43 protein-coding genes and 1 pseudogene (2 of these 44 only partly in view) are annotated in these 57,671 nt (G+C 56.4%); 18 read left to right on the forward strand and 26 right to left on the reverse strand.

Annotated features, from left to right (window positions below):
- Positions 1 to 78 carry the 5' end (the start) of a LysR family transcriptional regulator gene (locus NR164_RS02095; protein ID WP_046383487.1) on the reverse strand. It extends 825 nt beyond the left edge of the window, so 78 of the gene's 903 nt are visible here — the first part of the coding sequence; it begins with the start codon at positions 76 to 78; its stop codon lies off the left edge, out of view.
- A gap of 147 nt (positions 79 to 225) precedes the next feature.
- On the opposite strand from NR164_RS02095, the gene NR164_RS02100 reads away from it, so the two are divergent.
- The 5 genes from NR164_RS02100 (at position 226) to NR164_RS02120 (ending at position 5,712) form a co-directional block, all read left to right on the forward strand.
- The gene (locus NR164_RS02100; RefSeq protein ID WP_079443861.1) at positions 226 to 999 is read left to right on the forward strand and encodes an SDR family NAD(P)-dependent oxidoreductase; all 774 of its coding nucleotides are present in this window, start codon (positions 226 to 228) and stop codon (positions 997 to 999) included.
- Between the two features lie 43 nt (positions 1,000 to 1,042).
- A complete protein-coding gene (locus NR164_RS02105) occupies positions 1,043 to 2,362 on the forward strand; it encodes an MFS transporter (protein WP_256822198.1) in 1,320 nt (439 codons plus the stop codon).
- 319 nt (positions 2,363 to 2,681) lie between these two features.
- A complete protein-coding gene (locus NR164_RS02110; RefSeq protein WP_079443860.1) occupies positions 2,682 to 3,413 on the forward strand; it encodes a GntR family transcriptional regulator in 732 nt (243 codons plus the stop codon).
- A 135-nt stretch (positions 3,414 to 3,548) separates the two neighbouring features.
- Complete coding sequence (locus tag NR164_RS02115) at positions 3,549 to 4,838, forward strand: MFS transporter (RefSeq protein WP_256822199.1); 1,290 nt, start codon at positions 3,549 to 3,551, stop codon at positions 4,836 to 4,838.
- Positions 4,839 to 4,866: 28 nt separating this feature from the next.
- Positions 4,867 to 5,712 (forward strand): amidohydrolase, encoded by an 846-nt coding sequence (locus NR164_RS02120; protein ID WP_256822200.1) that lies wholly within the window; start codon positions 4,867 to 4,869, stop codon positions 5,710 to 5,712.
- Between the two features lie 149 nt (positions 5,713 to 5,861).
- Here the strand turns inward: NR164_RS02120 and NR164_RS02125 are convergent, their stop codons facing one another.
- On the reverse strand, positions 5,862 to 6,389 hold the full coding sequence (locus NR164_RS02125; RefSeq protein ID WP_079443858.1) for a MepB family protein: 528 nt from the start codon (positions 6,387 to 6,389) through the stop codon (positions 5,862 to 5,864).
- Between the two features lie 291 nt (positions 6,390 to 6,680).
- Between NR164_RS02125 and NR164_RS02130 the strand changes: the two genes are divergently transcribed.
- Positions 6,681 to 7,913 carry a site-specific integrase gene (locus tag NR164_RS02130; protein ID WP_256822201.1) on the forward strand — a complete coding sequence of 411 codons (1,233 nt, stop codon included), beginning with the start codon at positions 6,681 to 6,683 and terminating at the stop codon, positions 7,911 to 7,913.
- Here NR164_RS02130 and NR164_RS02135 read toward each other — a convergent pair.
- The gene (locus tag NR164_RS02135; RefSeq protein WP_256822202.1) at positions 7,908 to 8,201 is read right to left on the reverse strand and encodes a hypothetical protein; all 294 of its coding nucleotides are present in this window, start codon (positions 8,199 to 8,201) and stop codon (positions 7,908 to 7,910) included. The genes NR164_RS02130 and NR164_RS02135 overlap by 6 nt on opposite strands.
- Positions 8,202 to 8,286: 85 nt before the next feature.
- Between NR164_RS02135 and NR164_RS02140 the strand changes: the two genes are divergently transcribed.
- Complete coding sequence (locus NR164_RS02140; RefSeq protein WP_256822203.1) at positions 8,287 to 8,568, forward strand: helix-turn-helix domain-containing protein; 282 nt, start codon at positions 8,287 to 8,289, stop codon at positions 8,566 to 8,568.
- 82 nt (positions 8,569 to 8,650) lie between these two features.
- On the opposite strand, the gene NR164_RS02145 is transcribed toward NR164_RS02140, so the two are convergent.
- Positions 8,651 to 9,870, reverse strand: a protein-coding gene (locus tag NR164_RS02145; RefSeq protein WP_227778763.1) for an IS3 family transposase whose coding sequence is annotated in 2 segments (ribosomal slippage) — positions 8,651 to 9,525 and positions 9,525 to 9,870 — 1,221 coding nt in all. Because the reading frame shifts where the segments join, the coding sequence is not laid out codon by codon here.
- Between the two features lie 136 nt (positions 9,871 to 10,006).
- Here NR164_RS02145 and NR164_RS02150 point away from each other — a divergent pair.
- Positions 10,007 to 10,207: a hypothetical protein gene (locus tag NR164_RS02150; protein ID WP_256822204.1), complete on the forward strand. Its 201-nt coding sequence runs from the start codon at positions 10,007 to 10,009 to the stop codon at positions 10,205 to 10,207.
- 171 nt (positions 10,208 to 10,378) lie between these two features.
- On the opposite strand, the gene NR164_RS02155 is transcribed toward NR164_RS02150, so the two are convergent.
- The 3 genes from NR164_RS02155 to NR164_RS02165 all read right to left on the reverse strand — a co-directional run bounded on the left by NR164_RS02155 (position 10,379) and on the right by NR164_RS02165 (position 15,640).
- Positions 10,379 to 12,514 carry a hypothetical protein gene (locus NR164_RS02155; protein WP_256822205.1) on the reverse strand — a complete coding sequence of 712 codons (2,136 nt, stop codon included), beginning with the start codon at positions 12,512 to 12,514 and terminating at the stop codon, positions 10,379 to 10,381.
- 384 nt (positions 12,515 to 12,898) lie between these two features.
- A complete protein-coding gene (locus NR164_RS02160) occupies positions 12,899 to 14,626 on the reverse strand; it encodes an ATP-binding protein (RefSeq protein ID WP_256822206.1) in 1,728 nt (575 codons plus the stop codon).
- A 9-nt stretch (positions 14,627 to 14,635) separates the two neighbouring features.
- Positions 14,636 to 15,640, reverse strand: a complete 1,005-nt coding sequence (locus NR164_RS02165; RefSeq protein WP_256822207.1) for an SIR2 family protein — start codon at positions 15,638 to 15,640, stop codon at positions 14,636 to 14,638.
- Between the two features lie 305 nt (positions 15,641 to 15,945).
- Here NR164_RS02165 and NR164_RS02170 point away from each other — a divergent pair, with 305 nt between their 5' ends.
- Positions 15,946 to 20,403, forward strand: a complete 4,458-nt coding sequence (locus tag NR164_RS02170; RefSeq protein ID WP_256822208.1) for a GreA/GreB family elongation factor — start codon at positions 15,946 to 15,948, stop codon at positions 20,401 to 20,403.
- 178 nt (positions 20,404 to 20,581) lie between these two features.
- Here the strand turns inward: NR164_RS02170 and NR164_RS02175 are convergent, their stop codons facing one another.
- From NR164_RS02175 to NR164_RS02205, 8 genes and pseudogenes are all read right to left on the reverse strand, one after another.
- Positions 20,582 to 22,804, reverse strand: coding sequence for a hypothetical protein (locus NR164_RS02175; RefSeq protein ID WP_256822209.1), 2,223 nt, complete (start codon positions 22,802 to 22,804; stop codon positions 20,582 to 20,584).
- A gap of 1 nt (position 22,805) precedes the next feature.
- Positions 22,806 to 23,972, reverse strand: a complete 1,167-nt coding sequence (locus NR164_RS02180) for an ATP-binding protein (protein WP_256822210.1) — start codon at positions 23,970 to 23,972, stop codon at positions 22,806 to 22,808.
- A 408-nt stretch (positions 23,973 to 24,380) separates the two neighbouring features.
- The gene (locus tag NR164_RS02185; RefSeq protein WP_256822211.1) at positions 24,381 to 27,893 is read right to left on the reverse strand and encodes an NACHT domain-containing NTPase; all 3,513 of its coding nucleotides are present in this window, start codon (positions 27,891 to 27,893) and stop codon (positions 24,381 to 24,383) included.
- Between the two features lie 510 nt (positions 27,894 to 28,403).
- On the reverse strand, positions 28,404 to 29,135 hold the full coding sequence (locus NR164_RS02190) for a hypothetical protein (RefSeq protein ID WP_256822212.1): 732 nt from the start codon (positions 29,133 to 29,135) through the stop codon (positions 28,404 to 28,406).
- Positions 29,136 to 29,390: 255 nt separating this feature from the next.
- Positions 29,391 to 29,477, reverse strand: a pseudogene (locus NR164_RS30430) (IS3 family transposase); the annotation flags it as partial.
- A gap of 109 nt (positions 29,478 to 29,586) precedes the next feature.
- Positions 29,587 to 30,408: a hypothetical protein gene (locus NR164_RS02195; RefSeq protein ID WP_256822213.1), complete on the reverse strand. Its 822-nt coding sequence runs from the start codon at positions 30,406 to 30,408 to the stop codon at positions 29,587 to 29,589.
- Entirely contained in the window at positions 30,405 to 32,429 is a 2,025-nt protein-coding gene (locus tag NR164_RS02200; protein WP_256822214.1) for an AAA family ATPase, read from the reverse strand. Before NR164_RS02200 ends, NR164_RS02195 begins: the two co-directional genes overlap by 4 nt.
- An 836-nt stretch (positions 32,430 to 33,265) precedes the next feature.
- The gene (locus NR164_RS02205) at positions 33,266 to 33,805 is read right to left on the reverse strand and encodes a hypothetical protein (RefSeq protein ID WP_198864338.1); all 540 of its coding nucleotides are present in this window, start codon (positions 33,803 to 33,805) and stop codon (positions 33,266 to 33,268) included.
- Between the two features lie 374 nt (positions 33,806 to 34,179).
- Here NR164_RS02205 and NR164_RS02210 point away from each other — a divergent pair, with 374 nt between their 5' ends.
- From NR164_RS02210 to copD, 9 genes are all read left to right on the forward strand, one after another.
- On the forward strand, positions 34,180 to 34,575 hold the full coding sequence (locus NR164_RS02210; protein ID WP_256822216.1) for a hypothetical protein: 396 nt from the start codon (positions 34,180 to 34,182) through the stop codon (positions 34,573 to 34,575).
- Positions 34,576 to 34,676: 101 nt separating this feature from the next.
- Positions 34,677 to 35,114: a hypothetical protein gene (locus NR164_RS02215; protein ID WP_177032437.1), complete on the forward strand. Its 438-nt coding sequence runs from the start codon at positions 34,677 to 34,679 to the stop codon at positions 35,112 to 35,114.
- Between the two features lie 116 nt (positions 35,115 to 35,230).
- A complete protein-coding gene (locus tag NR164_RS02220; RefSeq protein WP_256822217.1) occupies positions 35,231 to 35,482 on the forward strand; it encodes a DUF2933 domain-containing protein in 252 nt (83 codons plus the stop codon).
- A gap of 3 nt (positions 35,483 to 35,485) precedes the next feature.
- The gene (locus NR164_RS02225) at positions 35,486 to 37,834 is read left to right on the forward strand and encodes a heavy metal translocating P-type ATPase (RefSeq protein WP_256350938.1); all 2,349 of its coding nucleotides are present in this window, start codon (positions 35,486 to 35,488) and stop codon (positions 37,832 to 37,834) included.
- 114 nt (positions 37,835 to 37,948) lie between these two features.
- Entirely contained in the window at positions 37,949 to 38,221 is a 273-nt protein-coding gene (locus NR164_RS02230; RefSeq protein WP_128191422.1) for a heavy-metal-associated domain-containing protein, read from the forward strand.
- A 267-nt stretch (positions 38,222 to 38,488) separates the two neighbouring features.
- Positions 38,489 to 40,354: a copper resistance system multicopper oxidase gene (locus NR164_RS02235; protein ID WP_256822218.1), complete on the forward strand. Its 1,866-nt coding sequence runs from the start codon at positions 38,489 to 38,491 to the stop codon at positions 40,352 to 40,354.
- A gap of 9 nt (positions 40,355 to 40,363) precedes the next feature.
- A complete protein-coding gene (locus tag NR164_RS02240; protein WP_306218010.1) occupies positions 40,364 to 41,248 on the forward strand; it encodes a copper resistance protein B in 885 nt (294 codons plus the stop codon).
- Positions 41,249 to 41,318: 70 nt separating this feature from the next.
- The gene (gene copC, locus NR164_RS02245; protein ID WP_079443821.1) at positions 41,319 to 41,705 is read left to right on the forward strand and encodes a copper homeostasis periplasmic binding protein CopC; all 387 of its coding nucleotides are present in this window, start codon (positions 41,319 to 41,321) and stop codon (positions 41,703 to 41,705) included.
- 3 nt (positions 41,706 to 41,708) lie between these two features.
- Entirely contained in the window at positions 41,709 to 42,653 is a 945-nt protein-coding gene (copD, locus tag NR164_RS02250) for a copper homeostasis membrane protein CopD (RefSeq protein WP_057004126.1), read from the forward strand.
- A 154-nt stretch (positions 42,654 to 42,807) separates the two neighbouring features.
- On the opposite strand, the gene NR164_RS02255 is transcribed toward copD, so the two are convergent.
- From NR164_RS02255 to NR164_RS02305, 11 genes are all read right to left on the reverse strand, one after another.
- Complete coding sequence (locus NR164_RS02255; RefSeq protein ID WP_256822219.1) at positions 42,808 to 43,680, reverse strand: ADP-polyphosphate phosphotransferase; 873 nt, start codon at positions 43,678 to 43,680, stop codon at positions 42,808 to 42,810.
- 250 nt (positions 43,681 to 43,930) lie between these two features.
- Complete coding sequence (locus NR164_RS02260; protein ID WP_169864612.1) at positions 43,931 to 44,578, reverse strand: response regulator; 648 nt, start codon at positions 44,576 to 44,578, stop codon at positions 43,931 to 43,933.
- Entirely contained in the window at positions 44,571 to 47,750 is a 3,180-nt protein-coding gene (locus NR164_RS02265; RefSeq protein WP_256822220.1) for a response regulator, read from the reverse strand. The genes NR164_RS02260 and NR164_RS02265 overlap by 8 nt, the downstream gene beginning before the upstream one ends.
- Positions 47,750 to 51,691, reverse strand: coding sequence for a type VI secretion protein IcmF/TssM N-terminal domain-containing protein (locus NR164_RS02270; protein ID WP_256822221.1), 3,942 nt, complete (start codon positions 51,689 to 51,691; stop codon positions 47,750 to 47,752). Before NR164_RS02270 ends, NR164_RS02265 begins: the two co-directional genes overlap by 1 nt.
- Positions 51,691 to 52,359: a DotU family type IV/VI secretion system protein gene (locus NR164_RS02275; RefSeq protein ID WP_128191425.1), complete on the reverse strand. Its 669-nt coding sequence runs from the start codon at positions 52,357 to 52,359 to the stop codon at positions 51,691 to 51,693. Before NR164_RS02275 ends, NR164_RS02270 begins: the two co-directional genes overlap by 1 nt.
- Positions 52,356 to 53,738: a type VI secretion system baseplate subunit TssK gene (gene tssK / locus NR164_RS02280; protein WP_256822222.1), complete on the reverse strand. Its 1,383-nt coding sequence runs from the start codon at positions 53,736 to 53,738 to the stop codon at positions 52,356 to 52,358. Before tssK ends, NR164_RS02275 begins: the two co-directional genes overlap by 4 nt.
- Before the next feature lie 63 nt (positions 53,739 to 53,801).
- Positions 53,802 to 54,404 carry a type VI secretion system lipoprotein TssJ gene (tssJ, locus tag NR164_RS02285; protein WP_032804928.1) on the reverse strand — a complete coding sequence of 201 codons (603 nt, stop codon included), beginning with the start codon at positions 54,402 to 54,404 and terminating at the stop codon, positions 53,802 to 53,804.
- A gap of 35 nt (positions 54,405 to 54,439) precedes the next feature.
- Positions 54,440 to 54,844: a DUF4150 domain-containing protein gene (locus tag NR164_RS02290; protein ID WP_026140301.1), complete on the reverse strand. Its 405-nt coding sequence runs from the start codon at positions 54,842 to 54,844 to the stop codon at positions 54,440 to 54,442.
- An 8-nt stretch (positions 54,845 to 54,852) separates the two neighbouring features.
- A complete protein-coding gene (locus tag NR164_RS02295; RefSeq protein ID WP_198864345.1) occupies positions 54,853 to 55,500 on the reverse strand; it encodes a DUF3540 domain-containing protein in 648 nt (215 codons plus the stop codon).
- Positions 55,497 to 56,459, reverse strand: a complete 963-nt coding sequence (locus NR164_RS02300; RefSeq protein WP_256822223.1) for a pentapeptide repeat-containing protein — start codon at positions 56,457 to 56,459, stop codon at positions 55,497 to 55,499. Before NR164_RS02300 ends, NR164_RS02295 begins: the two co-directional genes overlap by 4 nt.
- Positions 56,452 to 57,671 carry the 3' end of a pentapeptide repeat-containing protein gene (locus tag NR164_RS02305; RefSeq protein WP_256822224.1) on the reverse strand. Its footprint extends 1,375 nt past the window's final position, so the window shows 1,220 of its 2,595 coding nt (coding positions 1,376–2,595); its start codon lies off the right edge, out of view — the gene reads right to left on this strand; it ends in the stop codon at positions 56,452 to 56,454. Before NR164_RS02305 ends, NR164_RS02300 begins: the two co-directional genes overlap by 8 nt.

Genomic DNA, 57,671 nt, shown 5'->3' on the forward strand with positions numbered 1-57,671 from the left:
CGACAGTTGCTGCGCGGCTCGACCGAAGTGAAGCTCCTGAGCCAAGGTCACAAATGCTCTCAAATGTTTGATTTCCATCTGAATACTCCGAGCTTTCAGGGGCTGTTTCGCGCTTATCATGAATTTTGATCACGATATCATTAATGACGATTGGACGTGACCGCTGGGCTGCGATGAAGTGACGGCAAGGCCGAAAAAAACAAATGGCCATTTGTGGAGAACAGCATGTCATTCAATACCAGTAGCTTCCAGCTTAACGGGCGCAGGGCCCTGATCACCGGTTCGGGCAAAGGCATCGGGCTTGAACTGGCCAGAGGCTTGGGAGCTGCGGGCGCCACTGTGGTGATCAATGATCGTAATAGTGACAGAGCGAAACTCATCGCAAGTCAATTGCGTGACGAGGGTGTAAGCACAGAGATCGCGGTGTTTGATGTCACCGATCAGGCTCAGGTTTTCGAAGTGATCAATAGCTTTGAGGCGCAGACCGGAGCCATCGATATCCTGGTGAACAATGCCGGCATTCAGCGGCGGGCACCGCTGGAAGATTTTGCCGCGAACGATTGGCACGAATTGATGCGGGTCAATCTAGACGGCGTCTTCCATGTGTCCCAGGCAGTCGCCCGGCACATGATTGCCCGGCGTCGCGGCAAGATCATCAATATCTGCTCGGTTCAGAGCGAATTGGCCCGGCCGACGATCGCTCCTTATGCGGCGTCGAAAGGTGCCGTGAAGATGCTCACCAAGGGCATGTGCGCCGAATGGGCGTGCCACGGTATTCAGGCCAATGGGTTGGCACCTGGCTATTTCGCGACGCAGATGAACCAGGCGCTGGTAGACAATCCGGAATTTTCCCAATGGCTGTGCAAACGCACGCCCGCGGGCCGTTGGGGGCGCGTCGAGGAGTTGTGTGGTGCCGCCGTATTTCTCGCATCCGCTGCCTCGGACTTCATCAACGGCCAAACGATCTTCGTCGACGGAGGCCTGACAAGCGTCGTTTGAATGTTACTCCCGCCGCAAACAACAACAATAACAGGGGACATCCATGAGCAACCTCAAAGAGCAGGTAGCGTCGCTGGTCGATATTGCCGGGCAGGCTACCGACGAAAATCGTCAACACGTCAAAACCAAAAGCTTCGCACCCAAGCGTTGGCGGTATCTGATTCCGCTAATTTTCATTACCTACAGCCTCGCGTATCTGGATCGCGCCAATTATGGCTTTGCCAGTGCCGCGGGCATCGAGCAGGACCTGGGTATCACCAAAAGCATGTCCTCGTTGATCGGGGCCCTGTTCTTTCTGGGCTACTTTTTCTTTCAGGTTCCGGGCGCTATCTACGCGCAGAAATACAGTGTGCGCAAATTGGTGTTCTGGAGCCTGATCTTGTGGGGCATCTGCGCGATGGCCACGGGGCTGGTGACCAATATTCCGATGTTGATGGTGATCAGGGTGTCGCTGGGCATCGTCGAGGCCGCAGTGATGCCCGCCATGCTGATTTTCATCAGTAACTGGTTCACCCGCAAGGAACGCTCGCGTGCCAATACGTTTCTGGTTCTCGGCAATCCGGTCACCGTACTTTGGATGTCGGTGGTCTCGGGCTATTTGATTCACGCGTGGGGCTGGCGCGAGATGTTCGTGATTGAAGGCGCGCCAGCAGTGTTGTGGGCGTTCATCTGGTGGCGGCTGGCGCGGGACAAGCCCGAGCAGGTCGACTGGCTGACTCAGCAGGAAAAAAACCAGCTGGCCGCGACACTGGCAAACGAACAGAAAGGCATGAAGGTGGTGCGTAATTACCGCCAGGCGTTTACCAGCCCGGTGGTGATCCAACTGTGCTGCGTCCACGCGCTGTGGAGCGTCGGGGTCTACGGATTCATCATGTGGCTGCCGACGATCATCAAACAAGCCGCGGCTACGGATATTGTCACGGTAGGCTGGTTGAGCGCTGTGCCTTATGTCGCGGCCGTGGCCGCCATGCTTGCGGTGTCTTGGATGTCAGATAAATCCCAGCAGCGTAAACATTTTGTCTGGCCGCTTCTGGCGCTGGGTGCGCTGGCATTTTTCTGCTCCTACTTGCTTGGCCCGAGCCATTTCTGGTTGTCGTTTGCTTTGCTGAGCATCGCCGGGGCGGCTTTGTACGCGCCTTATGGACCATTTTTTGCGCTGATCCCGGAAATTCTGCCCTCCAATGTTTTCGGTGGCGCAATTGGTTTGATCAACGCTTGCGGGGCATTAGGTGCCTTTGTGGGCTCATGGATTGTCGGCTACCTGATTGGCCTTACCGGCAACCCCGGAGCGGCCTATATTTTCATGACCGTCGGCGTACTGTCCTCGGCGTTGCTCATGGCTTGGGTGAAGGTGCGGCGATGAGACACAAAATTGACTGCGCGGTTGTCAGCGATCCTGGCAATGCGTCAGTAGCCGTTGTGGTGATCCGCGATCAGTGCCGCCCTCAAAATCCTTGAGCAGGGCAGCGGTGTGGCTCAAGCGTTGATGGACAAGATTTGCGGGGGGGGGGCAGGGGAGACAACGGTGAGGATTTCCGAGTCGAACTGACGCAGATTGGCTACGGCTTGGCCCCGCCATTCGTCAGCAAAATGTTTTGACCCTTATTGACAGCCAAGCTGTATGGGGAAATACTCACCTCTATATTCATATATATGACTAGATAACAAGGTGAATAAAGTCGATGAATGCTCTTTCCAGTGATGTTCGCCTGCCGCTTTACCAACGCCTGCGTGACCATTTGGCTGAACAGATCGCCAACAATCGCTGGCGTCCGGGGGAAGCGATTCCCACCGAAGCTGCGCTTTCAGCGGAATACCAACTGTCTACTGGCACCGTGCGCAAAGCGGTCGATGCATTGGTCAGTGAAGGTATCCTGGAACGTCAGCAAGGTCGAGGCACTTTCATTCGCCGGCCTCAGTTCCAATCTTCGCTGTTCCGATTCTTCCGTTTTCAAACCGCTGCCGGCGAGCGCCGGGTGCCAGAGAGTCGCATCCTGTCGATCGAACCGGTGACCGCGCCCTCGGCGGTGGCCCAGGCGTTGGGGCTGCCACTCGACGCGCCGGTGATCCGCATTGTTCGTGTGCGTCTGCTCGATGTTCAGCCGGTGCTCGCCGAAGAAATCTGGTTGCCCCGCAACCGCTTTCAGCCGCTGCTGGAGATCGACCTGAGTAGCAAAGGGCCGCTGTTGTATCCGATCTATGAAGAGGTCTGCGGTCAGGTCGTCGCCTCGGCCGAAGAAACGCTGACCGCTGAATCGGTGAATGACGTGCACGCGCGATTGCTGCAAGTCCCGGTCAACAGCCCGGTGGTGGTGATCGAGAGGCTGGCGCGTGATTACGCCGGCACACCGCTGGAGTGGCGTCGTTCTCGCGGGCATGCCGAGCACTTCCGTTACCGCGTGGATATTCGCTGACCCGTGCCTGGGTAGCGTTTCGTTCAGCGGCGAGTCGGTCGCCGCTGGTTTGATCGTTTTGTTTGTTCTGACTGGCCTCGTAGCGGCGCGGTTCGCTCTCGGCTGCCTCACGTTCCACCTATAAGGATAAGAATCATGTTTAGCTGGTATCGCCAAGTCACTCCTCGGGAGCGCAAGACGTTTTGGGCCTGCTTCGGCGGATGGTCGCTCGACGCGCTGGAGGTACAAATGTTCGGCCTGGCGATTCCGGCGTTGATCGCCGCGTTCGCCCTGACCAAGGGCGACGCGGGGCTGATCAGTGGTGTCACCCTGGTCACTTCAGCCATTGGTGGCTGGGTAGGGGGGACGTTGTCCGACCGCTACGGCCGGGTACGCACACTTCAGTGGATGATTTTGTGGTTCTCGGTCTTCACCTTTCTGTCCGCGTTCGTGACGGGATTCAATCAGCTCTTGATCGTCAAAGCGCTCCAGGGTTTTGGCATCGGTGGCGAATGGGCTGCCGGCGCAGTGCTGATGGCTGAGACAATCAACCCTCAATATCGCGGCAAGGTCATGGGAACGGTGCAAAGCGCCTGGGCCGTAGGTTGGGGCCTGGCGGTCGGGGTGTTTACGCTGATTTACTCCTTTGTACCGCAGGACATGGCCTGGCGTGTGATGTTCCTGGTCGGATTGCTGCCGTCGTTCCTGATCATCTGGGTACGTCGCAACGTCGAGGAGCCCGACAGCTTCCAGCGCCTGCAAAAAGAAAACGCCATCCCGCAAAGTTTCTTCAAATCCCTGGCCGGCATTTTCCGCCCTGAACTCATCCGCGTGACGCTGTTCGGTGGTCTGTTGGGCCTCGGCGCGCACGGCGGCTACCACGCAGTGATGACCTGGCTGCCGACGTTCCTCAAGACAGAGCGCAACCTGTCGGTGCTGAACTCTGGCGGCTACCTCGCGGTGATTATCTTCGCCTTCTGGTGTGGCTGTGTGGTCAGCGGATTTTTGATCGACCGTATTGGCCGTCGCAAAAACATCGTGTTGTTTGCGTTGTGCTGTGTCGTCACCGTGCAGTGCTATGTGTTCCTGCCGCTGACCAATACCCAGATGCTGTTCCTGGGGTTTCCGCTCGGCTTCTTCGCGGCTGGCATTCCGGCGAGTCTTGGTGCGCTGTTCAACGAGTTGTATCCAGCGGACGTGCGCGGCGCCGGTGTCGGTTTCTGCTACAACTTTGGTCGAGTGCTTTCCGCGGTGTTCCCGTTCCTGGTCGGCCACATGAGCGACTCCATGTCCTTGGGGGCTGCAATTGGCATCGACGCAGGGGTCGCCTACGGTGTGGCGGTGATCGCGGCACTTTGCCTGCCGGAAACCCGTGGGCGCAGTCTTGAGGCCTCGACTGCACCGGTGCAAACCACGGTCGACGGCAACGAGACCGCCCGGGCCTGATGACCATTACCTTCGATAGATGAAATCCATGCCTGATACCTGTCCTGCGCCGATCACCGGCATCGACTCCCACGCTCATGTGTTCAGCCGCGAGCTGAACCTGGCCGCTGCACGACGCTATACCCCTGGCTACGACGCCACACTTGCGCAGTATCTGAAGCACTTGCAAACCCATGGTCTGAGTCATGGTGTATTGGTGCAGCCGAGTTTTCTCGGCACCGACAATAACTACCTGCTGGCGGCGCTGAGGCAGGTGCCGGAACGATTGCGAGGGGTAGTGGTGCTGGAGCGAGGTGTCAGCCGCGTCATGTTGAACGACATGGCTCGGCTGGGCGTGGTCGGCATTCGCTTGAACCTCATGGGCAAAGCCTTGCCTGACTTTCACGACGCTACCTGGAAGGACTTCTTCGGCCACATCGCTGAACTGGACTGGCACGTGGAGTTGCACCGCCAGGTGGAGGATTTACCGAAACTGATTCGTCAGCTGATGCCGTTTGGGATCAAACTCGTCATCGATCACTTGGGGCGTCCGGACGCGCGTTTTGGCCTTGATCAGCCAGGTTATTCCGAGGTGCTGGAACTGGGGCTGAGCGGGCAAGTGTGGATGAAGGTGTCCGGTATCTATCGACTGGAAGGTACGCCACAACAGAACCTCGAGTTTGCCCGGATGGCGTTACCGCTGCTGGAGCAGAGCTTCGGCCGTCGCCGTTTGGTGTGGGGCAGCGACTGGCCGCACACGCAACATGAAGAAGGCGTCGGTTTCGATACGGTGATCGATCAACTTCAAGCACTGGAGTGCTCGACGGAGCTTATGCGTGCGCTGCTAGTGGACTCGCCACGGATGTTATTCGGGTTTGCAAAAGGCGAAAGTTGAAACTTACGCGTAAATTTCTGGCTACTTCAGACCTTTCTTAGTTGTAGAGAGGGAGGAGGGAAGGAGTATATAAATAACTCAACTAAATGACTATTTAGTTGAGTTATAACTAGCAGTCATGAGAGAGGGGGCTGGAGTAGGGTATACGCTCACTTTAACGAGGACCTGAACAACGATTTTATGTGCTGTAACGAAGTCTGGTCTGAGGGTTCAACTGTCACGAAATGCTGGAGTTGCCACCGCTGAGTCTGTAACGCTTGCTTGGCAATAGGTCGGCTCCAGGGCGGATACACACGTAAAGCACGCTTGCCACCGACGCCATTTATGGACATCACGCCATGGGACAGCAACGTTGCACGGTCAAATACAAACTGACCACTTTGTTCGGTGCCAGTCGCGTGGATCACAACGAAGTCGATATTATCGTTGCTATCCAGCGGAGTAATCACACTCGTTGCACAGGGTCGTTTCCACAGCGTCACGAACTGACCAATCTTGGTCGGCGTGGTTTTGGCGACACGGAACACAACCTGGCGAGTACCCAGCATGAATCGACAACCGCCATACTCTCTAGCCTCAACGTCAGGAGAAATATCTTCTGAGCATTTCAAGCCAGCCGGCAGATAAACCGCATCAATCGCAGCAAACAAACAACTCGGTACGACTGACGTGCCCATGGATGGAACCTTGATGGATTGGATTGCAGCAGATGCGAACGTAGCGAGAAGATGTGTGTATTGCAGCGAACACATCAACAGACGCCACTGGTTCTAAAAGAAGCGTACCACCCACCCAAAGTCAGAATCTACTGCTACGCATAATGTATATTATGTTAAACGAGGTGCTATGTTAAATATGTTCATGAGCAGCCTAAAGCCCTGATTCGACAATCCCGCTTCTGACGTCCACTCTCTCAACGGGCCATGTACGTTGTGTTCATGGTGAACCATTGTATGAGGTGGCTGCCGATGAAGCTGATTCAGTGCCGTTACGCTTCTGGTCAGCGTGTACCGCTGCTCGTGCAGACCGGAGATGCGGCGCCGTTGCCCAAGCTCGTTCCGTTCATCTACGTCCAACTCAAGCTAAGGTACTGCGCTTGCAACACTGCTGCAGCGCACCTACGTGCGATCCAGGCTTTCTACGCCTATGCCAAAAGCCGAGATCTGGATATCGATGAGGCCATCTTGGCCTGCCACTTTGAGGCGATTCTGTCTTTATTAGACGGTTACGCCATCTGGCTCCAAAGCGGCCGTCAAGCCGATAATCTTGTCGCCCGAATCGGCAAAGCTACAACGGCACCTTTTCCACAGATTGATCCGCGCACCCGTGACCAGTACCTGCGGTTGCTGAAGCGGTATCTTTCCTGGTGTGTCACCCGTTACATCCCGCGCGCCCGTCAGGGCTCGACCATCCAGGCTAACATTGAGGCGGTATTTGCAGATGTCGCTGACGTCATAGAACGACGCTTTGAGAGCCATATCATCAATGTTCGTCCCGACCGCGCTCGTTACCGCAGCCTGACAGATCCGCAACTCCAGATCATTCGCACATTGATTATACCGGGCGCTGTGGAGAATCCGTTTCCGGAACGACTGCGGTTGCGCAATTGGCTAATGATTGAATTGATGCTGGAGACTGGTATCCGCCGTGGAGAGCTTCTGAAGCTCTACGCCACGGATATCAATCAGGGTTCTCAGCATGCTTATCTCAGCATCAATGACCGCGAACATGACCCAGAAGATCCGCGCGCTGAAGAGCCTGCACTGAAAACACACGGGCGGACCGTAGGTATCTCCACACAGTTGTATGAGGTCTACGAGCGCTATATCCAGCGCGAGCGACGCCCACTGCGTGACGGAAAACCGATGAAATTGCTGTATCGCTATTTGTTCATCTCTGACCGAGGCCGCCCGTTGTCGATTCGCGCACTGTCTAACGTCCTCGATCGGCTATTTCTGACCATTGAACTGGCTCATCCAGGGTTGTTGCCTACACTCTCTGCGCATGACTTTCGCCATACCTTCGCAGACCGTTTCCTGGCCTATCTGGTCGAAACACGCGGTTATGATTTGGAGCGGGCTACGGATGAACTCCGGCGGGTCTGTGGCTGGTCCGATGCCTCGACCATGCCACGACGTTATGCAAGTCGTTATCTAGCAGAGTCGGCCAATCGCCATAACGCCGAGCGAGCCTCGTCATAACAGCCTCTCCATCTTCCACCCATCACTTCCGTTCAGATAAGCCGGTGAAACCAACTGCGCATCCAACAGCCAGATGTCTGCTCCCTGTTCGTTAAGTAGCTTCTCAAGCGCTGAAATGCTGGGAAGCATAACCATGCTAGTCAACGCTTCACCGCCTTGTTGTCGACCCACTCTGACGTAAAACCAGGGACAATGAGTGGTCTGCTCAACGTACTGCCAGTACTGGATAGAGTCATCACCCAGGTACGCGCTGAGGAAAATCTCTGCTGGTTTGTGAGTGATGAACATAGCGCCATCCCAAAAGTGAACACTATAGATTGTAGCCCTATAGAGCTCGCGAAGGCTTCATCGTTCCTTTTGCGAGGTCGGCAATATGGAACTGAAACAGGCATTTGGCGCGGCCCTGAAAAAGCTGAGATCGGAGAGGAAGCTTTCCCAGGAAGATTTCTCCGACGTCAGTAGTCGTACCTATCTCAGCACCCTAGAGCGCGGTCTGAAGAGCCCTACGATCGAGAAGGTAGACGAGCTAGCATCTGTAATGGACGTTCATCCGCTGACCATCCTCGTAGGCTGTTATCTGCTTCAGGACAATCCGATCACCCTCGACGAACTGTTTTCCCGAATTCGAACGGAACTGCCAAGCGAGATGCAATGAACATCTTATGGATCACGTTTCATAAGCAAAGGGGATCAACGGAAGTGGACTTGCCCCTATCAAACCGGACACCAACTCCCCGTTAAATTGATGCTGCTGCCAAGCGCCTAAACTCTCTTGGTGACCGATATTTCAGCGCGCTGTGCGGATGCTGCTCGTTGTAATGCTCGAAGGCAATCGTCAGATTGCGCAGCGCCGTTTCTCGATCCGGTTTGGGCATATGCGCAACGTAATCACGCTTGATCGTCTTCACGAAGCTCTCTGCCATACCGTTGCTCTGGGGGCTTCGCACCGGTGTAGTTACCGGCTGTAAGCCGATCTGGCGAGCAAACAGACGCGTCTGCTCGGCGATATAAGCCGAGCCGTTATCGCTCAGCCACTGCACCGGCGTGCTTGGCAGTTGATCGCCAAAACGCTTCTCCACGCTTTCCAACATCAAGTCTCGGATGTCATCACCGCTGTAGCCTGTTGGGCTGGCGACCCAGCCGATGGCTTCTCGGTCACAGCAGTCCAGAGCAAAAGTTACACTCAACTTCGCACCATCGTCACAGCGGAACTCGAAGCCGTCCGAGCACCAACGAGTGTCGCTGGTTTGAACGGCGATGCGGCCTTCATGCCGGCGTTGCACGCCAGGTTGCTTGATGCGTCGTTCCAGCAACAGATTGTGGTCGCGCATGACGCGATAGACCCGCTTTACGTTGATCGGTGGCCGCGACCGGGTTTCACGTTCGCGGCGTAACAAGCCCCAAACGCGGCGGTAGCCATAGCTTGGTAGCTCGCTGACTTGCTGCTTGATCTCAGCGACCAATTCCGTATCGTTCACGAGCCGACGTCGCCGTACTTTGGGCGATACCGATTGCTTGATTCGAACCGTTAGTTGCGAGCGCGACACACCGAGACATTTGCTGACCAGTTTCACTGGTCGTCCCCCGGCAACAAGGGTGAGTGCGCAATCCATTTTCGCGACCGGGCAATCTCCACGGCCTCTTTTAGGACTTCGGCTTCCATCGTCTTCTTGCCCAGCATCCGCTGCAATTCGCGGATCTGCTTGAGCGCATCGGTCAGTTCCGACGCCGGTACAACGGCTTCGCCAGCACTGACCGCCGACAGACTTCCGTCCTGGTACAGCTTGCGCCACAGGAACAGCTGATTGGCGTTGATGCCGTTGCGTCGGGCCACCACGGACACGCTTTGTCCCGGCTCAAGACTCTCGCGAACCATGGCCAGCTTCTGGTCGGTGCTCCAGCGGCGTCGGCGTTCCTGGCCGAGCAGCTCACCACCCTTATCGTTGCTGTTAGTCATAAACATACCCGTTTGCCTATCCCTTATCGTAAGGGGGAAACGGTGTCCTGTCTTTCATGGGGCTCGTTCAGGAAGACTGTGGGTTGTAAGGCTTGTGCTAGCATCCAATTTGATCCGAAGATCGAGGTCAGCAGCGATGGAGCACCCAGTTCAGCCGGAAAATAGCCTCTCTGAGATTTTGGAAGGCAAGCAGAAACGCCGTGATGCGTTAATGCTTGCTGTTAGCCTTGCGTCGCCGTCTGAGTTAGAAGCGCCTGCTCAGCGTTTGAAAGAAGTGATGAAAAAACCTGCTGCATCGCGCCGTCAACGCATTCCCCCACCAGAGTTCGCACGATAGGCGAAAGTACGATTTCTGCCATCTTTGAAAAACAGCGCTACCGTGTCAATCGTCGGCGTCTGCCCCGTACAGTGGATTGCCAACGTTGAGGACCAAATCTACCGCAGTTGGTGCCAATAGTCCGCGTGCCAACTGACGGGCTCAAGCTCCCTCTTGGTTATCGGGGCAGGTTCAAGTCCGTCTAGTGTGACGGCTGACTAGTAGGCCATCGTCTCGCAAGCGTGCGAACGGGAGAAGCCAGTTCATAATTGTTTCTTGATCATTAGTACTACCACAGAAGTCGGATTCATCGAGCAATTCGAGCATCGCCCGAAATGCATAATCGACGGCATGGCAGTTAGAAACAACACGCCCAGAATCGATATAATGATGAATCATTTCAATGAGCTGGGCATGGTCGTCCGGGCGACCGTCTAAGCTTAAGGAGGAAGCCACATATCCTGGAAAGCCGCGCTTTTGAACCGCGATGATGGCGATGGCCCTGTATAGATTTTCCACATCTTGGTTGCAAATGTAGGGCCCTGCAGCCCCGATCGAAGCAGATGTAAAGAAATACTGTAAGGCTTCTACTCCACGCACTATGTCAGTGTTCCAACGACCATGATTTAGAAGTGATGGCTCCCGAGCATCCCGTGCGACGAAGATATTATCTAGGTGCCTCGAGAACTCCTTTGCTTGTTTGGAATGCAGAAATCGTTTCCACCACGAGCCAAATTCACGCCTAAATACGCGCTGCTTTATCTCCGGAAGCAACGTTTCATTCAACCAGCGTAAAGTGAATTCACAGGGCCACCACCCTTTCGACGAAGGGGATCTGTGCGTGAGATCATCCGGCGCCCATAGTAGCTTAACCCTGTTACCGGACGTTGCCCCCTCCTCTTTTAAAGCGCTAATTAAGCAGTGATAGCCTGCGTCGAATTCTGCAGTAGCAGACTCATGGCACGGCTTAAGAAACTCCGCATGACCGTCGAATATGTGCCAAGGTGTAGAGCCATTCGCATAATCGTGTTCCTCGGTGAATCGTCCGATCTCTCTCCAGACATCCTCACGTATGGAAGCAATGACAACTCTATGCGACCCACCCCAGTCAAAAAATGGAAAGTCTACAGCTGACCAATTGCTTTCCATGGCCTTTAGCGAATCGCGCATGACCATGGTTAAAAGATCAGATACATCTGCTAGTTCTTGGACGATTTCTTCTTCGAGAGTCAGCCGGCAATTAGGTAGGTCGATCAGGTACTGGTTGGGCGGGCCTGGCATCTTTCCAACGATGAATGTACGAGCTTTGCTCGACAGGAGCGCACCTGCTTGAAAAAGAAAGCACTTCAGGAGCCAATCGTGGCTCACCGTAATCGTGACTCCCTTTAAATCTTCCTGGTGGAAGTCAAAAGCGGCGGATGCTTTGGAGGATATTTGGTCTGGTAGGAACACACTAACTGAGAACCATGGCCCACTATAAAACCAATGCCGATCGGTATGACTGACTTTCCGGAACGCGTCTATGGAAAAAGGCAACGCCCCTGTCATTTGATGGGCGGAATTTAGTGTCGATCCAGCCGGTAGGTTACTGCCACCCGAAATGCTGTCGAGTAGCCTACCCGATTTTTCAATGAACTCTCTCGCCTTCTGTGCGACTCGCTCCCTGGGATCGAAGACTGCTTTTGAGACAGCATCGAGAAACCCGCTACGTTCCATCCACAAATTGCCGAACGTCTCGACATGCGCCCCTGGAAAAAACTTTGAAAGCAGATCTGGATAAGATTGGATTTTCTGTGTCAGATGGTGAGCCGTCCAAAGTTCACCTTCAATTCCAGATTGCCGTAAGCGTTTTCTTTCGATGTCCCAACGCCTTGCCAGAGGCTCGCCAAGGTCCTCTTGTGCCAAAATAAGCGTAAATGACCGAGCATCTTTCTTCCACCGACCGTGAAGAAATCGATCAATTGCCTCGGTTAGTCGTTTGGAGTCGAATTTCTTCCAAGCCTTGCACTCATAGACATTAAGCTTGTCGATAAAGCGTTCATCATAAGCAAAAAGATCAATACCGCCCTGCTCGGCTCCATTTTTACCGAGCCTTTGACAGCCATGCAGCGATTGCTCCTTGGTCAGCAGCGACCAACAGAACTGTTCGAAAGAAGCCGCCGGCATCCTGGCGAAATCGAGCAGAAACTCGCCTCGATAAAACACTCGTTCGACTGGCTTGACCGTCGCCTTTGCGTGTAGATGATCGGGCCATTCTTGGGGCAGCTCTTCATGGTCTTGAGAACTATCCGCTAATTTGTACGAGTGCTCCTGACTTGAAAAATCCAAAATACATTCCCGAATGCGTTGTTTGCCAAACTCTTGGCGGGTATCTCAATAATGATGGTCCAGAACGCTTCGACTGATCAACGGGCGCTCGCTAGGCCGTCACAAAATTCATAACATCTGTGCCTGTACTGTGCTGCAAGCCGTGCTCGTGTTGAACCAGCGTATTGAGGGTCGGGTAGTGGCGGAGTGTGAAAATGAATTGCTGGCGATTTTGAGCAGGACGCAGAAATTGAAAGCGAATATCGCGCGCAGTACCGCGAGGTATTCAATAGGGCCACCGTGACCGGACAAATCAGAAACACCGCAATGCCCAGGTCTCGGTGGCGAACGTCTGCCGAAAGATGGAATCAAGGGCATTGCGTCCTTGAGGTAGCCGCGACGCAATTACTGGATGTTTTGCTTACGCCAGTTATCTACTGCTATCGATAGACGCTTGTCTTTGACCGGCTTTTGCCATTCATCCCAAAAATTCACAGTGCCGCTATTCGGCTTGTTTTTGGGCTCGTCGATTCTGATCCTGCTCGGCAGCAGGCTCGCATCGCCGACAACCAGGGCCTCGCCGGTATCTAGGGTCGGCAGAATATCGCTGAACCCCCCGAGGCTATCGGGAAGAAGTCGTTTGATAACGCCCTGATCCTCGGCGTTGGTTAGCCTCATGGAAACGAAGTTGCTGCATTGACTGAGCATCGTTTTATTCACTTCGGACGGACGCTGGCTTATCACCACCAGGCTGACACCGTACTTGCGGCCTTCCTTGGCGATGCGCTCGAAAATATCCAGGGAGATATCGTCGACGGACTCCGCCATGTTTCGTTGGGGCATGTAAAGATGCGCTTCGTCACACAGAAGCGCAATCGGATGACGCAGCTCGGATGGCGTCCACTGCTGGACGGAGAACGTGACCCGCGCAACAAGGGAAACGATCAGCGGAAGAACGTCCGATGGCACTTCGGAAAAATTGATGATCTTGATACCGGCTTTGCCATTTTCTCCGGAGCTGCCGAGCACGGCGGTGGTGAATTTTTCGAGCCAGGAAAAGTCCAGAACGTCTCCACCGCCACTGAACATGAAGCCAAGGCGCCGATCAGAAATTTTGTTCTCAAGACGCGAGATCATGCGGGAAAGCTTTCCGTTGAAATCGCCTTGTTTTTCACCACGAGCGCCAGGAACCATCTCTACGTTGATGTCATTCAACCTGCCCATGAGAAAATCGAGGTTGAAGGGGACCGGGCTGTCGACGGTGAAGTGCTTCAGTACATCTGTCTGGCCACCATCTTCTAGGTAATTTTGTTTCGCTTGGTTGATCTCACGCGCCATGATCATGGCCTGGTTGGGCGCATTCTGGTCGCTGCGGTCAACGAACATGGACACGAGAGCTTCATACGAAAGCAGCCAGTAAGGCAGGTAAAGCACACCGTCATCAATGGTGCGCTTAGCCTCAACATCTGCGGGACCGGCCACTTTGAAGTGTTGAATGCCTGGGCCCACCAATGGCGAGTATTCACCATGAAGATCAAAAACAATGGCGTTCGCCGTAGAGAGCCCCGCCATCTGCTCAATGATCTTGGCTGTGGTCCAGGATTTTCCTGACCCGGTGCTGCCGCCGATAAAGGCATGGCGCTGGAAAAACTTGTTCCCGTTGAGGTAGGCAACGGCATGTTCGTCCAGCGTGTATTTGCCCAGCGTCAGGGCGTTACCATCAGCTGAAACGCTGGAGAGCGTGCGCATAAAGTTAGTGAGGTTTTCGCCTTCCAGCGAAAAGCAATTCGCGTCGATTTCCGGAACGCTTTCCAGGGTGCGGCGGAAGACGTTTTCTCTGCTGCCGTCACGATCCAGCATCGTGCCGATCAGGGCGATTTTGCACAGGTTCAGTTCTGATGTCTGATCACTGATGCCATCGCCCACGATGTCCTCGATGCCGCGTTTGCGGGTCACCTGGGTAATGAGGCCGATGAGGTGCTGTCCTGGCCTGCTGCTTTGGAGCACGGCCAGATGGTTGACTTGCAGCCGCTTAAGCTGGTCTACATTTCCCACGTCCACGATCACGTTAGTCGTGTCGACGGAAGCAACCTTCCCAAGCGCGTCTTCATCCTTAAAGTTAAAAATCGGCATCTCTTCTTCCTACATGATGAGTGACAGGTAACCCCCAAGACTCCAGATGTTTTTTTCAACGGTCACCGGAGTCTCATCCAAAGAGGAGTAGACGATGGACTGGTCGTCTGTCGCTCCCCGTTCTATTGCCAGGTAATTCTGTGCCTTGCCGTCAAGGATGAGCTTCTTGGCAGCCTCTGAAAGCTTATAGGTAATGATCGTGATCGGGGTATTCTGACGCAGGCACTTCACCATGAGCTTGGGTTGAATGTGCTCGTCATTGAAGCCGTAGCCAATGCACAGGTAAGAGTTAGCCGCCGTTATCGCTTGGTCAGCGTTGTTGATGATTGAGCGGTATGGCTCTAAATGCGTGGTTTGGTATTTCTGCGTGCCCGGCGTTACGATTTCCGGCTTGTAATTGACAGGTATCCCCTGAATATTTGAAAGAGCCACGATGTCTTCCAGCGGCGATTTAAACCAGTCCAGCGAACCGTGAACCTTCCAGATATTGACCCTCCGGGCAGAATCTATCTCATTCGGCGCAGCCAGTTGCCGGAAAAATCCGTGCGTGAATCCGGTGTAGTGGTGGAGTCGTTCCTGATCACAGGCATATTCGGCAAGCCTGTCGTAATTCGTAGTGACGATATTTAATTTGGCGAGGCTGCTTTTGAACATGTGGCGCAGCAGTCGGCTCAACGGAAACATTGCCTGGTTCTGAAGGCTATCGTTGAAAATTTGAATGTCTTCAGCGTTGATGAGTGACCATGTTGCTTTGATAATTCTGGACGTCAGCTCTTCGGTCACAGCCACCTTATGCAGTGCCGATTCCAGATCGACGCCGTCTGTTAGAACCTGGCAGAATTTTGCCCATACCTCAATTTCTGCTTCGGATAAACCTGAAATATCGGTATGCACTACTAGGTGGTTAGCAAGCGCCCACATTCCGGACATGCCATGAGCAGCCGATGCGCCACTGCCTAGGATGATGAGGGGAGCTCTGCCGTAGTATTCCTGCGCCTGCTTCTGAAAATCCATATTCGGCACTCCATTTTTTATAGGCGGCGACGGCACAGTCGGATCGATATATCGACGGGCTCCTTTCAGGGCCTTGGCGCACGTGCTTGCTGCGTAGTAAATCAACGAGCGACTGAGTAGGCCAAAGCTGAAGCATGATGTCAATTCAGCATCGTGAGGCTATCAGCATTAAACTGGGCCTAATTAAATCGGGCACCCAGTTAGTTAAACAACAGTCAAAACCAGGCAGAAAACCGATCCCCACCCTACGCTCAGGGCACTTTGCCAGTTAATATGCAGGAGTACTCAAGAATTGCGAAGCAGGTATGGCAAAGGCTCCAAGGAAAAAGCCCGCAAGGGACGTTGCGAACAAAGAAAAGGCGGAGGCTAAAGGTCGCCGCAAGCATGTTGCCAGCCCCGTATCGACCGGTGATCGAGGCGGTGCGTTCGAACGACGTGTCCAGGCCGTTCGCCTGCTCGCCATGTGTTTGGGTTTGCAGTGCCCCGGAGCGCGTGACGGCTTTGTCATCACCCAACTTCTGTTCCAGGGGCGGGTATTTGGCCACGATACCGACGACCTGATCATCTACCTCTGGTGCCCTGCCGCTGGGCAAAAAGCGATGCAGCGTTTGCAGATGAAGCGGTCGCTCAGGGCGACCACGAACAAGATCTTCAACGAGTCCGTTGGCCTTGCCTGGGAAGATTTCAGTAAGCCTGGATTCCAGCGCAACCTTGATGAATGCCTCATCGTCTATAACGTCTCCAGCAACTCTCAGATGCAGGGTGCAGTCGAGGTTGTGCGTTCCGCTATGGCCTCTCGCGCTGCGGAAGATTGGGTTGCGCGTGTTAGTGAGGAAGGCTTCAGCAACAAAAGCAATCGTACGGCGTATGCCGCGATCAAGAAGGCTGTGGAGCTTCAGCAGGGATCGCCGGTGGAGCCTGAGGATCTCTACCAGTTCGTGCTGCACCTGAAGTTCATGTCCCATGACCTCGATTCCGACCGCACCATAGAGGTCGACACTCAAAAGCAACTGATCAGCCATCGGATCAGCGGGCGATCGAGTAGCGACGTGTGGGCCTCGCTTCAAAGCATCTGTACGGAGCTCAACAGCACTGCCGGGCAAATCTCCGATGACACGGCTGAGCGCCACATGGGCCTGTTGGCCAAGGAGTTTCAGGCGGCTCGCGCGGTCTGGGAAGGTATCCACGCGCTTCAAAACGCCAAGCTTAGCAACCTCAAGATGTCTGCCCATCAGACCGGTGGCCTCCCGCTGAGCGCTGAGGCTCACAGCCACCTGATACCGCTTGCTGAGCTGCTTCAGCCCCTTTTCTCCCCAGGTGCCGAATCCCAAGGCGCTCTGATGGTCGAGGCACTCCCTGCAGCCCAAACCGCCTCGGCAGACTCGCTCATCTCTCGTCAGCTTGATCGGATCACGCAATGGCAACGTGAGCACCGATATCAGGACTGCTTGAATCAACTGCAGCTTTTGGAAGACGACTTGGGAGACTTTGACGATCACCAGGAGGCCCGCTGGTATCTACTTCGCGGCCTCTCGGTGTGGCACATGGGCGATGACGAGCGCGCTGCGAATGATTTTGACGTCGCAGTAGGCCTGTATGATTCCGACGATCGTATTGCCGCGGCCGCGGTGCGGGCCCGAATGCTCAGAGGTCAAACAGAGGCAGCGGTGGAGACGGGACTGGTATTGTTAAAGCGCTTTCCCGAGTCATTTGTCGTCTGGGTTGCAACTACCAATGCGCGGTTGCTCGCCGGCGAGCGGATCCGCGAAGACGACATCCCGGACGCTTTCACGGACTTGGCGAGCGCCTGGCAACTGGTAGCGTGCTCCCTGGCTGGTGCAGATGACGACGAAGGCGCGGTACACGCCATCCGTGTCGCTTTGGATAAACCGGACAGCTCATTCTTCATCCTTGAAACCTACCTGCGTTACGTGCTGCGGCTGGTGACCCTCGATTCGGTTCGAGTCAACTGTAGGACGCTGCTGCCTGACCACGCTACGCTCTTGGAGGACGCGGTCTCGCGCTTTGACGATCGCGACAGCACTCTTTGGGCTGCGCAGAGCCCAAAAACGTTGAGCGAGGTGATCGCTCATCTGGTTTATGGAATGGCTCTTCTTCAACGTCCTGAGGCTGCATTGGAACTGTTGCAGCAAGCCAGGATGAAGGGCGTTTTGGCCACTCAGGTGATGACCCGAGTCGAGATCGAGGCCTTGTGCGACCTTAATCGTTGGAAGGAAATCACCGATCGCTTCCAGGATAAAGTCTCCGCGTTACCCGAAGAGTCGTTACTCCGGTTCGGGCACGCCTGTCTGGCCCAGTCTCGGCCGGATCTTTTGCAGATTGCACGTGACGAACTTGCCCGGCGTACGGATTCCGAAACCACTCGTCACGTGAGCAGCATGCTTCGGCACTTGCACTGGGATCTGTTGCTACAAGCTGACGATGTGGCCACCGTCTGCCATGAGCTGGAAGAGGCAAGCGTCACTCCGCAGAGCCAGTCCGTCGTAGACTTGTATTTTGCCTCCCGTGCGTATCAAAGCGACGAGGTCATGCGAAATCGGATCGAGGATAGAGTCGCCGAGCTAGCTCCTGTTTCCTCCGAGCCCCAAGAGCTTTCGATGGGCGCACGCGTGATGATCTACGCTCGCCGTTATGATGACGCAATAGGTTTGCTCGAAAAACTGCTACCTGTAGATGCGTTTACTCCGCTACATGTTGATCTGCTCCATAGCTACATTCTGACGGGGCGCCTGGCTCAGGCGCGTGATCTGCTGGAGTCGATGCCCGCAACGTGGCGCAGCTCCCCTGAGGCACGAGAGCAAGCGCTTTTCCTTTACAACAGCGTGGGCGACTGGACTCGGATGCGCGAGATCATCGAGCTAAATGTGGCAGATGCCCCTAAAGACGTTGGCGCGTGGCTGATGAGGATTCGCGTCAGCGCCTGTGAGCGAGTCCTGGATATAGACGTCGTTGTGTCCGAAGTGCCTTGCCACCTAGAAGGTGCAACCAAGGATCTATTGCTGCTGGCCAGCATTGAGATGCGCCATGGCCTAGCCGAACGCGGGTTGAACCGAATCGCCTTTGCGATGCGCAACGCACAAGGTGATGTTGAAGCTGCCGCTACTCACGTGCAGGTAATGTTGCTGTTGCCTGACGATATGGCGAAGGTTCATCAGGCGCCAGAGTTCGTCGCGCCTGGCACGTCCGTTGAGCTTGCAGACGCACATGGTGGTCGGCGCCACATCAGCCTCGATTTCGAGGGTGCTGCTCATCCGTCAGGTTACGCGGAATTAATTGCGCCAGACTCTGATTTTGCTAGGCAACTGATTGGGTTGCGAGTAGGCGAAACGGTGTCCGTTCCCAATCTGATGGGGGTGCAGACATTGGAGGTGACGCAAATCTTCACTCTCCATCGCCGACTGCTTGAGCTTTCGCACAAGCTCGTCTCGGAATCTGTCGTCCCTAGTAAAACCCTCGTCTCGATGACTATCCCGCAGGATGCCAATGGCGAGATGGATCTGTCTTTCTTCCACGAGCAGATGGTTCAACACCAAGCTCAGGTTGAAAAAGCCTTTGCTCAGTACGAGGAACAACCGATACCACTAGGTTTGACTGCCAAGCGCTTGGGGCGTGATGTCATCGATCTGGTTCGGGGCTGGCCTCTGGATGGCCCGTGGTTGGATGTATCCGTCGACGGGCTATCGCATGACGTGCTCCCCTGCCCCCTGGATGGCTCTATCTGGGTTGTCGACCTGCCGATGCTGACGGAGCTTGCGATCCTGGAGCTTCTGGATGTGCTTGAGCATCTGCCCAAGGTATATGTCAGCACTGCCACGCGGCAGGCGCTTGATATGAAGCTTGAGTCGTTGGGGCCATTCCGAAAGAGCGGCACGATGTTTTCGCACGAAGGTCAGCTCGGCTTTCACGAAGAAACTGAAACTTCGCATGCGCTCAATCAGACATTCCTCCGTAGCATCGACCTGGCCATCTCCAACTACTGCACCATCGTCCCGGCATATGGGCCGCGCCAACCTACACCATTGCTTCAGCGTCTCAGGGATATCCTTGACGTAGAGGCGCATGCATCCTTGATGCTGTGCCTTGAGTACGAAGCTGATCTGTTATCACTGGATGGTCGCCTGCGCCAATTCGCCTTAGCCTTGGAGATAACCTCGGCCTCGCCCCAGATGTTGCTCAAGGCAATGGCGGAAAGCGGAACGTTGAAGCCTGTCGAGTATTCGCGCGCGCTCATCAAAATGATTATCGCCCACCGCACCTTCGTCACGGTCAACATCGCCGACCTGATCGCGATGATGGATCAGGGTCTAATTTTCGCCAACGCAGGCATCAATGGCCTACGAACTTACCTCGCCAATCCGCGTGTGGAATTCCACTCTGCAACGTTTACGGTGATCGGATTCATCTGTCAGATGTACGCCACCGGTCGCTGTGCTTTCGGCATTTTTCTGGAGCTGATCAAACACCTGATGGAGCCGATGTTCCGGCACCCTCATTGTCCGAAAGACTGGGTCGATTTGGCACTCCGTAGTTTCGCGCCTCTGCGGTCTCATGACTTCACGCCTACGCATTGGGCACTCATACAAAAACAGCTCATCAGTGCGCAAGAAGAGGCTCGTAGCCCAAGTAAACTTGTCGTCCTGGAGGCCCAACTAGTGTTCATGCGTGTGGCTCCGTGTTACATCCATAGGGAGATAGCCCGGCTCACTAGTGAGGCCCACGCTGCGGCCCATGAGGTGACCTAGGGCGACAAAGTCAATACAGCATGGCATTGACCACAAGTGATAGAGCAATAGGGGAATGAGCTGACGTGAACTGCCGAGGAGTCCTCGGCATTTGTTGACACAGAAGCTGCTTTCCCTAAAGTGCTCGCCCGTCCAGTTCCTGCAATCCGCTCAAAGAGGTAACGGCTGTTCACAACATTTAAAGGACTGGGCCCGCACTAGGATCCAACAGGAGATTGATGTCTTCGACGTGAGGAGTCAGCGTGATGATCAGATTCTTACGCAGGTCTGCATCGACCTCTTTGTGTAGCCTGATTTTACTGATTGCCAACGCCATGACGAACTCCATAGCAGCCTCACCCCGCTCGTATCCATATCCCGCAGCGACGCGGAGAATGATGTCCGACATCGACAGGCTGTATGCCTCGTGAGCCCGATAGTCAAGCTCCGTAGGCAACGCAGCACGAAGGAATGCAGCCTGAATGACACCATCGTCGAATCGTGAGAATAGCTCTGGCGAGAGAAGTACCTGCTGAAGCTCACCTGACTCGAGACGCTTAGCATTCTGAACCTTACTGCTGTACCGAGCGTTCTGCAAAATCCACAGAATCGTCAGGAAGATATCGGTAGATGACGCATCTCTGACATCGCCCCCCGTGTCGACGAATGCGAACCCCCTGCTGATCTTCATCGGCGCCTTCGTTTGCGAACTTCGCCAGAAGGGATCGTTGCTTAGGCCGAACGACGACGCATTGTCGAAGGCGCTCATGCGCTGCGCGATTGCAGGCGAAAACTTGCTACTAACAGAGCATAGCGAGTCCAACAAAAGCTGTTCTTTTTCCCAGTGTGTGGTGCAAGCCCTCTCTGCCGCAGGAATCCGCATGTATTCCTTTACAACATACCTACTGTGACCTTTGGACGGCTGAGTCAGATTGGATACAAGCTCGCTCATCATTTGATGACTCCGCCCGAAGAGAGCGCCGACGATGTACAGCCGAGTACCCGATTGCTGGGCAGTCCTAAGGCGTCTGCTAACGCTTTGAAGCCTTGAACCTCGTTCGGCAGCCGCTGCGATGACGATTACTGAACCATTGAATTCATCACTCGCATCGAAATCATCGAAGCTGACTGTGGATGAAGTTTTTAGACCATATCGGGTCAAAAATTGCACGGCTACATCAGCCAGGCCTTTGCTCGCATTATCGTTTTCGTAAATGACCCTAGTGGTCGACGCGACAGCCTCTTCTAGCAGTACCTGGTCGAACCACTCTACGAACTTTTCCGTGGCCACGAGCCTCTCTTTATCGACGTAAACAGAGCGATAGCGAGTACCTGGGCGGTCATTTGCGTAGCAGCTAAAGAGATCTTTTCCGATGAATGAATAAAACATCGTTTGGAGCTCGTCTGGAGCGTGGTCGGTGCCGATGTTTAGGAATTTTGCTTCACTGTGATCGGCGACGAAGCGCTCGCCATGAATCCGGATTAGCCGGATCCCATCCGACTCTCCCTCTGCCAGCATTTCGAAGTCTGCGGGCTGCTTCAAAGTGTGCAAGATCGTGCAGCACGATGAAGCTCCTTCGAATGAAAGGAGTGTGGTAACTCGGCATTGATGCGCCCGGTGCACCCCGCTCCACTGCTGAGCGAGCCCACACCTTGTGGATGCAGAGATCAAACATAGAGCACGCACACCATTCGCCAACGGCCCGTCCTGAATGAGACCTTCATGCGAGTGGAAGGAACGAATGTGGGCAAAGGTGGGCCTGTTGAACCGGGACAGGTAGAGCTGCAACGAGAGAGCCAGCGGCAGCAGGGCGATGGTATCTAGATAGATTGTGTCGGGTACGCCCAGCCCATCCTGCTCAGCTTTTTTGATCAAAGGTAGGCAAGCCAAGGCTAGGTAGTGGGTATGGAGCGTCTCTGATAGGAGATCTTCTGCACGGATGAAGTAGTTCGATGCGCGCGAAGACGGCTTCGAATAGAAAAAGCCCGCCGGCGCTTTCTTGAGAACATTCGAACGTTTCACGAGCTCGGCCAAGCCCGCTTTTACGATTGAGGCCGACTTCGATGTGATCAGTTTAGGAATTCGGCCTACCGTCCCGGAGAGATGCTCGAACTCTGTGATGACGCCATGCTCATCGAAGAAAGCGCAACCATACGTCTGCGCTGATTTTGCTGCTCTACGACTCAGTTCGGCCATCAATGGTGAAAGCGGATCAGCTTGCTGAGCCTTGAATTCAGCCAGCGTGTATTTTGGCATAAGAAAGACAACCACATCAGGCATCACATAGCCTGGGAGCTGCTTCTGCAGCGCATGAGCAGCCTGGGTATCGGTCAGAATGTCTGGGCCAACGAAAAAGACGACCAGGTTTACTGGTTTAGAGCCCTGGCGAAGCTCAACTTCGAAATCCATGAGGTCGAACATGTCACGCCACCGGAATACAGATGGTGAATACAGTGCCTTCAGCTGCCGCCAGCTCGCGCTTGCCATGCCAGACGGATGGGTTGAAGTCCATAACCTGATCACTTCCCTGGAATGCTTGCTGCAAAGAGAGTCTCCCGGTACGCAGCCGGACGTATGCTTTGAGTTTGTTCAAGGCCTGCACAGCGTTGTGGAGCCCCATCCCTGATGTCTCCGCGTCTGGCTTCGAAGTGACATGTTTTTTAAAGCACTCAAGCGTCGCTTCGAGTTCTTCCTGTAGGCTGAGCGCTTCGAGACTCTCGCGTGGACGTTTTTCTTTCGCGGTCAGCCAGCGCCGGGCTAGTCCTGGACCGCTGTCGATCACAGAGATCTCGAGAAAGCTCAGGACGTCTGTCTGCTTTAGAAAGTGCTTGAGAAGAAACCTAGCAAGCTCCGGCTCGTTGTCGGAATAGCTCAGCACATCTTCCCGGTTCAGCTTGTTGAACTTAATTGAGGCTCCACGAAGAGCTTTTTTGTATTTCTGCCCCTTCACGTCGGTGACAGCATGCTGATCGGCGTTGGAAATGAGCTCCCAGAGCACGCTCCCCAGAGCTGGAAGCCCTGCACGCAGCAATGTCACTCGGTCGTCGGCTTTGTTCATCAGCGCAGACGAGGACTCGATGAGTGAGGAAAACCAGGATTTCGGCTGTAGCCGAGGGTGCGGATCCGGAGGGCCAAAGTAAAACGGTTTGATGTACTCTCGTTGAGCATTGTTGATGCAAAAAAGGTTGATCGCTGTGGGGCGAGCGCCTTTTCTGCTGGCGGTATTTCGAATGTCGCCATCAAACATGGCTTCAACGAGCGGCCTGATTGCCATGAGGGCCTGGCGGCGCTCAATGAGCTCGTGATTCAGAGTATGTACCTCGCCGCACATAATCAGCGCAGCGAAGCCAGCAATCGTCTTGGCTAAACGAGCGATGTGCTCATCGGCTTCCCCTGCGCCAGCATACAGATGCAATACCGGCTGTTCGGTTGATCTGGCCCAACTAATGATGAGCTGTGCCAGGGAGGCATCCACCCCTAGCCCTCCTCCATAGCTCATGCTGATGGGCAACCTCACGTTTGGGTCGCTGCCCATTGAATGGTACAGACCCTCGATCTCGTACAGGTTGAGCTTACGGTTGATCTGCATCAGCTTCCCTCACGTTCCGTCGTTACAAAAAGAGCGAGCTTGAATCGCCAGGGGCTCGAGCAACAGGCCTGCACGATCTAGATTGAGCGGCAGTATCCTACGCGAGCCGAGCGTGGAAGACGACGGGATAAGCACGCCTGCCCCCTGCATCGCGATCATCACAACATTCAGCCGTTCGCAAAAAAAAATACAAGAGCGTATTTTGTCCTTTAGGGTGAGTTAGCCTTGTCGAAGTACATCCTCTAACCATTGCGAAAATTCAGCAAGTCTCCAATATTCATGTTCAGATACCTCCATTCCGTCTGCATATCGGCTTTCGTAAAATCGTTCGATATTGAGAAAATATAATTTTTAATTGATCTACCGACTTTAGGGCTGCTGAGATCTATTGTGCTGAGCAACTGCAAACTATAAATCAGCAATCCTATCGGCCAAACCAATCATGGTATTAAGCGGCGTTTGGAATGACAATATTGTCTGATGATCCTCACGACCTCCCCAATGTTCAACAGCCCTTTCGACCCTGGCCTTATCCAACTGCACCCCTTGATCCAGCCATTGATTGAGCAGCTCAACAGCTGAATTGGCAGTCTTCTCATTCATTGAACAAAGGCACTCAAAGGCCATTTCCATGAGTTGGGGCACAGGAGAAACCTCGAGCGAGCTAAATAGCTCTAATATACTGCTGACATCACCAGTCGCATCGCGCACAAATCTTCGCCACGCCATATTTACGAGTAATTCAGGGTGGTGATGCCTAACAAGCTCAATCAAAAACCAGAGCGAACGCCCGCTTGCCTGAGTCATTAACGACTCAAGCTCTTCATGCGCAATAGGGAATTTACAACATATACATGCAGCTAGCTGAGCTACCCAATCTGAAGGGTGGAAAATGGCTTGCTTTATCTCATCTTGATGAAACTGGGCAGAAATATTTTGTTCCCAATCCAAAGGCGAAATGTCAACATTTGGCAGAATATGGAATATTGATTTATTCCCTGCGGCAAAAAGCGCTAGTAGTTCTGACGACTCTTGAGCGAGTTCGTCTAGGTCAAGCGGAAGGTAGGATGCGACGTGCTTCAGTACATACTCTATGCCAAACCCATCGGCTTCCTTAATCCAGCTAAATACATCAGACGCGGGCGTACGCATGTATCCTGACCCGTTCAAAAAAGCTGAGAACTGAGGGAAAGCCTTTTCTTTTCTAGGCGAAATGTCACTCCTGACCTCAGCGGCGAACACTTTAGCTATCGTATACGCGGCAATCAAATTTGCCTCATCATGAGTGGGGCCAATAGGTCTAAATGAAACCCCGGACGGAGCAGGGACAGGAGAATCCCAGCTAACTTGCAATGGTTCGAGTTCTCGTGAGCGCAAATTCGCATTCGCGCTGATCAAAAGCGAAGCGTTACTGTAGAATTTACCTTGAATTTCATTTTCGGCAAAATCCCTAGCGCAGTGATTTGGCTGTGCTTTTAACGCGCCCAGCGCAAGACGACGTAGTAGATCAAGATCACTCCGATCTTGCTTGTCTACAAAAAAATTCCTTAGATCAGTTGGTGGAACCGTCGGCTCCAAATCTCGGAGCGCTGCAGCGACATCTAGACCTCTGGTGCCGTCTTGGGCATACGCAGCCCAAGCCACAAGCCTTATAGCCGGATCTTGTGACTCGAGGCGATGCCGAGCTTCATTGCTTACGTGAAGAGAGGCTTCTGGCCCGACGTTGCAGAGCGCCAAACCAATGATGAACTTGTCATTCTCACCATCATCAACGGCTTTAAATGAACGCTGCACAAGTTCCAGGACTTTCGATGCGGATACTTTAATCTCCGGTTTAGCAAGCAATCCGAGGGCTGTTTGAAGCTGCTGTGTAATACCCTTTACATGGCGTTTGAGATGCAAGGATATCAAGCTGTCCGCCAGCCCCATACCAACACCGAACTCGACGGCCTCATGCATACGCTTCTCATCCATCGCTCTTTCAAGCGATTCTTCCGGCTGATCTAGAAGGTAGCGCGACGCCATGAACTCACAGAACGTTTTGTGGATGAACACCAAAATCTCAGTATCACCATGACAGACCCTTTCAATCAGTCCGATATCTGTCCAATGCTTCACAGCTGTCCGAACATCTGACATCAAGGAAAGCACCGAACCTTCCATCAATCGCGACAGCTCTTTTGCCACTTTTTTCAATAGATCATTAAAAATGATCAAAGGATCATCAAGCAGAATCCAGCTTATGATCTCCAGAACCGTTCTATTGACGTCAAATTGCTCCGACATCCGTTTTTCCGATTCTTTTTCAAATAGATTGATGAGCTCGGAGTACAGTTTCACACGCGTCCGTGGTAATGCGCGTTTACGATGTATCAATGCCGCAGACATCCCTAGCAATTGCGGACTTATCGCGAACGCTTCGCTCGGACTATATGCATGCTTAAAACCGGCTCTAATGTCGGGACAACCGGGAGGCGAGTCCTCGGCAATAGCGATCGCGCGTAAGAGCTTTTCGAGATTCTCATCTCCCTCTGCTATTGTAGGAGGCAGCAGCGTATAGTGAACCCAATCTTCTAATTGATTTGTGGTATAACCTATTGGCCTAGTGGTCACTATAATTCTAAACTTTGGATGCCCGTGCGCGAATCGCCGAATGTGATCAGCCACCTCCTCATGGGCTTGCCCGCACTCATCAAGCGCATCTAGCAGTACAACGCAATCGAATTGCCTGATGTTTTTTACATCTTCTAGCGAAACATTCGACTCACTGAAAGAATTTTCCATAAGGAGGCTGGGGAAAGTCTGCCCACGCCTGATTCCCGCCGCTATCCAGCTTAACTGTGCAGTTAATACCATGAAGCCGTCTAACGCATACTGATGCGCCAGCTCTCTGAGCATGGTCGACTTGCCTAATCCTGGGCCTGCTATCACCACGGCACGCGTTTTGAAACGCGCCGTCCAGACGGAGTCGAACACCTTAGTTATGGAGTGCCGGTACGGAATCCTTTGATAGCGCTCCAAGGCTGATGGCAGATCGACCGCTTCGACCTGCTGGAAAGGACGGTGCTCCAACTGCATAGGCAGCAAATGGTCAATCGGGATTCTTTGAGCAACTCCCGTGATCGCGAAGTCGTTGTGTGTGTCGCATACCCACTGGGAAAAACGATCAAGGAGGCCCGCAGGACTGCTGTCATCACGAAGTTTGATGGCCCTACTCCGCAATAGTCGCACCAAGTCGCGCAACGCCCAGCGGCCGCGGTTTTCGATCAAACGCAAAGCGCTGTGGCAGAGTGTGTCCCAGGCTGCGGAGGCGTCTGCTTCGTACACGCAGACATCACGGAGTACACTTTTTGCAGCGTTGATATCCCCGTTTTTTGCGATGAGCGTATCGATGACCCGGATTCTGAGTGAGTGACACCCAGACTCAGGCGGCACGCCCGCAGCTTTCAAGCGCCTGGCGAACTCTTGGGCTATATCCGATAACTGATCAATTCGACCTTGTCCTAATCGCTCAATGTCGTCAGCAAGGTCTTCCCTGATGGTGGTACTTGCATCCGATGCGACGGCCAAGATCCCATAAGCTATCTGCTTTGTATGAATCGCTTTGGCAAGAGCCAGTAACGGAGTCCACAGGTTATCGCTGCGAGATAAGCCTTTTTTTGCCTGTACCTCGATTGCAGTATCATCCGCCAGTTCGATACGTAAATCATCACCCGGGCCTTCACTCTCGGCCCAGACAGCGACAGGGCGGTCATCGCAGACACCATCAAGCCAACCAAGAGGCGTACCGCGCAGAATATGAGCTCCGACGATAGCAGTCAGCGAAGCCTGGAAGTTGGCACCTCCTCCGAACGCAGCGCCACCACCAGTTTTCTTGTTCTGCCCCTTTAGCGTGGAGCTCAGGTTGTTCGATTCCGTCATTCTATACTGGCTCAATCCGGCGTCTAAATCCCAAGCTGCTCATAAAGTTCTGTTGGTCAGCAAGGCGTCAAAAACAGGGAAGGCAGCGTACTGCCCTGACCTAAGCGAAGCTACCCCCCTTCGGTACCTTTCAGATCATTATGCCTTGCCGCCAGCTCTATTCTCAGCTGACTAATTAGTCTCTTTGCTTTAATGCTTTGCACCAGAAACACACAGACTGTTATGCCTGCGATTAACACCAGAAGCTCCATGAGCAGCTATCCATGTCTGTGACAAAACGTGGATCGTACATCGCTATCATGGCCAGTCGCCATCATCTTCAGATCATCAACCTGTCCGAGCCACCTCGTAGCTGGGCTCCGATCAGTACAGTCACGCTCCCTAGAGATCAGGTAGGTCTGTTCTGCCTCAAAGAAACAGACGGATGAGAGGCTCTTCATGAACTCAAGTCTGTGTACATTGTCTGTTTGATTCCTCAAGCTGTGAAGCAGGCAGTTCACAGCAAACAAGTTAACGAACCAGATCAATGTCCTTGGCGTATACGAAGCCTTCGGTGGTGGTGATTGGTAAATTGGACGGGCTGCAAAAAACGTCGTGTTTGCCAATGTTATTTTCAGCACGATAAGACCAGTCGAGCTCCTGGATTACCTTCTTTTCGCGAAGCTCTGGGATTTCTCGGCATTTGTCCGCAATAGTATTCGTAATGTTGAAAACGAATTTGTACAGATCGAATCCGAGTTCGTAGATCCTTCCGTCAAGCCTTAGCCTAGGCTTTTGGCAGAACATTTCGAGGTCTTTCATGAGATTTTCGGCGTAGTCGAAGATCTCAGCGATATCACTCATTTCCCTCTGCACGAATCGCAACTTGGCTTTGTAATTTTTGTTTTTTTCGTCAGGTATCGTGTTATCGATAAATGATTTCACGCTTTTTGCGAGCACTTCTAGTGGTATTAGAAGGTGTTGCGAATGGCTAACAAGAACATTTTCCTCGACCTTGACATGGAGACGAATTTCGTCGACGTCGCCGACGTGGTGAAAATAGTTTCTGACAATCCGGAGCATTTTGAATTCTGGAGCAGTTTTGATGCTGCAGTTGAATAGCTCAAGCAGCTTATCAGCCGTAGAGTGGAGGTTATTCAGGTAGGTAAATAGCGTGTTGATGTCCCGCGCTTCAGAATGCCTGATGTCCAACAGTTCGCGCTGGCTGTGAAAATACCGATCAATAAACGTGTACTTCTCCATGTGGCTAGGCTCCCCTCCCAGGCTGATTTCACATCTTATATACTGAGGCGCAAGATTGTTCGAGCTCGTGCTCATTCACCCCGTTCTGCGCACAGTGTAGGGCGAGGTAAGCCATGTGTTGGCAACCTTCACGCCGTCCAGTCTGCGCGAGTAGGCCGGGCTATATCCATTCTATTGCATAACCACCACAGCCAATGCCTGTAGGCGGTGATGCGATTTTTGGACTGACCCCGCCCCCGTAGACATTTTCCAGCCTCAAAGTGAGGCACTTTCGAAGGCCTCAGGGCTGACGCCGCCCAAGTGACTGTGACGACGCGTTCGGTTGTAAATCGCTTCAATGTAGCCGCCTGCGTAGAGTCTGTCCTCTGCGCGACAGGCTCATCCGAGATGCGACGGACGCAACGTCACAACTCCGAGTGGCCCCTTTTTGACTTGGTGCCCAGCAAGCCCCTCAAACGGGTAGATTGAGGTCTACGATGTACTTGCTCATGTGCTTGTGGATCAGCATACGACTGAAGGCGACATAGGCTTCCTTGGGATCGAGAAACGAGACCAAATCTTCCAAATCGGCGCCAGGGTCTCTGTGTCCTTCCAAAGCATCCACAGTATGACGCATCGCGGCGCGTACCATGCGAGCATGACGTGCGCGCATTTGCAGCAGCTCAGCACGAGCCAGTCCAAGGTAATAGATGCTGGCTTTACCCTTGGGGCTTGGCTCTCCATCAATCAATCGCGGCTCCACGCGCCCATCCTCCAAGAATACAAGATGGTCGGCAGGATCATCGATGCAGGGGTTCAGCAGCAACGGTTCTTCCCTGAGAACAAACCAAGGCCCAGACGCTCGCTTTGCCTCATCAGCAAGGGGGAAGAAGTTAGTCTTCCCGATCACTCTGGCGTTGCCATCGCAATCATCCTGCGTCCTCGGGCGGTTGCAGTCAGCGCAGGACAACAGAAGGTTTGGCCACTTAGCTGCCAACCAATAATATCCAGGTGCGACCTGTGCAGGCGCATCATCAGTCTTGGGGTAGACAACCACCTTTCCCTTAGGCCTGTAGTGCTCCACATCACCGGGCTGACTACCCGCCAACAGCGATTCGCAAAACATACATTTGCGCCCGAATAATTCCGTCAGCTTCTCTTTAACTGGATCGGCCGAGTACGCGTTGAATTTTCGCTCTTTAGGTTCGAGATTACGGTGCTTCCTCAGTTCTGCGAGCCCTTTCCGGACTAAACCTTTGGGGGTACTACCCTTAGGGCGCTCAACCTTGATCATTGCTCGCTCTCTACCCGGCCAGTCAATGGCGTGACCTGCTGCATGAGGAATTTGAGCTTCGACACAGTCGAGTCAGTAAAGAGCTGTACATTCGCAGCCGCTTCCGCAGGAATATCGACCGCTCCTGTAGCGTCCAGCATCTGCAGAGCCATTCGCTCTCGACGGCTGCCGCCGAGGTAACGAGTGTCCGTTAGCTCCGCTACCAGCTCGGCAAGCGACTGCTCTTCCTCGACAGACCGCTCCGGCTTGCTCAACAGCTCTTCATAAGTCTGAATCTTGATTTCGAGCTCAGGATCCACTGTGCTACGCAGTCCAAAATGCTCTGATGTAAGGAGCTGCTCAACCCTGAGCTTGGACACAGTGGGTAGGTTTTCGAGCGCGTAGATATGGTTCAGCCTATCCCGCCGCAGCACTGCAACCTCACCTTCCTTCAAACCACGAAGGCACAGTGGGTCATGAGTGCTGTAGATGATCTGGGCACCAGGGAACGCTTCCCGTAGCGCCGGTAGACACTGGAGTCGCCAGGCCGGGTGGAAATGGTTACCGAGTTCATCGATCAGGACTATTCCTTCTGCCGAATCAAGCGCGGCGCCGGATAGCGAGAGCACCTGCATGATGTCCACAGCCATGCCGATCATGCACTGGTACCCGTCGCTCAGCTCATGGAGCTGGCGCCCTTCGATGCCGCCAACATTGAGACTTAAGGAGCCATCGGCAGCAATGATGACCTGCACCTGATGATCCTTCGGCATCAACCTGAGCAGTACTTCGTTGACCTCTTCCAGGCGCTTGCGATCGAGGCTTTTCAGCCACTCTGATGGGTTAGTGATCGGGAGGAACGGGTCGAACAGGTTATCGATCTTCGCATGGTCTTTTCCGGGCTTTGCTTTGTGGCGCTTGGTTGCGAGCAAACGCGTGGCCCCATACGCCACAACCAACGAGCGAGAGTGCTCGTTGCTGAACCGGATCTTCTTATTGCGAGTGAAGGTCATCGAGACCTGATCGCCACCCACCAAGGTGACGACGACTGAACCCTCGTAGGATCCGGTAGCCAGAAGTTTGTTGCTGGTGCGACGAAGTGCTTTCGAATATGCCTCGCCGGACAACGCCAGTGCCAAAGCCCTCAGCACCGTGCTCTTTCCCGCTCCGTTCTCACCTAGCAACGCGTAACAGGGCGCGCTCGACGCGCCGGTTGCTTCTAGGTTGAGATCCAGGTGGTCGATGGGCCCAAAGTTTTTGATCTCAAGCCGCGTAACGTATTGGGCTTTCGTCAAGTAGGAGTCCATGCCCTCCTTGGTCTCGGTATCAATCCGCTCGGTCGGTGCAGCAGCCTCATAAGTTGCAGGTTCATCCTCACGCTCATCCACGATGGGTCTCGGGAATTCCCATGAAGTCCTGCTGAGCTCAGCCGAGAGCTGACGCCATAGAGCGGCATGTGCGCGATGGTCGCTTTCCTCATGCCAGCTAGGTTTACCAGCTGTCATCAAAACCGCCTGCTCGCGGCGGGTTTGCACCAGTTGCCGACGATTGAGATCTAGCAAGTCAATCGTGATTTTTCCACGATCGCTAAGCGGAAGCACGATTCCGTTGGACTCGAACTTAAGATGGAGATCGGGCTCATCACTACAGGGATCGATTAGGCCTGGCCTTTCGACCGTTACTGTTTCCAAGTACGGGCTATCTGGACACGAATGGCCCATTTGCGGGAAGCGTTTTGATTTGTAGCGATTACATACCGGGCAGGCCCAGTATAGGTTACGCCAGTCCGCTTGCAGGTGTGTGTAGTGCGGTTCTCCTCGCACACCGGTCTTGGGGCGGAAGCGTTCGATGGCGCCGCTGCCTCGATGCGCATAGCTCTCGCAGTAACAGCAGATGGGGCCGAAAACTTTTATTAAGTCGTCTGCCAGGTCACTTCTGTATTTTCTGAGGATATCATCGCGGTGAGGCCAACCCTTTGAAGAAGGCCCGTAAAGTTGCTCCCATTGGCTCCTGTCATCCGCAAGGAAAGGGATCAGATACACAGGGCACTCAGTGCGATGAATTGGGGTCACAGCGGCATCCTTGGCGGTGTTCCCCGCGCAGGGCTGTCGGGGTGGCAGCGAGATCATACGCTGCCTAGATTGGGCAATGCCACTGTGCCATACGTCGCATTGAGCCCAGTCTAAAGAACACTTTCTCGGCGATTGTCACGTTGGCTTGCTGGCGGCGGTGTCTAAGACACTACTTTTCGTACAGTGCCTAGTAGATGCGAGCCCAGCGCAGCAACTTTCTCGCGGTAAGCCTGTAGCCTATTTTGGATTTATCTAACCTCCAAAGCGGAAGCCGTAGTGCGACACGCCGGAAGTCTTATGAACATAAATCGATGAACAGTCTCCTCATCTATTCGTTCTGTGCGCCCGTAGTACAATACGGTCTATCGGCTTGTGAACATCTGACATCGCCCACTTGTATAATCCTGTGCCAGGTTAGGAAGCCGCGGATTCGCGCTGTCCATTTCCATTTACCCCTAGTCGCTTTTCCACAAAACCCCGTTTGCTGAAAAATCAGCGCTGTTGGCGCTCCATCCTCACACCCGCCCTTAGGTCGCCCTGTCACGGAATCTCCGTTTCCGTATCTGAAGCTTTGGTGACTGGCTAGCACCCAGTACGTCTGCTAAACGTAAATGCACCACGCAAAGATTCTAGCGCGGGTTCACCAATGACGCGGCCATTCATCCCATTCCCAATCTTTCCACCCTACAGTCATTGGCGGCCTATTTGCATCCAGGGGCTAGAAAAGATGCTCAACTATTGATAGCGGCAAATGTGGGCTAGCAGATACATCGCCGATACCGGCCTCTTTCGGCTTACGGCAGAAATTATTTACCTTGCACCACTCGAACATGTGCATGGCTGATGGCTTTGTAGACACGAATCAATCTTAAAAGCGGCCACCAGTCATATAGAAAAATCTGCAGCGGTCGCCACATTGCCACCCAGCCAATGATCATCAGGCTTTCGCGCGCTGTGCCGACTACAGCGCCAGTGCCCAGTTGACCAATGACATCGACTGCAATCAGGCAAAGGGTAACAAAGGCGATGCCGATCACCAGGCTGATGCGGCCATCTCGAAGGAGGTGTTTTAACTCACTGCGCGTGAGGCCTGCCTTATGATCAAAGTAATTGTGGATTGCCTCGATCATGATCGCACTTGGATCGCCCTCTGCTGGTAGGTGCTCAAGGTGGATTGTGATACGAAGCCGGCTGTCCGACGAAAATTCCGCCGCCCAAGTCTCAATGAACGCTTCAGCTTCGCGATCTAGATCCTTGTTAAGAAAAGGTGTCGGATCCATCGAGTTAAACAACTGCCCAAGCTCGCGTACTCGAAGTTGAAGGTGATGCTCTGGTTTTTTTCTCATGGCACTTACCGATTGTTATGCATTGGCAGTTTCGAGTTGCGCGACTCGCTTTCGCTGCGCCTCAGTCCTTACGCAGCGCTCTGATCGCCGCCGGCATCACCGTCAAACCCAAGCTCCCATTTAAACAGCCTGCCGATGAACCGCCGGCGAGGATGGCCAGCCTCCAAGAAAGCTGAGTTTAGTTTTGCCGAAATAAACCGACTCGGGGAGATTGCACTCTCGGAATCATGACCACAGCAACACCTGCTTGCCGAGCAACAGCCTTGCTGCCCAAGCGCACCCAAAAACCCACTTACCTGATTGAGGTCAACTCTGCGACTGCCTGGGTGTCTACACTGAAACAAATAGGGTCTAACAGGCCCGTGGAGCACGTCATGTATTGGTTCCGTCATCACTACCGCGATCTTTTGCGACTCACCCTAGGGGTGTGGGTGTTGGCTGTGATCGTGACGGTATTTCACGGCTGCCTGGTGCAGCCGCAGCACAGCCTGAGTGCAACGCACGAGACTCCTTCCACGCTGCAACAGGTGGATGAACATGCGCTGCATGCCAGCGGCTGCCTTAAGCATTGTGCCGATGCAGCAAAGGCGATCAGTCCCACATCGCAGATACCGACACTGGATCTCGCCAGTTTAGCGCTTGCCTTGCTGTTACCTGCGATGCTGCTGCTTAACCCCGCTCAAACAATAACCTTCGCTGCACTCGCACTGAAGCGCCCCGCTCCATCGGGGCCGCCAGCCCGCCTTATATTCGTCCGCTTCAACGATTAATTCGCCTTTCAGGGCGGTCACACCGTGGCCGCTCTGCGTCATTGCGCCGATTCGGCGCGGCTTAGTAGTTCCTGCTTATCTCTAAATACCCGGAGTTCACCATGCAAACACAATTGAAACTGGTTCTTGCCGCCATTTTGGCCAGCAGCGTCTTCATGGCTTCTGCCGAAGATGAGCATCACCCTGTCGACGCACCTGCCAGCGCAACGGCTGCCAGCGCACCGTCCGAGTCGGCGATGAATAAAGCGATGAGCGAGCAAATGCAGAAAATGCAGGCCGCTCATGACAAAGTCGCCGCCGCGAAGACACCAGCCGAACGGCAAGCAGCCATGCAAGAGGGTATGAAAACGATGAAGGACAGCTTGGCCATGATGAGTAAGCAGCAAGGTGCTGCTGGTTGTACGGGCGTGGAGATGGGCTCAGGCATGGGAATGTCTGGCTCCAAGGACGGTATGGGTATGGGTAAAGGAATGATGGAGATGATGATGAAAATGATGGATCAGCAGTCGTCGATGATGGATATGCCAATGAAGAAGTGACGACCGCTATCCACCGAGGATTGCGGCGCTGGCAATGCAACGGTGTCGCCATGGCCTGCATGGCTAGAGCGACACCGCCGTACTACTCGATAGCACTCCCTTAGGAGTACAAAGTCATGATGAATTCACCACATTCAGCTAACACCTCTCCAGCATTTTGGAGGAGCAAAACCGGCATAGCGCTGGGCATGCTGGCGGTGATCGCGCTGTTTTATCTGGCCAGAGAACACTACGGCCATATGCTGGGCTTACTGCCTTACATGATTTTGCTGTTGTGCCCGCTGATGCATTTTTTCGGGCACCACCATGGTGCACACAGTCATCACGGAGAAAACTCAGACTCAACCAAGGACGCGAACAGGAGATAGCCCATGCACGTCCCTGAACTTCGTCAAGACGACCCAATACACAAGCCTGAACCCACCGGTTCCCATGACCCGGTATGTGGCATGACCGTCATTAACGAAAGCCAATTCAGTACGCAATATAAGGGACAAACCTACCGGTTCTGCAGCCAGAAATGTCAAACGACCTTCAGTGCAGAGCCCGAGCGCTATCGAATATCTCCGACCGAAATTGAACGCGTCCATCAGGCACCAGCAGAACCGTTGACCATTGACACTGAATACACCTGCCCCATGCATCCGGAGATTCGCCAGATTGGCCCCGGCGTCTGCCCTAAGTGCGGCATGACCTTGGAGCCGGTGATTCCCGAGCTGGAGGAAGAAGAGAACCCTGAACTCAAGAACTTCACCCAACGCTTCTGGTGGACATTGCCACTGACAATAATCGTCACCGTTCTGGCCATGGGCGGCCATGCCTTGGTGCTGTTTCATGGCCCCACGCAAAACTGGATCGAGCTGGGTCTGGCCGCACCCGTGGTGCTTTGGGCTGGCTGGCCATTTTATATACGCGGCGTGCGCTCGGTGATTCAGCGCAGCCCGAACATGTGGACACTGATCAGCCTCGGCACGGCAGCGGCCTTCATTTACAGCGTCGTCGCCACCCTGACTCCCAGCGCCTTCCCTGGCAACTTCATGATGGAAGGCCGTATCGGCGTGTACTTCGAGGCAGCGGCTGTGATCATCTCACTGACCCTGCTCGGCCAGATGCTCGAACTCAAAGCTCGCTCGCAAACCTCGTCGGCCATCAAGTCGTTGCTTGGACTGGCCCCCAAAACTGCACGACGGATCAATGCCGACGGCACGGAAGAAGACGTCCCCCTGACGCACGTACACAGCGGCGACACGTTACGTGTGCGACCAGGCGAGAAAGTGCCTGTCGACGGTCAGGTGCTACAAGGCGAAAGCGCTGTAGACGAGTCGATGCTCACTGGCGAACCTATACCGATCATGAAAAGGGCCGGCGACGCACTGATCGGCGCCACTCTCAACATCCACGGCAGCCTGGTGATGCAGGCGCAGAAGATAGGGTCGGCTACCCTGCTCGCACAGATAGTGCAGATGGTTGTTCAGGCCCAACGCTCTAAGGCGCCGATGCAACGCCTGGCTGATGTAATCGCCGGCTACTTTGTGATCGTGGTGATAACCATCGCGGCACTGACTTTCCTGGGTTGGGGGCTATGGGGGCCTGAGCCAAGCTGGGTATTTGGCCTGATCAACGCTGTCGCAGTGATGATCATCGCCTGTCCCTGCGCTCTTGGCCTGGCGACACCCATGTCGATTATGGTCGCCACCGGCAAGGCCGCTGGCAGCGGCGTCTTGTTCCGTGATGCCGCTGCCATCGAAAATCTGCGCAATATAGATACCTTGATTGTCGACAAGACGGGCACCCTCACTGAGGGGCGGCCAGCGTTCCACAGCGTCGAGACTGTACCTGGATTTACTCAGGATGAAGTGCTGCGCCTGGCTGCGAGTCTTGATCAGGGCAGCGAGCACCCGTTGGCCCGCGCCATCGTCGATCAGGCACGCGCCGCAGGTCTGACACTGAGCCCACCTGAAACCTTTGAGTCGGCCTCAGGTATTGGAGTAAGCGGTCAAGTCGAGGGCCGTCGCCTGAAGCTGGGCAATACGGCGCTGATGCAAGAGGCTGGCGTCACCACCGAAAGATTGCAAACGCAGGCCGAGAAGCTACGCGGCGATGGCACGAGCATCATGTACTTAGCTGTCAATGGCGCCCTGGCAGGTTTGCTGGCTGTAGCCGACCCAATCAAACCCACCTCGAAGCTGGCGGTCGAGCGCCTGCAGGCGGATGGCGTCAAGGTCATCATGGCCACTGGCGACGGCCTTACCACTGCGCGGTCGGTCGCTCTGCGGCTGGGTATCGAGGAGGTACATGGAGAGGTCAAACCGCAAGACAAAGAACGTCTGGTCGCGTCTCTGCAACAAGCCGGACACCTCGTGGCGATGGCCGGCGACGGCATTAATGATGCCCCCGCGCTGGCTCGCGCTGATGTAGGAATCGCCATGGGCACTGGCACTGACGTAGCAATGAACAGCGCTCAAGTCACCCTGGTCAAAGGCGATCTGCTCGGTATCCTGCGTGCACGCAGCCTGTCAGTCGCAACGGTGAGCAATATGCACCAGAACCTGACCTTCGCCTTCCTTTACAACGCCATGGGCATCCCGTTGGCGGCCGGCTTGCTCTACCCGCTTACCGGTCACCTTCTGTCACCGCTCATTGCCGCACTGGCCATGAGCGTGAGCTCGGCGTCGGTGGTATTCAACGCGTTGCGCCTGCGCCAGGCTTCCATTGATTGAGTGATAACGACCGCTTGACCTTGCCATCGCAGCAAGGTTGAAGATAAGCCAACGTCGCAGAAAAGCCGAATGCCTCAGCCTTCGCATGATGCATTTTGTTATGAGGAGTCACCGATGAAAACCGTTGAACTGCAAGTCCAGGGCATGAGCTGTGGCTCATGTGTCAAACACGTCACCGAAGCGCTGCGCCCACTTGAAGGCGTCAGTGACATAGCAGTGGATCTACAAGCTGGACGGGTGAAGGTCAGCGGCGATTCGGACAGCCATGCGCTGCTTTCAGCCCTGCAGGAGGCTGGCTATCCAGCACAGTTGGCGACAATGGAAAGCGTACCGAGTAAGAAAGCCTCGGGTTGTGGCGGGAACGGCGGCGGTTGCTGCTGTCGGTAAGCGATATTTTTAAACGGCAATTGACGACTACGTCAGGGCTAACCTGACACGGCCTATCACAACAAGACAACTCTATCGATGCTGCCCTATCGCAGCGCAGCCAAATTGCCGCCGCCAACCTGACGGAAATGTAATCACGCGCGGGCTGATGATGTGACATCTTGCTCGCAAAATGGCGGCTGGCACCGACTCTCTGAAGCGAGCCATGGCCCTACTGTGGCAGCGCTTTCGTATCTGCCTGGACTCCGACTGACTGGATACCCCTCGATGCATTCCAGAACATCAAGACGCACTTTCGTGAAAGCCTTGGCGGCAGGCGGGGTACTCGCAGGCTTTGGGCTGTGGCGCAGCCCGGTGTGGGCAATTACCAGTCCGGGGCAGCCGAATGTGCTCGCTGGCACTCATTTCGATCTGACTATCGGTGAAATGGGGGTGAACTTCACGGGCACGCCCCGCTCCGCCATGACCATCAACGGCAGCCTCCCCGGCCCGATACTGCGCTGGCGCGAGGGCGATACGGTGACGTTGCGGGTCAGGAATCGGCTCAAGGAAAACACCTCGATCCATTGGCACGGCATCATTCTGCCGGTGAACATGGACGGTGTACCGGGTCTGAGTTTTCACGGCATCGAACCGGGCGGCCTGTACGTTTATTCGTTCAAGGTCAAACAGAACGGCACCTACTGGTATCACAGTCATTCCGGGTTCCAGGAGCAGGTCGGCGTCTACGGCCCTTTGGTCATCGATGCAAAGGATCCCGAACCCTTCAGCTATGACCGCGACTATGTGGTGATGCTGTCCGACTGGACGGATGAAGACCCAGCGCGGGTCATGAAGAAACTCAAGAAACAATCCAGTTACTACAACCTGCACAAGCGCACCGTCGGCGACTTCATTGATGACGTCAGCAAGAACGGTTGGTCTGCCACCGTCGCGGATCGGAAAATGTGGGCTGAAATGAACATGAACCCCACCGATCTTGCCGACGTTAGCGGCGCCACCTACACCTACTTGCTCAACGGACAGGCTCCTGACAGCAACTGGACAGGCATTTTCAAGCCCGGCGAACGGCTGCGCCTGAGGTTCATCAACGGCTCGGCGATGAGCTACTTTGACGTGCGTATTCCTGGGCTGAAAATGACTGTCGTCGCCGCAGACGGGCAGTACGTGAAACCGGTGAGCGTCGATGAGTTCCGCATCGCCGTGGCCGAAACCTTTGATGTGATCGTCGAACCCACCGAAAATGCATACACCTTGTTCGCCCAGTCGATGGATCGCACCGGTTTCGCGAGAGGCACATTGGCTGTACATGAAGGGCTCTCGGCCCCTGTGCCGCCCCTGGATCCACGTCCGTTGATCACGATGAGCGACATGGGCATGGGGGATATGGCCGGCATGGATCATGGCGATATGACGGGTATGACCCAGGACTCGATGCAAGGCATGGAGAGTATGGATCACAGCCAAATGGCGGCCGGCGAGGACAACGGCATGCAGGGTATGACGGGCATGGACGGTGGATCGATGCAGAGCATGGATCACAGTCAGACGCCAGGCTCGGCAGACACGTCGGGGCACTCGATGCCGGGCATGAGCAGCATGGACTCGATGGAGCCCCACCCGGCCTCGGAAGCGAACAACCCGCTGGTCGACATGCAGACGATGAGCCCCACACCGAAACTCAACGATCCTGGCATGGGACTGAGAAACAACGGTCGCCGGGTGCTGACCTACTCAGACCTGAAGAGCACCTTCCAGGATCCCGATGGTCGGGAACCCAGCCGCACCATCACGCTGCACCTGACTGGACACATGGAAAAGTTCTCGTGGTCTTTTGACGGCGTCAAATTCGCGGACGCCGAACCACTTCATCTCAAATATGGAGAGCGCATCCGAGTGGTTCTAGTCAACGACACCATGATGATGCATCCCATTCATCTGCATGGCATGTGGAGTGACCTGGAGGATGAAAACGGTGATTTCATGGTTCGCAAACACACCATCGACATGCCGCCCGGCACCAAACGCAGCTACCGCGTGACCGCCGACGCCCTGGGGCGATGGGCGTACCACTGCCACCTGATGTACCACATGGAAATGGGCATGTTCCGCGAAGTCCGTGTACAAGAGTAGGAGCCAGACATGAACTTCGATAGAACCGCTAAACCGCTACTCGCCGGCCTGGCCATCCTCGGGATGGGTGTCATGACGCTTGCTTATGGGCAGACCGAGCCCATGCAAGGTGTGGACGGCAACCAGATGCAGGAGATGGATCACTCCCAGATGCAGGGTATGAAACCCGCAGCGCCCCAGCAAAGCCGTACACCCATTCCGGCGCTCACCGATGCCGATCGCGCGGCGGTGTTTGAAAGCCATGCCGGCCACCAGATGCACGACAGCGCCATCAACTCATTTTTCCTGATCGATCAACTCGAATGGCAAGACGCTGACAAGGGCAGCGCATTACGTTGGGAAGCCAACGGCTGGATTGGCGGCGACACGGATCGTCTCTGGCTGCGTACCGAAGGCGAGCGAACCAATGGCGTGACCGAAAGCGCTGAGCTTCAGGCACTCTGGGGACACGCCGTCAGTCCCTGGTGGGACGTGGTCAGTGGTGTGCGACAAGACTTCAAACCTGGCGCACCGCAGACCTGGGCGGCGCTGGGGCTGCAAGGCATGGCGCTCTACGACTTTGAAACTCAAGCCACCGCTTACCTGGGCGAGGCCGGCCAGACCGCGCTGCGGCTCAAGGGTGACTACGACATTTTGCTGACCAACCGCTTGATTCTGCAACCCACTGCTGAAATCAACCTCTATGGCAAAAACGACCCGCAACGGGCCACAGGCTCAGGGCTGTCGGACACCGAGGTCGGCCTGAGACTGCGCTATGAAATACGCCGCGAGTTCGCACCTTACATCGGCGTGACCTGGAACCGCGCCTACGGCAAAACGGCAGATTACCGCCTCGAAGAAGGCGAAGACCAGAGCGATACGCGCTTTGTCGTCGGTGTGCGAATGTGGTTCTAAACCTGACCGAAAGATACATCCATTCTAACAGTAACACCCCACCCACGGCCCAGGCCGTCAGGAGCCTTGCATGTCATCGTTTAAAACCCTCGGTGTTGTCGCTGCACTCAGCATCGGTTTGTTGTTGAGCACTGCCGCCCAGGCGCATCCAAAATTACTGTCCTCCACCCCGGTCGATGGCGCCACCGTGGCTGCACCGGCAAAAATCGAACTGAGTTTCTCGGAAAAGCTCACCACCCAGTTTTCCGGCGCGAAACTGATCATGACCGAAATGCCGGGCATGTCCGCCCACTCCCCCATGGGTGTCAAAGCGAGTGTCGCGGGTAGCGACGATCCGAAAATGATGGTCATCACTCCGGCAGCGCCGCTCACACCTGGCACATACAAGGTCGAGTGGAGGGCGGTTTCTTCCGATACCCACCCGATCACAGGTACCGTGACCTTTAAAGTCAAGTGATCCATGGACGACTCCATCTACATTAGCCTTCGCTTCGCGCTCTATATCGACTTGATGCTGCTCTTCGGGCTGGCACTGTTTGGCCTGTACAGTCTCAGAGGAAAGGAACGTGCAGACGGTGCCGTGTTGAATTTTGGGTCGTTGCTGGTGGGAACTGCCCTTATCGGCATACTGCTATCGATGGTGGCCATGCTACAGATGGCCAAGACGATGAGCGGCGTGTCCAGCGTCATGGAGCTGCATCACCACATCCTGCAGATGATGTTGATGGACACTGACGTCGGGTTGACCTGGATGGTTCGAATAGCCTCATTGACCTTGGCGGTCATCGCCGCGACTCTCAATCGACGAAGCCCGGCATTGAGCCTCTGGCTGGCCACATTGTGTGGGGCCATCGCCCTCGCGACGCTCGCCTGGACGGGACATGGCGCCATGGATGAAGGCAGTCGACGCTACCTGCACTTCACCAGCGATATTGTCCATCTTCTGGGTGCAGGCAGTTGGTTGGGCGCTCTCGCTGCATTTGCGCTGTTATTGCGCTCAACCAACCTCACAGGCGATCTGCAGATACGGTTGCTGGCTCGAACGCTGACTGGTTTCGAATCAGCGGGGACGCTTATCGTCGCAACCCTGACTATCACCGGGATCGTCAACTATCTGATGGTTGTCGGGCCAGCATTCGAGACATTGACCTCCAGCACGTATGGGGCCCTGCTGTCTTTGAAGGTCTTCTTGTTCGCGGGGATGCTGGTATTTGCGGCGGTAAACCGCTTTCACCTGAGCCCGCTGCTTGAGCGATCCATTCAGGCAGATACCCACACCGTCGCGATCAACGCTTTACGGCGCAGCATGATTCTAGAGTTCTCGGTCGCGGTGATCATTATGGGCCTGGTTGCCTGGCTCGGCACACTCAGCCCAGAGATGGAGATGTCCGCTGAGTCCCCATGAAGTGAATGATGAGCGACCAGCTCCGGGACAAACCACATTGCTCAATTCTAAGCCTGCCAAGTTCTGCCAGATTTTCAACCAGGTCCCAAAGCATGTTTTTTTGAACTAGCATCCATCAGCCTCTCATGCATGCTGATAAAGCGGCACCGTTCATTCATTCTTCCAGAAGCTGCTTGCGGATATCCAGCAGTTCTTGGTGACGCTCCTCACTGGTCTTTGGATATGACATTTTCAGCCCATCCAGCACATCTGAAAATATCTGAGATACGATCAGTCGGGCATTTTTCTTGTCATCGGCAGGCACAACATACCAAGGCGTCTCAGTCGTGCTCGTTGCACTAAGGCATTTTTCGTAGGCCTGCATATAGTCTTTCCAATACTTGCGTTCCTCGATATCCGCAGCACTAAATTTCCAGTTTTTTTCCGGCTTGTCGATGCGGTCCAGGAAGCGTTTTCGTTGCTCTTCTTTCGACAGATGGAGAAAAAATTTGATGATGCGTGTTCCGTTACCTGACAGGTGGCGCTCCAAATTGGAGATTGAACGATATCGCTCCCGCCAGACAGTACTATTGCTTTCAAGAGCATCCGGGAGGCCCTCGCTTCGGAGAATTTCCGGATGGACACGGGCTATCAGTACCTCCTCATAGTACGACCGATTGAATATGCCAATCTGTCCGCGTCCCGGTAGGTTGCGTGTGGTTCGCCATAGAAAGTCGTGCTCCAACTCAGCCGCGCTGGGATGCTTGAAGCTGAATACCTGGCAACCTTGCGGATTCACACCTGACATCACATGCTTGATGGCACCGTCTTTTCCTGCGGCATCCATCGCCTGGAAAATCAGCAGAATGGCATAGCGATTGGACGCATAAAGCAGCTGCTGCTGCGCGCTGAGTTGCGCAACATGCGTTGTCAGAAGCTGACGATATTGCTGTTTTGACTTGTAGAAAGGTTCCACCTTGGTCGGCCACTTATGGAGATTGACCTCGTCGCCTTCCCGTACTCTAAAATCCGCCGAGTTTATTTTCATATTCCGCCTTTCGGTGCCGCTGGCGCAGTGACTGGTTGTCTTGAAGCTGCATTGGCAACTCGCCATCTGATCAACGCAACCTTCAAAGTGTCGTTCAGGATTAGACAGGAGACTAGCGCATAACCGAATAATGCGATCACCCGCCTTCCGCGCAATACGCTGGGCCTGGTGATCAACGCCCTGCCCCTTCGCAGGCCTGCCCCACCCTACCCCATCGGCCCGCGACCACTGAGCAAGAGCACAACGCCGGTTATTGATCCTCTCCAAGCAGACCTAGCCGATAAGCCCACTGGGTCATATCGGCAGCGTTGTGTGCGTCCAGTTTCTTCATCAGGTTGAGCCGATGAGTCTCTACGGTTTTGAGGCCGATACACAAGATCTCGGCAACGTCGCGATTACGTGCGCCTTCGGCGACCAGCTTCAAGACCTGGCGTTCTCGCCCGGTCAGGCCGACACCGCTGGCCGTGTGTGCAGCGCCGCGTAGTGCCATGACTTGAGCCGCATCGAGACCGGCATCGATATAGATTCTCCCCGCGCGCACCTGGGCGATCGCCTGGAGCAAATCCTCCCGGCGGCTTCGCTTGAGCACATAGCCGACCGCGCCGGCCTCCAGCGCCAGCGCGGCGTTATGCTCGGAGACCGTGGAAGTCAGGGCGATGATCAGGATGGCCGGCCAGCGCCTGGCGATCAGGGTCAGGGCCGAGACGCCATCGAGCAACGGCATATTCAGGTCCATCAACACCAGATCGGGTTGCAAGGCGCGGCACATGGCGACGGCTTGCTGACCGTCTTCGGCCTCGCCAGCCACGCTCAGCTCAGGCACATCGGCCAGCAGCGCACATAACCCTTCGCGAATCATCGCGTGGTCATCCACCAGCAGTAAACGGCACTCAGGCATCGTCAGGGTTTCCAGTTTTTTCAGAGGGGCCGGGCTGACGCGCAGCCAGGGTCAGACCATGCATTTCCAGTTGCAACAGCGCAGCGACCATCGTGGCGGTATCCGCGTCAGCGGCGGCCCGTTCCATCAACGCAGCCGACGCCTCCAACGCTGCTTCAGCGAACTGCCCGGCACTTCCCTTGAGGCTATGGGCGATACGCGCAGCTTCGGCGTGATCGACCTGCGCGACCGCCTCCTTGAGCCGAACCAGCAAGGCCTGGCAGTCCGCCACGAACAAGCGTTGCAGACGAGGTGCGCGGAGTGGATCTTGTTCCTGGAGAGGCGTCAGCGGCGGCACGGTCCGTGCCAGTCTCGGTGCAGTGGGCTCTACGCTGCGCAACTCCATCCCGCGTGCCTGCTGGCGCGCAATCACCTGCGTGATCGCATCGAACAGCTGCGTCGGTAGCACGGGCTTGGCGAGATAGTCATTGGCGCCGGCTTCGATGAAACGTTCCCGGTCACCGCTCATGGCATTGGCGGTCAAGGCGATGACGTAAACATCCTCATCCAGCACTGGGCGCTGCCCCGAACGCAATTGACGAACCGCCTCCATGCCATCCATTCGCGGCATTTGCCCGTCCATCAAGACCGCATCGAAGATCTTCCGCCCGAGTAATTCCAGGGCCTCGACACCGTCGCGGGCATGAGCGACGCGATGGCCGAAACGCTCCAGGAACAACTGCGTAATCTCGCGATTGGTGGCGATGTCATCGACCACCAGGACATCCAGGCTGACGTCATGCCGCTCCAGGCTGCGCAGCGGCGAGGCTGTTTCGCAGAGCGTCGGCGTTGCGCCGCTCTGCACCTCGCACAAGGTGCGATAGAAATGCTGGCGACGCAGCGGCCTGACAACGCACGCAGCCAGGCCATGGGCACGCAGTTCGTCGGCGGACGGCAGTGATTCGACCTGCGAGGCCATCAGCACGATACGCGCGGTTGCCAACGCCGGGGCTGCACGGCACAGGTCGGCGAACTCGACACCATCGACCCTGGGCAGGCGCCAATTGACCAATACCAAGTCGAACCGGACACCCAATTGCGCCTGCTCGTGCATCAGGCTCAGTGCTTCTTCGGCAGACGCCGCTTCCTGGCACAGCATCTGCCACTGGCCGAGCATCTCCATCAATGCCCCGCGCTCATCGGCGTGCTCATCCACCACCAGGGTCCGCAGCCCCCACAACCTCGGGGCGTCGGCCGCGCGCGCCGGGCACTGCGGCAAGGGCAAGGTCAGTGCAAAGGTCGAACCCACTTCCGGTTGGCTGTGCAACGCGATACCGCCGCCCATCAAGCCGGCCAGACGCTGGCTGATGGACAAGCCCAACCCGGTACCGCCGTAGTTTCGGGTGGTGGAGGCATCGGCCTGCAAAAACGCCTCAAACACCGAGCGCTGTGCGGATGGCGCGATACCGATGCCGGTATCGATCACCTGAAATCCGAGCAGGTCGCCATCCCCCCGCCAGACCAGCAGGCGAATCGAGCCGCTGGCCGTGAACTTGACCGCGTTACTCAGCAGATTGAGCAGAATCTGCCGCAGTCGCCACGGATCGCCGATCACCTGCCCCGGTACATCGGTGGCGATATGGCAGATCATGCGCAGGCCCTTTTCCGCTGCGCGCGGCGCCAACAGTTCGGTGACATCTTCCAGCACTTCGGTCAGATCGAACTCGACCTGCTCGATATTCAAGTTGCCCGATTCGATTTTGGAAAAGTCCAGGATGTCGCTGATCAGCGCCAGCAAGGCTTCGGAGTGCTCACGGATGGCCGTGACAAAATGTTGTTGTTGCGCCGTGAGCAACGTATCCGCCAGCAAGTGATTCATGCCGATGACCGCGTTCATCGGGGTACGGATCTCGTGACTCATATTGGCCAGGAACTGCCCCTTGAGTTGGTTGGCCTGGTTGGCCATATCCCGGGCGCCCTGTAGTTCCTGGGTGCGGACCTCCACCAGGTGCTCCAGCCCGGCCTGCTCGGCCTGCAATGCATCGAGCAAGCGGTTGTACGCCCTGGCGAAGCGTCCCAGCTCATCGGTGCGTGCCTCTGGCAAACGACGCGACAGGTCGTCGCCGCGAGCGGTCTCTTCGATTTCCCGCGCAAACCGGGCCAGCGGCTGCGCCAATTCGCGATGCAACACCCAGAGCAAACCAAGGGCCAGCAGGATAAAGCCGACAATCGCAAAAGGTACCTCGGCAAGAATCAGGCCCAACGCGCCGGCGCGCAGTTGCGCTTGCGGATACAGCGTCAACAGATACCAATCCGGTTGCGGCAGGTGAGCGACGATCATCGGCGTGTCGGCGTCGAAGCGGCCGATCTGCGGGAAGCCGACTGCGGCAGGCAAATCCGCGATCAGCTGCTTGAGCCTGTCGTGGGAAACCGCCTCCAGCGTATTGCCGGAAAGGTCGGCAATGCGCTGACCCTGTGCATCCAGCAACAGGCTGGGATAGCCATTGAGCAGCTGCCCGATACGGGCCAATCGCTCATCCAGCTTCAGTTCATAGCCGGTCATGAACAATGGCTTGCCCGATGCATCCCGGGCGACCATCGCAACGCTGATCAACTGGCGGCCCAGCAACGGCTCGTAATAGGGGCCGTCCCACACAACCTCGGGCCCACCTGCCGGCAGCCCCTCGAACAGCGCCCGCAAATGGGTCGCCCGGGCCTGGGCGAAGCCCGAAGGAATATCGACTTGCGTGGAAAAAGCCGCCCCCGCGTCGGGAAAATAGAAAAACGTATCGACGGTCATTGCCTGGCCGGCCGTGCCGAATGCTTCGGCTGCGGAAGCGGCGCGGGCCAACCACTCAGTGGCGGCGGCAGTGTCCGTGGCGCCCTGCCCGGGCGGGTTGAGCACCCAATGCAGGGTGCTGCGCTGGAAAATATTGCTGCCGAACTCGTTTACCGCGCCGCCGTTCCAGCGTGACATGAGTCGTCTGGCGCCCTCCTCCGCATCGCGAAAATCGTCATTGTCGACACTGGAGAGCAGCGCCAGGCGCTGGCTGAGATCGTCCAGCGCCTTGCCTTGCAGCTGTTCATATGTGCGCCAGGCGCTAAGCCCGGCGGCCACGCACCAACTCAACGCCAGCACCAGCGCCAACACACAGGTAATGCGCAGCGCCAGTGACGCGCGCCACCCCTTCATCACAGGTCGACCTTACTGGCGGCGGCACTGTCGAGCGTGGCGGCCACGCCCATTTTGCGCACAATATCGCGGATCGCCCGTTGCGCAGCCGCGTCGTCACGCAGCGCCACCACCAGCAACCGCGTCACCTTGTCACCCGTTATCGCCTGCGTGGCTTCGCGCCGGCTGGTCAAGCCGAGGATACGCAGCTGTTCCTCAAGGTTCTTCAAGCGCGTCTCGTTGCCATAGGTGCCAAGATCCAAGCGCAGCCCTTCACCTGCCGACAGCCCCGTTACCACGGGCCGGGGCGTCCAGCACCAGGCAATCTGGGTCGGCGGTTGAATACTCGCGACCCCCTGTTCGACCGGTGAACCGAGGGCAGCCAGTCGCACATTCGTCGCGGCGGCCTGGGTATCCATCGCCGCCAACTGTTCGGCGGTGGCACTCAAGCGTGCATCGATGAGATTGGCCTCGCGCTGCATTTGGTCGGCCTGGTCGTACTTGTCCAGCAACACCTGTTCGCCTTCCTGGCGGTACGTCAGTTGGATGCCGATGAGATTCTCACTGCCCATCAAATTGCGCTGGCCGGGGAAATCGTCGGCGCTGAAGGTGTGTTGCCCACCGTTGAACAGCCGCAGGAAGTCCACGAACGCGCGGTCTCCGGTCCAGTGCCGGGTCAGCTTGAAGTTGGCGAAGCTGATCTCCAGGGCGACATCGGCACAGGCCCCCGGCGCCCAGACGAAGCTGGCGCTGGTGGGGAAGTTGAAGTTGTCCAGTACCGTCGAACGGCCACTGCATTGCAGCGTCAGGCGCGTCTGCTGGGGCAGCGAACGGGCACCGAGGTTGACCTGCGACGGCGCGGCGGACAGTTCCACCACCGCCGCGGTGGCCTGCAGTATGGCGATGCTCTGCTTGAGCTCCGCCCGTTGCGCCACAAGGCCTTTTTGCTCGGCTTCCAGTGCCTGTCGGCTTTGCTGCTCCGTGGCCTGCTGGGCCTGACTCTGTCGCTCGGCACCGAGCAGATCATTGCGCGCATGCTGCATGCGGCTGACATAGGCGTAGAACGCACCGGTCAGCGGAATTTGCACACCCAGCGCCTCCCGTCCGCTGTAGCGCTGCACATCGCGTTGCACGAAGGTTTTCACCGCTCCGCTCATAAAGGCCGGCAGTTGACCGCGCTCGCCGTACAGCAGCTCGTTGAGCATGACCGGGTCCTGCACGCCCTGGATCGAGCTGAGCAGCTGCCCGCTCCAGTCGCCTTGCAGGCGGCAGGCCGCCACTTCGGCGGCGTAATGCGAGGAGAAATCCAACTGACCGGTGGCCAACGCCCAGACCGCATCTTCACGCGGGTCCGGTCCCTTCAGCGCCTGGATCAAGGCGCTGCGCACGCTGTCGGCTTCCCAGAGCGGTGCGGACTTCACCGAAGGATCGGCGCCGAAGCCCCAAGTCTCCACGGCCACCTGGAACGCTTGTGCATCGCTTTTCTGCAGATCGGCCACCACACCCTTCATCAACTGCTGGAACCTGGCCAAGGCACGGGCTTGGGTCAACTCGTCGCGCAAGCCGTTGACGCCACTCTCGATCGAACCGCCACTGGCCACGCCCTTGAGCATATCGCCGCCCAGGGCATTGGTGATTTTCAGACTGCCCAGCGCCCCCGCTTCGGCATGCAGATCGTTGTTACTGGCCAGTTCAAGCAAACGATCGAGCGACACCGCGCGGCTCGCCCAAGGTGCCCGCTGCTCGGGCGGGATCAAGGCAAACCGTTCGGCACTGCGATGCAACAGCTTCAGGAACGGATCATTGGGCGTACCGACCACACTCAGGGCCAATTGCCAGTCACTGCGCGTCTTCAAGCGTGTCTGTGCACTGAGCAGGCTGCCCTGGATAAACCGATACCAGGCGTCCTGGGTATCGCTTTGGTACTGATCGAGGAATTTCACCCGCTGTGTCTTCCACAACGCGCTGTCACGGCTGGCGAGGCCGAGTTCATCCATGAACGCAAAAATCGCGCTGTGCCCTTGCAACGTATAGGCACCGGAAAGACTCAACCCCGGGTTATCGCTATCGCTCCAGTATTCCGTCAGCCGGATCGGTTGCAGATTGCCCTGCAGTTCCGCCCAGGCTTTCAGCCACGTCAGGGGGCGTCCTTCAAGCCCCATGCTCTCCAGCTGGCCCAGCAAGGCGGCGCGTTGGCCCTGCATCTGCGCCATATCGGTTTGCCACTCCAGATAGGAGCGATAGCTGCTCCCCAGGGTGACCAGTTGCCCGGCGCTGGTTGCTTCCTTGGAACCGTAGGTCAAGTTCAGGAAACCCACCTCGGAACCCGGCAGCGGCAAGTTATCCATCGACTGGTTATTCAGGCGGGCATCGAGCAGGTTGATCCGGCGCACGAGGAATTCGGCATAAGCGGCAATCAGCCGTGGATCGCCGCTGTTCAACGCGCCGCGCAGGTTCTGCGAAATGAAACCATCGAATACCGGCGTGCGTATTTCGCTGTCGAACAACCTCACGTAGTCAGAGCGGTAGTGCTCCTGGACCTGTTCGATATGGCGTGAGAACGGCAGCAAACCATGCCATCCGCCCTGCTGCTGGTCAGATAAGCTGATCAACGCTTGGCGAAACCGACGCAGCGCATCCAGATCGCTCTCCAGCCCACCGTTGAAGTCCTCGGCCGCTGGCGGCTCGTCCAGCGCGTCGGTGAGCACGGCTTGAGTGTGGTGGTCGGCATACACCAGCAACGCGCCAAAGCCGATACACAGCCCCAGCCAGCCGATGACTGCGGCGTGGACCAACAGCCTGCGCCAGCGATGCCAGCTATCGATGGGTTGATAGGCGTGGCGTTGCGCAGGCAAAAGCCTGCCCAGCAACTCATGACTGAACCAGCCTTCGCTTGTGCCGTCTGCCTCTTGCCCTTGCGCGGTCAGGAACAGCCCGCAGAGCAGCGGCAACTCGCTGTAGGGGTTGGCGTCAAACGCGGGTAACAGCAGATGCTGGAGACGCGAGCGCAGTTCAACGATGCGCTCCGGCAGGCTGAAAGCTTCTTCATCCGGCAGGCCACGCACGCCCAACTCGATGCGCAGGTCGAACAGACGCTGGCCGAGCCCGCTGAACATCTCTTCGAGAAACACCTGCGCCGCCCCCGTGCGCTGTTGGCTGAGCAGGCCAAACGGTTGCTCGCGTTGTGGCGGCGTGAGAGCGCAAGCCCACTGGGTGAAACCCGGCAAGGCTTCGGCACCGGTAATGATGAAATACACCGGCAGACGGGCACCAAAGACCTTCACCAGATCATCCAGGCGGCGGCGCAGATTGTGTCCCTGCTCGGCCAGGCGCGCATCGGAGTCGCTCAACAAGCGCTGGCAGTCGATCACCAGCAGTACACCGTTGAGGGGTTCGCGGCGCCGCGAACGCAACAGCCAGTACAGCAACCGTCGCCATTCCGGGCCGGCGTCGCTGTTGCCCTCCGCCATGCGGCCGGCGGGGTCAATGATCACGCCACGCTCAAGGAACCACCAATCCAGAGTGCCAGTCGAGGCCGCCGGCTTTCCACCGCGGGTCGAACGCAAGGCCGAGGTCAGCCCGCTATTGCCCAGCAACCGCCGGGTGCCGCTGCCACTCTCGCCCAGCGTCAGGAACCAGGGCAGCACATACAACGGTGAACCCAATCGACTCAGGCGCGACTGGCGCAACATCTGCACGCCGCTGTTCCAGTCCTGATCAAGCGCCGGCGCTTCAACGCGACGACTCTGGGGCAACTCGCTGTTCATCCGGCGACGCAAGCGCCAGGCATACCAGCGTCGCCCGACCCCGCGCAGGCAAAAAACCACCAACAGCGTCACGATGCAAATCAGCGGCACGTACCACAATGGCCAGCTTTTGTAGAGCGCCAGGCCCCAGAGCAATAGCACGATGCACGCCAGCAGCAGCACCCAGAGCAACAACACCCCTGCTTTCTTCAACATCAGCGCATCTCCAGCAATTGGCTGACTTGTCGACCCAGCGAGAGATCGAAACTGATGTAAAGCACGGTCAACAGAATCAACGGCACCCCGATCAGCAACAGCAGCGAAAGACCGGGCAAGCCCCGGCGCACCACACGCAGGCGCGTTGGCAGGTGGTCCTCGGGTTGTTCGAAGAGATGGCTGTTGGCGTCCAGCGGCACCATCTGCCGATCGAGAATGATCCGCTCCAGGCAAAGCCGACGGTATTGCATCAGTTCACCACCCGGGCGGGTCGCGTAACGCCCCTGGAAACCGCCGAGCAAGGCCAGGCCGAAGACCTCGCGGGCACCGACCGCCGCCTCGGGCAAAGCCTCCAGGCGTTGGAAGAACTCGACACCGGCCCGACTGGTGGAAAAATAGTGGCGCTGCAACGGCGCCCGCCGCCATTCGGCCGCCCCGGGCCATTCGCCGGACATGGCCGCTTCGTCGATCCAGGCGACCACCGCGAACAGCGCCTCGCGCACTTCGGCTTCGGCAAAGTGCAGCTCGCGGGCCCGATTGGCGGCGCCATCGAGCAGCACGATGAGCGCCGGCGCAAGCGTCTCATAGGACTGTGCCGGATCAACGAAGCCGCGCTTGGCAGCCTCGAAACTCGACATCCAGCAGTCAGCCAGGCGGGGATTGATCATGTGCGAACCACCACCAGGTCGATACTCAGGTCAGCCGGCGGCTGGGGCAGGAAGAACGCCGCCTGACGCTCCTGCTGCAGCGTTTCCCAACCCTCGCTCAGCGTTTCCAGGCGGAAGTACAACGCGCCGGCCACCCGCGGCAAGCCCTGGGGCGGAACCTGCAGATAGATCAACTCAACCCCGGGCAACGCGCGGTTGACCAGGCCTTGCATGACGCTGAGAGCTCCCAGCTTGCCATCCAACGGCAGGCACTCGGCCAGCCACACCGGATCGACCAGACTGCGCGCCACCAGATAGTAACGATGCCGCGCGCCGAAAAACGCGTCCGGCAATGGGGCCTGATAAAACCCTTCCTGCAGTTGCAGGTGGACCAGCAACTCTGAGCCGATGCTGATCTCATTGAGCTGCTGGCCGATCAGGGCCACCAGTGCAATCGTCGCCGCGCCCGCGTCCTCATGCTTGTAGGCCGGCACCAACAGACGGCCATCCGGGGTTTCGCCGAGCATGTCGCAGACATCGGAAAACAGACTCAACTCACCAACAAGTTGGCGCAGGGTGCCGTAAAGCTGCCATGGCGACACCTGCGGGGTTTCCAGCAAATGCGTCAGCAACGGGCCATAGCGATTCAGTACCGCCAGGGCCATCAGGTGGTTGACCTGGGCCGCGTCGAGATCGCCCCGCCGCGACTCCCCCGGCTGCTTGTACACCGACAACTGCCGCGCCCGGCCGACCAGTTCGTCGCGGACTTCGCGCAAGGTTTGCAGGAGCATCGGCGATGCCGCCAGATTGACCGACGGCGGCACGTAGCGTTGGGCCGGCCGGAGGCGATCACCGTCCAGCTCAAGCCGTGCAATCGGCAGCAGCTCGTAGGCGCTCAGATGCTCCAGCTCATCGTCCCAGAACAGCCGCAACACATAGGACATGGGCCGCACCCGCGCTTCCGGGGAATCGCCGAGACGGTCACCGATCACTTCCGGGTCGGCCGCCACGATAAAGCGTGCTTCCGCCCGGGCCCCGGCAGACAACGTCTCGAACACTTGCGCGTTGGCGTCGCCTGGCAGCAAGCGGCGTAGCCCCACAAACAGCGTGCGGCCGCCACTGAATTCGCCGAGGTCAAGGGTGCGCGACTCCAGCATCGCATTGCCCGGATATTCAGCCAGCGTGCCTTCGGCGAAGCGCACCGACAATTGCTCCAGCAGGCACTGTTTGGCAACCAGCGCGGGCTCATTGATCTTCAGCGAGATCAAACCCCACGGGTACGGATGGTTCAACTCTGTGGTCCGGGTCAGACGATGCTCGATACGCGCATCGTTCTGTTGAAAATGCTGAGGCTGGAGGAACAAGCCCTGGTGCCAATACAACAACTGATCGATATTCATAGGGCTCGGTTTCAGGCAAAAAATTGAAAAAGCGTGGCCACTGCAACGCTCACGGCAAGCAGCTCAGTCCTGTGCGCCGGGCAGGCGCACCTCACCCTCTCGGGGCTGCACCGGCTTGGGCAACGCCAGGCGACTCTCCTTGCCACGCAACAGCGCATCGGGCCCGACGAGCAGGTCAATGGCGATGGGGCGCGGGGTGGCGGTCCAGGTCTTGCTGAAAAACCCTGTCGACGTCACGTCGACGCCGATCTGATAGAGCTTGACGCTGCGCGTCGGGTCCAGGTGCGCGTAACCGGCGGCGATACCGACCATCTTCGCGCCCTCCAGTCGCGGCAGGCTCAACTGGCGGGTCTGGCCCGGCTCGATAAACAGCCGCGTCAGCCCGATCATCCCGGGCGGCGCACTGTTCATCAGCAGCAGGCTGCTCAGTTGCTGGGAACTGCCGGTGTAGGCGGAAAACGCACTGATCTGATCGAACTGCGTGACCACCACCAACAGGTTATGCGCCTGGCCGTCGTACTGATTGAGGTCGTTATCGGCGGTGAAGCTCAGCTCGATGGCGTTTTCGGTGTAGTCCCATTTGAGCGCAGTGAGGGCCTTTTGCTCGGGGGTGAGGTCCTGGCTGCTGCAGGCGGCGAGCAGGATGCACAGGGCCAGTCCGCCCATGGAAAACTTGATGGAGGGCGCACGCCCCGCGCTGCTCACGCCATCACCAGCACAGCAGTCTGGCTCGGCTGCGAAACCGTCCCCATGGTGTTATTGGCGTTGTGCATGGTCTGGCAGGTGACACGCACGGCGGGCTTACCGGCGACCATCACTTTGGTGCTGCCATCGATGAAGATCATTTCACCCTTGACCTTGCCGCTGGTGACGCCACCGGCCACCCCAGCTTCATCGCCACTGGTCATCAACACCTTGCTCGACATATTCATCGCTGGCATGCCGTCCACCAGCACGTCCATCACCAACCCACCCGGGTCCGCGGCACTGGTATCGGCAGCGTTGGGATAAGGCAATGGCACTGGCCCGGCGGGCGGAACGGGCGTCTTGCAGATATCGGGCACCGTGGACAGCGCCATCGCACCGCCGTTATTGAGCATATACATAATCGATCTCACCCCAGCTTGATGCTGTCGCCATCAATGGCAACGCTACGTTGTGCATTCAGGTCCAGCGTGTCGGCCTGCACGCTCCAGTCATCGCGCACGCGCTGGCGCAAAGAGCCGGAATGAAGTTCTTCATGGCCTTCGACGCGACGGCGGCTGTCAGCAAAATCCGCCTCGTGGCGCACGGCCTTTTCGCGGTGATAAACACTGCTGTCGTGGCGCTCGACCCAGTGGTTCTGAAGATGCTCGCCACTCATGGCCAGGGTGCCGACAGTCAGATGGGCACGCTGCATCTGCACACTGCCCTGCTCGGCGCACACCCGTAATGCGATACCGGCGTCAAGGCTCACGCCGTCGCGGGCCTGAATGCTCAGCGCGCCGGCGGGCAGGCTCAAATGCAGGTCACCCTCCAGATGCATACGCGCCGGTTGAGCGATGGCGCGTTCCAGCACGCTAAGGATGTAACCGCCTTGCGCGTCCAGGCTGACCAACACCTTGTCCCCCACTGCCGGACGCACCAGGCAACCGAATGCGGGTTTTAGCCAATAGCGGCGGCCATCGCTGCTGACCACGCCGAAACGCTCGCCATCCAGTGCGTTGACCTGTGCATGCCGCAATTGAGCAGCGGCAGCGCAATATTGCGGGGCTTCATTCATCTCGATTTTCCTAAAGAGGCAGGCTGCCATTGCTCGGCGGCGAGGCGTTCGGTATCTACGGGCTGGATGGCCTGGGGGTTGCTCTGCTGCCAGTCGGCCTGGGTGAAATCAGCGGCATGGGCATTCATGCCGGTCACGTCGGCGGCGACGAACGAGGCGCGTGGCGCAAGCAACGCGGTGCAATCGGCATAACGCAACAGGGCGCGGTCAAAGCGCGCGCCTGGCATCTGGGCGTCGATCAGGATGGCCATCTCCAGAACGGCATCACTGAAATCGACCGAGTCAAAATGGCTGGCATTGAACAGAGCGCCCTTGAGATGGGCACCGGCAAACATCGGCGCGGTTCCCTTGCTGCGGTAGAACGACGCGCCCTCGGCCTGCACGGCATGAAAATCGGCCCCGCTCAACGACGATTCATCGAAGGCACACTGCTGCAACGACGCCAGACCGAAGCGCGCCTGATCGAGTTGGCAATCGATCAACCGTGCCTTCGCAAAATGCGCCGACTGGGCATCAAGGCCCGTCAGATCGCAGCGGTTCCATTGGGATTTGCTCAACTGGGCGGCTGCCAGCCTGATACGCGGTACGCGGCACTCCGCGAGCGTAAACGCCTGTAGCTGCGCGCCCGACAGATCCAGATCCTCGCCGTGGCATTGCGCCCAGCTGGTCTTGTTCCAACGCACATTCGTGAACAATGCGCCCTGCAATGAACACTCGTTCATGTACAACGAGTCCGCAGTGCTCTCGGAAAAATCAGCGCCGTCCAGGCGGCAGTCTTTCCAGTGGCTTTGGGTCAGCATGGCGCCATTGAATTGCGCGCCACGCGCATCCACTTGTTCCAGGCGCGCGTTGCTCAAATCGACACCGCGATAGTCGCCCCCAGCCAGATTCAACGCGCGCAAGGGCTGCCAATCCGCCAGCAATGCCCTTAGACGCTCGGCACTTAATACCTCAAGCATGAGTCAGGCTCTCCTTGAGTCGGCAACGCGTCATCAATGCCTGCTCCAGGCGCACACCGCTGCCGTGTACAGCGTCACTGGCCAAGCCATGCAAGTTGCTGCCACTGAGATTGGCCTGCTCCAGGCATACCTTGCGCAAGCGGCCGTTAAGCAGGTTGGCGCCAGACCAATCAGCGCGACTCAAGTCACATCCCGACAGGTAGGCACCTTGCGCGACCATTCCGACACCGTCGGAATCACTCAGGTCGCAACCGCTCAGCAGCGCGTCGTTAAGCCGTGCGCCGCGCAGGCTGGCGTGATTCAGATCGGCGTCTTGAAAACTGGCAGCGGTCAGGTCGGCATCGTCCAGGCGCACACCCGGCAAAACGCAGTGAGCGGCCAGGCGCAGGTTCTGCAGGTTGCACTCGCGCAAGTCCAGGTCGCGGCCCACCACCTTGGCGAAATCGGCTTTGCTGAGGTTGGCGCGGCGCATGTCCGTCGCGTCCAGTGTGCAGTCGTAGAGCTTGGCTTTGTGCAGGTTGCTGTCGGTGAGTCGTGCGCCGCTCAGGTCGCACTTATTGAGGCGTAGTTTGCTTAGATTGGCGTTGCTCAGTTGAGCCTTGTCGAGGCTGCATTCGTTGAGTTGGGCTTGTTGCAGGTTGGCTTCGGTGAAATCAGCAGCGGAGAAATCACAGTTCTGAGCGCGGATATCGATCAAGCTGGTGCCGCAGAACGAAGCGCCTTGGCATAGAACCCTATGAAACATTGCGTCCTGCAAGCGCGCCTTGCTCAGATCCGAAGCACCCAAGTCGCAGTCGATGAACTGACAGTGGCTCAGATCGGCGTTCTGCAGTCGAGTGCCATTGAGCTTGCAACTCACAAAAGTGGTATTTCTCAGGTCAGCGCTGCTCAGATCGATTTCGCAAAGATCAAGGCTCTCCAAACTGAGGTCTTGCAGCGTCTTACCTGCCGCGTGCAATGCCAGCAGCCGCTCACGGGTCAGACTGCAGTATTCAGGAAGCGGGAGAATGGGGGCGAATTGGATTCGATCAGCCGCCAGCGCTTTGTTCATGACGCTTAAAACACGGTCTATCTCACCTTCCACGGCTTGAGACTCTGCTATGGCGGCAGTCAGTTTTTCCTTGGCTTGCGCCTGCTGGTCTGGAGGCAGCTCCAGGCGCTCAAGCATGTCCATGATATCGACCTTCGGTGCTGGCTGTTTAGCACGCGCCA

Source organism: Pseudomonas sp. Pse79 (assembly GCF_024519615.1).
GTDB classification, from domain to species: domain Bacteria; phylum Pseudomonadota; class Gammaproteobacteria; order Pseudomonadales; family Pseudomonadaceae; genus Aquipseudomonas; species Aquipseudomonas veronii.

Coding starts and splice junctions, on each gene's coding strand:
- tssK (WP_256822222.1), bottom strand. CDS start 53,738: ATGAATATCGATCAGTTGTTGTATTGGCACCAGGGCTTGTTCCTCCAG.
- copD (WP_057004126.1), top strand. CDS start 41,709: ATGGACGACTCCATCTACATTAGCCTTCGCTTCGCGCTCTATATCGAC.
- NR164_RS02220 (WP_256822217.1), top strand. CDS start 35,231: ATGATGAATTCACCACATTCAGCTAACACCTCTCCAGCATTTTGGAGG.
- NR164_RS02120 (WP_256822200.1), top strand. CDS start 4,867: ATGCCTGATACCTGTCCTGCGCCGATCACCGGCATCGACTCCCACGCT.
- NR164_RS02270 (WP_256822221.1), bottom strand. CDS start 51,691: ATGTTGAAGAAAGCAGGGGTGTTGTTGCTCTGGGTGCTGCTGCTGGCG.
- NR164_RS02300 (WP_256822223.1), bottom strand. CDS start 56,459: ATGCTTGAGGTATTAAGTGCCGAGCGTCTAAGGGCATTGCTGGCGGAT.
- NR164_RS02195 (WP_256822213.1), bottom strand. CDS start 30,408: ATGATCAAGGTTGAGCGCCCTAAGGGTAGTACCCCCAAAGGTTTAGTC.
- NR164_RS02175 (WP_256822209.1), bottom strand. CDS start 22,804: ATGTTCGACCTCATGGATTTCGAAGTTGAGCTTCGCCAGGGCTCTAAA.
- NR164_RS02290 (WP_026140301.1), bottom strand. CDS start 54,844: ATGTATATGCTCAATAACGGCGGTGCGATGGCGCTGTCCACGGTGCCC.
- NR164_RS02180 (WP_256822210.1), bottom strand. CDS start 23,972: ATGCAGATCAACCGTAAGCTCAACCTGTACGAGATCGAGGGTCTGTAC.
- NR164_RS02215 (WP_177032437.1), top strand. CDS start 34,677: ATGCAAACACAATTGAAACTGGTTCTTGCCGCCATTTTGGCCAGCAGC.
- tssJ (WP_032804928.1), bottom strand. CDS start 54,404: ATGGGCGGACTGGCCCTGTGCATCCTGCTCGCCGCCTGCAGCAGCCAG.
- NR164_RS02115 (WP_256822199.1), top strand. CDS start 3,549: ATGTTTAGCTGGTATCGCCAAGTCACTCCTCGGGAGCGCAAGACGTTT.
- NR164_RS02170 (WP_256822208.1), top strand. CDS start 15,946: ATGGCAAAGGCTCCAAGGAAAAAGCCCGCAAGGGACGTTGCGAACAAA.
- NR164_RS02100 (WP_079443861.1), top strand. CDS start 226: ATGTCATTCAATACCAGTAGCTTCCAGCTTAACGGGCGCAGGGCCCTG.
- NR164_RS02105 (WP_256822198.1), top strand. CDS start 1,043: ATGAGCAACCTCAAAGAGCAGGTAGCGTCGCTGGTCGATATTGCCGGG.
- NR164_RS02140 (WP_256822203.1), top strand. CDS start 8,287: ATGGAACTGAAACAGGCATTTGGCGCGGCCCTGAAAAAGCTGAGATCG.
- NR164_RS02185 (WP_256822211.1), bottom strand. CDS start 27,893: ATGACGGAATCGAACAACCTGAGCTCCACGCTAAAGGGGCAGAACAAG.
- NR164_RS02265 (WP_256822220.1), bottom strand. CDS start 47,750: ATGAAGGGGTGGCGCGCGTCACTGGCGCTGCGCATTACCTGTGTGTTG.
- NR164_RS02295 (WP_198864345.1), bottom strand. CDS start 55,500: ATGAATGAAGCCCCGCAATATTGCGCTGCCGCTGCTCAATTGCGGCAT.
- NR164_RS02165 (WP_256822207.1), bottom strand. CDS start 15,640: ATGGATTTTCAGAAGCAGGCGCAGGAATACTACGGCAGAGCTCCCCTC.
- NR164_RS02230 (WP_128191422.1), top strand. CDS start 37,949: ATGAAAACCGTTGAACTGCAAGTCCAGGGCATGAGCTGTGGCTCATGT.
- NR164_RS02260 (WP_169864612.1), bottom strand. CDS start 44,578: ATGCCTGAGTGCCGTTTACTGCTGGTGGATGACCACGCGATGATTCGC.
- NR164_RS02205 (WP_198864338.1), bottom strand. CDS start 33,805: ATGAGAAAAAAACCAGAGCATCACCTTCAACTTCGAGTACGCGAGCTT.
- NR164_RS02210 (WP_256822216.1), top strand. CDS start 34,180: ATGTATTGGTTCCGTCATCACTACCGCGATCTTTTGCGACTCACCCTA.
- NR164_RS02125 (WP_079443858.1), bottom strand. CDS start 6,389: ATGGGCACGTCAGTCGTACCGAGTTGTTTGTTTGCTGCGATTGATGCG.
- NR164_RS02240 (WP_306218010.1), top strand. CDS start 40,364: ATGAACTTCGATAGAACCGCTAAACCGCTACTCGCCGGCCTGGCCATC.
- NR164_RS02190 (WP_256822212.1), bottom strand. CDS start 29,135: ATGGAGAAGTACACGTTTATTGATCGGTATTTTCACAGCCAGCGCGAA.
- NR164_RS02255 (WP_256822219.1), bottom strand. CDS start 43,680: ATGAAAATAAACTCGGCGGATTTTAGAGTACGGGAAGGCGACGAGGTC.
- NR164_RS02225 (WP_256350938.1), top strand. CDS start 35,486: ATGCACGTCCCTGAACTTCGTCAAGACGACCCAATACACAAGCCTGAA.
- NR164_RS02160 (WP_256822206.1), bottom strand. CDS start 14,626: ATGCCGATTTTTAACTTTAAGGATGAAGACGCGCTTGGGAAGGTTGCT.
- NR164_RS02110 (WP_079443860.1), top strand. CDS start 2,682: ATGAATGCTCTTTCCAGTGATGTTCGCCTGCCGCTTTACCAACGCCTG.
- NR164_RS02150 (WP_256822204.1), top strand. CDS start 10,007: ATGGAGCACCCAGTTCAGCCGGAAAATAGCCTCTCTGAGATTTTGGAA.
- NR164_RS02235 (WP_256822218.1), top strand. CDS start 38,489: ATGCATTCCAGAACATCAAGACGCACTTTCGTGAAAGCCTTGGCGGCA.
- NR164_RS02135 (WP_256822202.1), bottom strand. CDS start 8,201: ATGTTCATCACTCACAAACCAGCAGAGATTTTCCTCAGCGCGTACCTG.
- copC (WP_079443821.1), top strand. CDS start 41,319: ATGTCATCGTTTAAAACCCTCGGTGTTGTCGCTGCACTCAGCATCGGT.
- NR164_RS02130 (WP_256822201.1), top strand. CDS start 6,681: ATGAAGCTGATTCAGTGCCGTTACGCTTCTGGTCAGCGTGTACCGCTG.
- NR164_RS02275 (WP_128191425.1), bottom strand. CDS start 52,359: ATGATCAATCCCCGCCTGGCTGACTGCTGGATGTCGAGTTTCGAGGCT.